This is a genomic window from Streptomyces longispororuber (assembly GCF_014656095.1).
Classification (GTDB): domain Bacteria; phylum Actinomycetota; class Actinomycetes; order Streptomycetales; family Streptomycetaceae; genus Streptomyces; species Streptomyces longispororuber.
The window spans coordinates 1-56053 of sequence record NZ_BNBT01000045.1 but is presented as its reverse complement, the minus strand read 5'-3'; the positions used below and the strand labels follow the sequence as shown (position 1 = coordinate 56053).

The following is a 56053-nucleotide window of genomic DNA, read 5'->3' as shown; positions in this document are numbered from 1 at the left end:
GCCGGCCCCCGCCGCCGGGCGTCGCGGAGGCCGCCGAGGCCCGGGCCACCGGGGGGCGCGGGCGTCGCCAGGGTGGGGCCCGCGCCACCAGGGGCCCGAAGCACTCAGCCTGCCCTCAGGGGCGGCGTACGGTCTTGGAGAAAAGCGCGTCCGCCGCCTCGGGCAGGACCAGGCTGGTGCGTTCCCCCGGCAGCCGGTCGGCGCTCGGCGGCCCGTCGCGCGGCGGCAGCGGGGCCGCGCTCACGGCGGCGTACCGGCCCGGCGTGCAGCCCGTCATGGCCCTGAACTCGCCGCTGAGATGGGCCTGGTCGTAGAAGCCGCACAGGGCCGCGGTCTCCGCCTGGGAGCGTCCGGCGAGCAGCAGCCGGCGGGCCCGCTGGAGCCGCAGGATGCGTGCGGCGGCCTTGGGCGCGACGCCGATCTGCTCGCGGAAGCGGTTCTCCAACTGGCGGGTGCTGCGGCCGACCCCGGCGGCGAGCCGGGCGACGGGCACGTCGCCGTGGGCGCGGGCCAGCGCGTCCCAGGCGCGGACGGTGCGCGGGCAGCTCGGCGGCCAGGCCCGCGTCCCCGGCCGCAGGGACTCGTCGAGGAGCCGGAAGCGCGCGCCCCAGTCGGGCAGCGCGCCCAGGGCCGCCGCGAGGTCGCCGACGCGGCGCCACGGGCCCGCCGTGGGCCGCAGGCCGAGGGCGTCCGGGTCGAGGGCGCGGTCGGCCAGCTCGTGCTGGTCGGTGCCGAACAGCGTGAACGACGCCCACGGCGCGAGCAGCACCTCGACGCCCGCGAGCCGCCCGTCGTGCTCGCCGAGCACCGGCCGCGTGGCCAGCCCGGTCAGCACCGACACCAGGCGGTCCGGCGGCCGGGGCGGGCCGGTGAGGCCGTGGATCCGCAGGGCGCCGCCGAAGCCGAGCAGCAACGTGACCGCGCCGACGGGCACTTCGAGCCTGCGCCGCGGCGCGCCGAGCGCGAGCCGGAACCCGTGGTAGCCGAGGACGCCCGGCCGCAGACCGGGGTGCGGCCGCGCGTACGCGGCCTCCCACAGGCCGTCGGGGCCGCGCAGCCGGCGCATCGCGCCGCTACGCCCCGCAGGAGCGCAGGAAGGCCCGGGTGCGGCGGGCGATGGGCGCCGGCGCGTCCGGCGCGCACGGGTACATGTCCTGCTCGACGATGGCGAACAGCTCGACGCCGAGCTTCTGCGCCGCCGCAAGGACGGGCTCCAGGGCGGGCACGCCCGCGGGCGGCTCGCACATCACGCCACGCGCCACGGCGGGCCCGAACGGCACGTCGTGCGCCCGCACTTCGGTGAGGACGGCCGGGTCGACCTGCTTGAGGTGCAGGTAGCCGACGCGCTCGCCGTACGTCTCGATGAGCTTGACGCTGTCGCCGCCGCAGTACGCGTAGTGGCCGGTGTCCAGGCAGAGCGAGACGAGGGCGGGGTCGGTGGCGTCGAGGAAGCGGGTGACGTTCTCCTCGGTGTCGATGTGGGTGTCCGCGTGCGGGTGGACGACGACGTCCAGGCCGTAGCGCTCGCGGACCTCGTGGCCGAGCCGCTCGGTCTGGGACGCCAACTGCCGCCACTGCTCGGGCGTCAGCGTCGCGTCCTCGAGGACCTCGCCGGTCTTGTCGTCGCGCCAGAAGGACGGGATGACGACGAGGTGCCGCCCGCCCGTCGCCCGGGTCAGCTCCGCGACGGAGGCCACGTGCTCCCACGTCCGGTCCCAGACGGCCGGGCCGTGGTGCAGCGAGGTGAAGACGGTACCGGCCGAGACCTTCAGGCCCCGGCGCCCCGTCTCCTCGGCGAGCACGGCCGGGTCGGTCGGCAGGTAGCCGTACGGGCCCAGCTCGATCCACTCGTACCCGCACGCCGCGACCTCGTCCAGGAAGCGGCTCCACGGCACCTGCCGGGGGTCGTCGGGGAACCACACGCCCCACGAGTCGGGGGCCGAGCCGATCCTGATGCGGGACAACCCCGACTCGCTCGTCTGCTGCGCCATGGCCGCAAGCCTCGCCGTCCGCCGAGAAGGGTGTCAAGGAGTGGTCCGAATGTCAGGACAAAATGTTGACAGGGTTCCGGGGACCCGATTAGACCTTGGGGGAGCCACCACGAAGGGACGTGCAGGGTGTCCGATCCGCACACCGGGCCGAGCGCCGACGCGCAGGCCGGTCCGTACGACGTGATCACCATGGGGCGGATCGGGGTGGACCTGTATCCCCTGCAGACCGGGGTGCCGCTCGCGCGGGTCACGTCGTTCGGCAAGTTCCTCGGCGGCTCGGCGACGAACGTGGCGGTCGCGGCGGCCCGGCTCGGGCGGCGCGTCGGCGTGGTCACGCGGACGGGGCGGGACCCGTTCGGGGAGTACCTGCGGGCGCAGCTCCGGGAGTTCGGTGTGGACGGGCGCTGGGTCACCGAGGTGGCGGGCCTGCCGACGCCGGTCACCTTCTGCGAGGTGTTCCCGCCCGACGACTTCCCGCTGTACTTCTACCGGCAGCCCAAGGCGCCGGACCTGGAGATCCGCGCGGACGAGCTCGACCTCGGCGCGATCGCGGCGGCGCGGATCTTCTGGATGACCGGGACGGGCCTGAGCGAGGAGCCGAGCCGGGAGGCGACGCTGGCCGCCCTCGCCGCCCGGCCCCCGGGCGGTACCACCGTCTTCGACCTCGACTGGCGGCCCATGTTCTGGTCCGACCCCGACGCGGCCCGCCCCCACTACGCCGCCGCGCTGCGGCACGCGACCGTCGCCGTGGGCAACGTGGACGAGGTGGAGGTCGCGACCGGGCTCCGGCGGCCCCGGGACGCCGCGCGCGCCCTCCTCGACGCCGGGGTGGAGCTGGCCGTGGTCAAGCAGGGGCCGCGCGGGGTGCTCGCGATGAACCGGGCGGGGGAGGCGGTCGAGGTGCCGCCGCTGCCGGTGACCGTGCTCAACGGCCTGGGCGCGGGGGACGCCTTCGGCGGGGCGCTGTGCCACGGGCTGCTCGCCGGGTGGGAGCCGGCGCGGGTGGTGAAGTTCGCCAACGCGGCGGGGGCGATCGTCGCCTCGCGGCTGGAGTGTTCATCGGCGATGCCGTACGCCGACGAGGTCGAGGCGGCGCTGGCTGCCGGGGCCGTGCGTTCCCAAGGGGCCGTGCGATGAAGGCCCTGGTCCACGGCCGGGGGCACCTGGGGTCGTGTCCACCCGGCGCCCGTGGCGGAGTACGGGCATGAGCGCCGTTGACGTGGGCGCGCTCGTGCGGACGCGGGCCCGGTGTCCCGAGGCCATCGCCGAGGCCGCCGCCCGCAGGACGCGGCGGCCGTTGGTGGGGGAGTCCGGGCGGCTGATGGTCGTCGCGGCGGACCACCCGGCGCGGGGCTCGCTCGGCGTCGGCAAGGACCCGCTCGCCATGGCCGACCGGGCCGACCTCCTGGAGCGGCTGTGCGTCGCACTGGCGCGGCCCGGCGTGGACGGCGTGCTCGCCACCGCCGACATCCTGGACGACCTGCTGCTGCTCGGCGCGCTCGACGGCAAGGTCGTGATGGGCTCCATGAACCGGGGCGGCCTCGCGGGCGCCGCGTTCGAGCTGGACGACCGGTTCACCGGGCACCGCCCCGAGGACCTGGAGCGGCTCGGCTTCGACGCGGGCAAGCTGCTGCTGCGCGTCGACTACGAGGACCCCGGGTCGCTCACCACGCTGTACGCCACCGCGCGCGCCGTCGACGCCATGGCGGCGCGCAGGCTGCCGGTGTTCGTCGAGCCGTTCCTGTGCCGCAGGACCCCCGACGGCGTGCGCAACGACCTGAGCGCCGAGGCCGTGACCCGGTCCATCGCCATCGCCTCCGGGCTCGGCGGCACCTCGGCGTACACCTGGCTGAAGGTGCCCGTCACCGAGGACCCCGACGACATGGCGCGGGTCATGGAGACCTCGACGCTGCCCGCCGTACTGCTCGGCGGCGACATCGGCACGGACCCCGGGGACGCGGACCACACGTTCGAGAAGTGGCGGGACGCGCTCCGGCTGCCCACCGTGTACGGCCTGGTGGCGGGGCGCGCGCTGCTCTACCCGGTGGACGGGGACGTGGCGGGCGCCGTCGACACGGCCGTGGGCCTGCTGTAGCCGTGAGGTACGCACCGAACAGGAGGCCCGTATGACGTATCTGCCCCGGGGGAGCGCGGCCGAGGGGCCCTACGCCCTCGCCGTGGACCCCGCACGCGCCGCCTGGACGTACTCCAGCCTGCGCGTCGTCGAACTGCCGCCCGGTGGGTCGCACTCCTTGGCCACCGGGGAGAGTGAATGGATCGTGCTCCCGCTGACCGGCGGCTGTACGGTGCACACGGAGGGCGAGATCATCGAACTCCTGGGCCGGGAGAGCGTGTTCAGCGGGGCGAGTGACTTCGCCTACGCTCCCCGCGACTCCCACCTCCAGATCGCCTCCGGCGCGGGAGGCCGCTTCGCCCTGGCAGGAGCGAAGTGCGAGCGCCGACTCCCCGCCCGCTACGGCCCCGCGCCGGAGGTCCCCGTCGAGCACCGCGGCAGCGGCACGTGCGCCCGCCAGGTGCGCAACTTCGCGGCGGCGGACGCGTTCGCCTGCGACCGCCTCATCGCCGTCGAGGTGGTCACGCCCGGCGGCAACTGGTCCTCGTACCCGCCGCACAAGCACGACGAGTACCGCCCCGGCGCCGAGACCGAGCTCGAGGAGATCTACTACTTCGAGATCGACGGCCCCGGGGGCTTCGGCTACCAGCGGGTCTTCCCCTCCCGCGAGGGCGGCACCGACGTGCTCGCCGAGGTCCGCTCCGGGGACGCCGTGCTCGTGCCCGACGGCTGGCACGGGCCGTCGATCGCCCAGCCGGGCCACGCCATGTACTACCTGAACGTGATGGCGGGACCCGGGGACGAACGGGAGTGGAAGATCTGCTTCCACCCCGACCACACGGAGGGATACCGATGAGCGGCACGGTCCGGCTGACCACCGCCCAGGCGCTGGTGCGCTTCCTGGCCCGGCAGCACACCGAGCGGGACGGCGACCGCCGCCGCCTCATCGGCGCGATGTGGGGCATCTTCGGGCACGGCAACGTGGCCGGGCTCGGGCAGGCGCTCGTCGAGCACGGCGACGAGATGCCCTTCCTCCAAGGGCGCAACGAACAGGCCATGGTGCACGCCGCCGTCGGTCACGCCCGGCAGTCCGGGCGGCTGGCCACGCACGCCGTCACCACGTCCGTCGGCCCGGGCGCCACCAACCTCGTCACGGGTGCCGCGCTCGCGACCATCAACCACCTGCCCGTGCTGCTGCTGCCCGGGGACGTCTTCGCCGCCCGCCCCGCCGACCCCGTGCTCCAGCAGCTCGAAGTGCCCTACGCCGGCGACGTGTCCGTCAACGACTGCCTGCGCCCGGTGTCGGCGTACTTCGACCGGATCACCCGGCCCGAGGCGCTGGTGCCCGCCGCGCTCCAGGCGATGCGCGTGCTCACCGACCCGGCGGCCACGGGCGCGGTCACGCTCGCCCTGCCGCAGGACGTCCAGGCGGAGGCCTGGGACTGGCCGGAGGAGTTCTTCGCCGAGCGGGTCTGGCCGGTGCGCCGCCAGGCCCCCGACCCGGCCGAGGTGGAGGCCGCCGCGCGGGCCGTGCGGGCCGCCGCGAGGCCGCTGCTCGTCGCGGGCGGCGGGGTCCACCACAGCGCCGCCGAGGACGCCCTGCGCGCCTTCGCCGACGCCACCGGCATCCCCGTGGCGTCCACGCAGGCGGGCAAGGGCTCCCTGCGCCACGACCACCCGGCCGACGTCGGCGGCATCGGCCACACCGGCACCGCCACCGCCGACGAACTGGCCCGCGCCGCCGACCTGGTGATCGGCGTCGGCACCCGCTGGACCGACTTCACCACGGCCTCCGGCACGCTCTTCGCCGGGGACGGCGTGCGCTTCGTGAACCTCAACGTCGCCCCCTTCGACGCCCACAAGATGGCGGGCACCACGGTCGTCGCGGACGCCCGCGCGGGCCTGGAGGCGCTCACCCGGGCACTCGCGGGCCACCGCGTGGAGCCCGCGTACGTGGACCGGTACACGGACGCCAAGGAGCGCTGGGAGCACCGCGTCGACGCCGCGTACGCCGTGGACGACCCGGCCGCGCGCCCCACCCAAACCCAGGTCCTCGGCCTGCTCGACGAGCTCGTCGGGGACGAGGACGTGGTGATCAACGCGGCCGGCTCGCTCCCCGGCGACCTGCACAAGCTGTGGCGGGCCCGCTCGCCGCGCCAGTACCACGTCGAGTACGGCTACTCCTGCATGGGCTACGAGATCCCCGCCGCGATCGGGGTGTCCCTGGCCGCCCCCGAAGCGCCCGTGTGGGCCCTCGTCGGCGACGGCACGTACCTGATGATGCCCACCGAGATCGTCACGGCCGTGCAGGAGGACGTCCCGATCAAGGTCGTGATCCTCCAGAACCACGGCTACGCCTCCATCGGCGGCCTCTCGGAGTCCGTGGGCGGCGAGCGCTTCGGCACCGCCTACCGCCACCGCGCCCCCGACGGCACCTACACCGGCGCCCCGCTGCCCGTCGACCTCGCCGCCAACGCGGCCTCCCTCGGCCTGCCGGTGACCCGGGCGAAGACCGTCGGCGAGCTGCGCGCGGCCCTGCGCGCGGCGCGCGCGGCGAACGGTCCCACATGTGTCTACGTGGAGACGGAAACGGCAGACACAGTGTCGGGCCCGCCCCCGGCACAGGCGTGGTGGGATGTGCCCGTGGCCGAGACCGCGACCCGCCCGTCGGCGGTCAGGGCCCGTGAGGAGTACGACCGGCACGTCTCCGCCCGGCGTCGCCATCTGTGAGGGAGTTCTTGGCATGACTGGCATGACGAAGACCGTCGACCACTGGATCGGCGGCAAGGCCGTCGAGGGGACGTCCGGCACCTACGGCCCCGTCACCGACCCGGCGACCGGCGCCGTCACCACCCGGGTGGCCTTCGCGGACGTGGCCGAGGTGGACGCGGCGGTCGCCGCCGCCAAGGCCGCGTACGCGACCTGGGGCACGTCCTCGCTCGCGCAGCGCACGAGCGTCCTCTTCCGGTTCCGCGCGCTGCTCGACGCGCACCGCGACGAGATCGCCGCGCTGATCACCGCCGAGCACGGCAAGGTGCACTCCGACGCGCTCGGCGAGGTCGCCCGCGGCCTGGAGATCGTCGACCTCGCCTGCGGCATCAACGTGCAGCTCAAGGGCGAGCTGTCCACGCAGGTCGCCAGCCGCGTCGACGTCGCCTCGATCCGCCAGCCGCTCGGCGTCGTCGCGGGCATCACGCCCTTCAACTTCCCGGCCATGGTGCCGATGTGGATGTTCCCGATCGCCATCGCCTGCGGCAACACCTTCGTCCTCAAGCCCAGCGAGAAGGACCCGTCGGCGTCCATCCGGATCGCCGAGCTGCTGGCCGAGGCGGGCCTGCCCGACGGCGTCTTCAACGTCGTGCACGGCGACAAGGTGGCCGTGGACCGCCTCCTGGCCCACCCGGACGTGGCCGCCGTGTCCTTCGTGGGCTCCACGCCCATCGCGAAGTACATCCACACCACGGCCTCCGCCCACGGCAAGCGCGTCCAGGCCCTCGGCGGCGCCAAGAACCACATGCTGGTGCTTCCCGACGCCGACCTGGACGCGGCCGCCGACGCGGCGGTCTCGGCGGCGTACGGCTCGGCGGGCGAGCGCTGCATGGCCATCTCGGCCGTGGTCGCGGTCGGCCCGGTCGGCGACGAACTCGTCGCGAAGATCAAGGAGCGGGCCGAGAAGATCAAGATCGGCCCCGGCGCCGACCCGGAGTCGGAGATGGGCCCGCTCATCACGGCCGCGCACCGCGACAAGGTGGCGTCGTACGTGACGGGCGCGGCGGCCCAGGGCTGCGAGGTCGTCCTGGACGGCACAGGCCACACCGTCGAGGGCTACGAGGACGGCCACTGGATCGGCCTGTCCCTGCTCGACCGGGTGCCGGTGACGGCGGACGCGTACCGCGACGAGATCTTCGGCCCCGTCCTGTGCGTGCTGCGCGTCGACACCTACGAGGAGGGCCTGGCCCTCATCAACGCCTCGCCGTTCGGCAACGGCACCGCGATCTTCACCCGCGACGGCGGCGCCGCGCGCCGCTTCCAGCTCGAGGTCGAGGCGGGCATGGTCGGCGTGAACGTGCCGATCCCGGTGCCGGTGGGCTACCACTCCTTCGGCGGCTGGAAGGACTCGCTCTTCGGCGACCACCACGTCTACGGCAACGACGGCACGCACTTCTACACCCGCGGCAAGGTCGTCACGACCCGCTGGCCCGACCCGTCCGACACCCCGGCGGGCGTGGACCTGGGATTCCCGCGCACCCACTGAGAGTCGCCCTCCCGGTGAACGAGGCCGTCCGCGCAGCGGACGGCCTCGTTTCTTTTTTGGCGCGATGGCTGCGGTTCCCGCAGGGAGGGGAGAAAGGGGGCGGGGAAGGCAGTTCGCCTGCTTGACCTTGATTTCTAAGGCGTGTGTCGATAACTGCCCGTGAATTACTACCGATCGCTGGCAACGGCTGCGATTCCATGGCGAGTTAGCCGTCCGTCGGGGTGCGGATTCCGTAGGTAACCGGCCATTGACGTTTTCCTGACGCGGGGGTTTCCATGACGGCTCGCCTCCCCCCTTTGGTACGAGCCGATCGGATCCGCCGCATGACCGAAACGCTGCACACGCCGCCGCAGACCGCGGCCGCTCCCGTCGTACCGGACTCCGTACAGGGAGCGGAGGGGGCACAGGCCCCGCGAACACTCAAGCGGTCCATCGGCGTCGTCGGCGGCACCCTGCTCACGCTGTCCTGCGTGACCCCGGCGTCCACGCTGTTCGTGGTCGTGCCCGACCTGTTCGCCACGCTGGGCACCGCCACCGCCCTCACCATCGCGATCGGGGCCCTGCTGTGCGTGGGCGTCGCCTTCTGCTACGCCGAGCTGGGCACGCTCATCCCCAGCGCGGGCGGCGAGTACGCGATGGTCTCCACGATGGCCGGGCGGCTCGCGGGCTGGCTGGTGTTCGTGCTCTCCCTGCTCGTCGTCATGATCGTGCCGCCGGTCATCGCCATGGGCACCGCCGACTACCTGGCGCCCCTGGTCCACATCGACGCCCGGTACGCCGGCGCGGGCGTGATGGTCCTCGCCACCCTCGCGGGCCTGCTCGACCTGCGGGCCAACGCCTGGATCACCGGTGTCTTCCTGGTCCTGGAAGTGGTGGCCGCGGCGGTCGTGGCGGTGCTCGGCTTCACGCACGCCGAGCGCGGGGCGGGCAGCCTCGTCGACCTCACCGTCGCCAGTGGTTCGGGCTCCGGCTCCGGCGGGGGCACCGAGGCCGTCACCGCCCTGCTCATCGTCTCCGGGCTCGCCATCGCCCTCTTCGTCACCCAGGGCTTCTCCACCGCCGTCTACCTCTCCGAGGAGATGGAGGACCCGCGCCGCAACGTCGCCCGGACCGTGCTGCTCACCCTCGGCATCTCGGCCGTGGTGCTGCTGGTGCCGGTCGCCGCGATCACCGTGGGCGCGCCGGACCTGGCGGCGCTCACCCGCGGGGACATCGGCGCCATGGTCGAGGGCTGGTCGGGCTCCGGGGTCGCCACCTTCATCAGCCTGTGCGTGGCCCTCGCCATCATCAACGCGGGCATCGTGATGGTCATCCAGAACTCCCGCGTGCTGTTCGCCTCCGCACGCGACAAGGCGTGGCCCGCGCCCGTGAACACGGTCCTGTCCCGGCTCGGGTCCCGCTTCGGCTCGCCCTGGGTCGCCACGCTGCTGGTCGGCGTGCCCGGCGCGGGGCTGTGCTTCGTGAACCTCGACACGCTGTACGGGGTCACCGGGGTGTCCGTGACGGGCATGTACCTGCTGGTGGCGGTGGCGGCGCTGCTGGGGCGCCGGGGCGGCCGGTCGCTGGCTCCTGCCTGGCGGATGCCGCTGTGGCCGGGGGTGCCGGTGGTGCTGATCGCCGTCCTCGCGTACGTCCTCAGTCAGCAGGAGGTCGCGTACCTGCTGTGGACCGGGGGGATCGTGGGGGTGGCGACGCTGTACTGGCTCTGCTACCTGAGGCCGCGGGGGGCTACGCGGTGGCTGGTGAGCGTGCCGGAGTAGGCCCTCGCGGGGGGCGCCCCAGACCCGCCCCTTTCCCGTAACCAGGGGCTGCCGCCCCTGGACCCCGCTTTTCGGCGCTCCGCGCCTCGTCCTCAAACGCCGGACGGGCTGAACGGATGCGCGTACAGGTAGCAGCGCCGGATGCGCTGCCACCGCGTGTCATAGCCCTGCTCGGCTGTCGTGTCTCGCTGTCACTGTGTCTCACGCTCGTGCGTCGGGCAGCGTCCCCGGCTCATCAGCTCGGGGCACCCGGGATTAGGGCGGGGGCGCGGGGCGTACGCGGTATGGGGGAGCACCTACGAAGAGGCGTGGTTACTGACGGGTGAACGTCACCCTGACGTCATTCCCACCCCGAGTGCACGCTGCTGAGATAGCTGCATGCCGAAGAACAGAGACGATCAGGCACCAGCGTTCGAACTTCGCTGTGGAGGTCTGCACTTGATAGTTCAGCACGTTCCGGCATGGCTGATCACCCTCACCGCTACCGCGATGGGAACGGGCATCGCCTGGTGGTCGAGCCGCTAGACAGATGCCCCGAACTCCGTCGCAATCTTGAGGTGGTGGCAACCACGGCACAGCACCTGAACGTTGCGGCCGTGTCCGTCCTACCTATGGCGAGCGGGCGCACAGGGTCCACGTCCACCTCATCGGCAGGGAAGTCGCCTAGGCATCAGTCACACCAGGCGTGCCCGCGCTTATGTATCCGTCTGCGGAGCCGCGCCTGACGTCTTGCTCGTCGCTTCCCGCGTGAACGGCGAGTACGGACCCAGTGACGCACCTGGTGCTGCACACCGTGCACGTCACCACATTCGCGACGAGTGGCCGCCTGGCTGCACTCAGCGCATGGGCTCATGAGTCACCGCCTGGTCGTCGTTGTTGTGGAGTGCCCGCCCCCGGACTCGAACCGGGAACACCGCGGGTCTGGACCACCTGCCTCTACCAAGTCGGCTAGGCGGGCTGGCGGTGCGGAGTGAAACCTCACGTAGGTGACGGAATGCATAAAGCCTGTCATCCGGATGACGATCCATCTCGCTGTGCGCCGCCCCCGGACTTGAACCGGGGAACTCTGTGGACTGCGTAAGGATGTCTCTGAGGCGTTCGGTACCGCGCATCTCCGCCGTTGGGCCAGAGGCCAAGGATGCCCCGAGCTGGCGAGGACCGCGTCGGAACGCGGGGCCGTACGAGCCTGCAACCCCGCTCGGCTTGCCCTCGTTTGGGGTGGTTTGCTGATGGTTGGTACGCTCCCCGCGCGCTGCCCCACGATCCCCGCGGCCACCCCCGAGTAACGCGAGGGTGCGCGGTGCACGGGCAACGTTGCTGAGAGCGGGCCCTCAGTCCGCCGTGTGTCCCCCTGCAGGGCGGGTGCGCGGCAATCCCGCTCTCAGTTGTTAGTGGAGAGCAAGCCTTGCCCACACCTGTGTGTGGGGGGCGGCTTCCCCTCCCGCCTTCAGTGGAGAGCAAACCTTGCCTGCCGTTTCAGGTGGGCGGTGCGCACTCGCCCTACATCTAAGGGGAGAGCCAGCCCTGCCCGAAGAGGGACCGGTGGCGGAGCGCCGTTTGCGGTACCGGGCTCTTCGCCTGCACCGTCACCCCATCACCACCCTTCCTTCCGCTGTTGAGCCGCCCAAGAGCACAGGCGAAGGCGGCCTTGAGGCACCCGCCAAGCCCGGGAGGCGGCAGACACCCACCGGGACTTGCACAGCCCTACGGCACTGCTATGCGGCCATCAGTTCCCGAATGGGCTCGGCCGGGGCAGGTTCGGCGAGCCGCACCGAGCTGCCCGAAGCCGGGGGGGGTGCGTCGTTCCGCATCTCGGTTTCCACGTCCGCCGCGACGGTCGCAAGCTCGGCAATGGCGGGGTCCAGCTCTCCGGTGATGGTGAACTCCACGCGGCGCACGACGAGCCGTCGCCATCTGCCCTTGTCGCCCGGCTTGACCATGAGACGCGCTCCGGCGCTGATGAGCATGGCCCGACGCTCTGTAGCGTCGCCCTCGGTCCAGTCGTCGGCATGCGTGCGCCCGGAGGAAGGGCCACCTCTAGGCAAGGCTTGCGCTTCTCGCGGAATTCCAGCTTCGCCAGGCGTGTGTCAAGGGCGTCCGCGCGGCCCTGCCATGCCGCCTGGGCGCTCTTGGACTTCTGGCGTCCCTTCTCCTGGTGTTCTGCGAACTCGGCGAGCGGGGCGTCTATCTCGGGTTATGGGTCGTAGCCGGGGATCTCAATGACACGGTCTATAAATCCTGCCCGCTGCCTGCAGGAACTCGTTCGTCACGTGATCGCCCACCCACTCAGCGCATACGGTGTACAGGGCCGGGCAGTAGGTCCCGTACTTGTACGACGAGCAACCATAGGTGCCCGATGACCGGATGCGGTGCATGCGCTCGGTGCATCCGTTGCAGTGGATGACCCGCAGCAGCAGCGGGGTGGAATCCTTGCGCTCGGGCGCTTTCTCCGTAATCGGCTTGTGGCTGAGCAGCCCCTTACCGTCCATCAGCTCGGCAATGATGCGCTCAATGATCGTGACTGCGTACGGGGCGGGTACCAGGACCCAGCCCACGCCTCGTGCTCGGCGGGCAGGGGGCTGGCAGGTAGCCGTATGCGGGCCTGCAGCCGCCTCGCCAGCGAAGCGGCATCTTCCACATGGCAGCCTGTGCCCCGGTCACCCGGTCCTTGGGGCTCTGCAACTCGACCTGAGCGGCGAAGGGGTCCAGCGGGTTACGAAGTCGAACGCGAGCCGGCCCTCGCCGATGCCCTCGGCGAAGACGGCGATGAGCTTACGGTGTTGGCGGGGCCACTTGGCAAGCTGGTGCACGTGCCCATGTCCCGGATGGCACGGTCGAACCGCCAGAACACCAGGGCGTCAATACCATCCGGACGCTTCAGCCATCCGCCGAGCTGCGGACGGTCAAAGGGGCCGACCCGGCTCGCGGACACGTCCAGGTCGACCGCTTCACGCAGGGCGGCAGCCTAGCCGAAAACTGATGCCGAGGGCTGCCGCCGCTGCGTCGTCGGCCTCGCGCTGCCGCTCAGGGCCCGTCGTTTCGTCCGTGCGGACAGACAGCCGGATGCAGCGGATACCACGCAGTGTGCCGGTAGACGGATCTTTTGCAGAGTAGGTGGCGTCGTCCATGCTCTCCGTAGAAAGCAAACCTCGCCTAGCGTCCCTGACCTACGTAGATACCGCCATAACTCGACCACTTCAAAGGTGTCACTCTGAAACATTGGAAAAGGGCGGGATTGGGGAGAGCCCCCGGCAGGGTCACCCGCCCAGGCTGCGCACCACCGCGTCCCAGTCGGCCTCCGCCACCACCTGGCGCCCGGGCCCGGGCAGCAGCTCGCGGTCCTTGAACCCGCTGGACGTGACCACGCACACCACCGGCCCCTCCCCGGGCACGGGACCGAGCTGCCGCAGCCCCGCGAGCCCCGCCGCCGCGGACAGCTCCGCCCAGAGCCCGCCCCGCGCCAGCTCCCCCCGCGCAGAGGCCATCTCCGCGTCCGACACGAGCAGCGCCGACCCCCCGCTCTCCCGCACCGCGACCACGCCCCGCGGACTCCCCACCGGGCAGGCGATGGCGTACGCGGCGGTCTCCCCGACGGGGACCCGCGCGGCGGGCGTCCCGGCGCGCACGGCCGCGGCCAGCGGGCCCCCGGCGGCGGGCTCGCAGGCGTACAGGCGCGGCACCCGCGGCCCGTACCCGAGCCGCACCAGCTCGGCGAAGCCCTTCCAGACGCCGAACAGCAGCTCCCCGTAGCCCGTCGGCACGAACACCGCGCGCGGGACGACGCCGAGGTCCGTGTAGACCTCGTACGCCAGCGTCTTGTAGCCCTCGGGGCCGAAACCGTGCCCGGTGTGCGCGGCGGGCGTGAGGTTGCTGACGGGGTGGTAGCCGGTCCGCTCGACGACGCGCCGCATCAGGGGCCAGCGGTCCCCGTCGGGCACGTGCAGCACGGTCGCCCCGTACGCGCGCAGGAACGCGTCGACGGCGGGCGGCACGTCCGGCGAGGTCAGGACGGCGCACGGCAGTCCGGCCCGCGCCGCATACGCGGCCGCCGACGCGCCGTGGTTGCCGGAGGAGGCGACGACCACGCCGGGCGCGCCCGCGCCGACGGCCGCGCTCACGGTGACCCGGTTGAGCCGGTCCTTGTGGCTCCAGGTGGGGTTGCGGGACTCGTCCTTGATCCAGACGCCGTCTTCGAGAGGCAGCAGCGGCGTACCGCCCTCGGCGAGGGACGGGGCGGCCAGCGGCGGCAGGAGCGGTGCCCAGCGCTCGTGGCCGCGCGGCCGGGCGGCGGCGGCCTTCGGCGTGAAGAAGCCGCCGGGCACCCGGTCGTAGGCGTAGTCGACCTCCACGGGGTGGGCGACCGACTCCGTGGACGTGACCGGGCAGCCCTCCGTCAGCGGCGGCCACAGCGGGAAGCGGGCGGACGGGTCGCCCAGGGAGCGCTGGCCGACGGCCAGGGACGTCAGCGGGTCGGGGGTCTCCTCGGATGCCGCAGGCAGGGATGTCATGGGCCAACAGCCTAGGCGCCCCTGACAGTTGGCGCCCCGCGCCGGGCGGCTACCGCCGGTGCCGTACGCGGGGCGCCCGCCGTACTCCCCGGGGAGGCCCCGGGGTTCCGACCGGGGGCCGCCCCGGTCGCCGGCGGGCGCCCGTACCGTTGTCGCATGGATCTACGACTGCCCCGGGCCGGAGCCTGGAAGGCGGCGCTGCGGACGCCGCGGCGGCTGGGCGCCGCCGCGGCCGCCGTCGTGGTGCTCGCGGGAGCGGGCACCTGGACCGCGCTCGCCTCCGGCGACGGACCCGCCGTGCGCCGCTCGGACCGCGTCCTGACCACCGGCCACGACGAGGGCAGGAAGGTGCGGATCGACACGTCGTACTTCACGGCCGGCGACCCCGGGACCCGGCGCCCCGCCGTGCTCATCGGGCACGGCTTCGGCGGCAGCAAGGACGACGTCCGCGAGCAGGCCGAGCGCCTGGCCCGCGACGGGTACGCGGTCCTGACCTGGTCGGCGCGCGGCTTCGGCAGGTCCACCGGCCGGATCGGGCTCAACGACCCCGAGGGCGAGGTCGCCGACGTGTCCCGGCTCGTCGACTGGCTGGCGCAGCGCCCCGAGGTCCTCCTCGACAAGGGCGGCGACCCGCGCGTGGGCGTCACGGGTGCCTCCTACGGCGGCGCGGTCGCGCTGCTCGCCGCCGGGCACGACGACCGGGTCGACGCGATCGCCCCGGCGATGACGTACTGGAACCTGGCCGACGCGCTGTTCCCGCGCGGCGTCTTCAAGAAGCAGTGGGCCGGGATGTTCCTGAGCGCGGGCGGCGGCTGCGACCGCTTCCAGCCCCGCCTGTGCGCGATGTACGAGCGCGTGGCGGTGTCCGGGAAGCCCGACGCGAAGGCCCGCGCCCTGCTCGCCGGGCGCAGCCCCGCCGCCGTCGGCGACCGGATCACGGTGCCCGCGCTGATCGTGCAGGGCCAGCGGGACTCGCTGTTCCCGCTCGACCAGGCCGACGCCATGGCCAAGGCCATCCGCGCCAACCACGCGCCCGTCGCGGTCGACTGGATCGCGGGCGGCCACGACGGCGGCGACAAGGAGACCGACCGCGTCGCCGGACGGGTCACCTCCTGGTTCGACCGCTACCTGAAGGACGACAAGGGCGCGGCCACCGGCCCCGCCTTCCGCGTCACCCGCACCGGAGGCATCGACTCCACCGACGGCGCCGCCACCCTGCGCGGCGCCGGCGGCGACCGCTACCCGGGGCTCACGGGCGACGTGCGCGAGGTGCCGCTCGCCGGGCGCCCGCAGACCTTCGACAACCCCGCGGGCGGCGCGCCGCCCGCCGTCTCCGGCCTGCCGGGCCTCGGCGCCGCGGGCGGGAACGGCCTGGCGCGGCTGTCCGCGCTCGGCGTCGGCGTCTCGCTCGACGTGCCCGGGCAGTACGCCGCGTTCGAGTCGCGGCCGCTCACCGGGGACCTGCGGATCACCGGCACCCCCACCGTGCGGGTGCGCGTGAAGTCCGCGAGCGCGGACACCGTGCTCTTCGGGAAGGTGTACGACGTCGGGCCCGGGGGCCGCCAGGTGCTGCCCGCGCAGCTCGTCGCCCCGGTGCGGATCGGCGAGGCCGTCGACGGCGAGGACGTCGAGCTGACGCTGCCCGCCGTCGACCACGAGCTGAAGAAGGGCCACCGGCTGCGCCTGGTCCTCGCCGCCACCGACCTCGGGTACGCCTCCCCGGCCGCGCCGGCCGCGTACACCGTGGCGGTCGAGAGCGGCCTGAAGGTGCCCACGGCCCCCGGCGTGGACACGGCCGCCGCGCCGCTGCCCGCCTGGGTGTGGTGGCTGCCGCTGACCGGCGCGGGCGTCGCGGCGGCCCTGCTGCTCCTCGGCCGCCGCCGCGTCGCGGCCCCGGCGCCGGACCCGGACCTCGCGGGTGTGCCGCTCCAGATCACCGGCCTGAGCAAGCGGTACGCGAAGTCCACCGACCGGTACGCGGTGCGCGACCTGTCGTTCCGCGTCGAGCGGGGCCAGGTCCTCGGCCTCCTCGGGCCGAACGGCGCGGGCAAGACCACCACCCTGCGCATGCTCATGGGCCTCATCCGCCCCGACGCGGGCGAGATCCGCGTCTTCGGCCGTGCCGTCCGCCCTGGCGCGCCCGTGCTGTCCCGGGTCGGCGCGTTCGTCGAGGGCGCCGGGTTCCTGCCGCACCTGTCGGGCCGGGAGAACCTGGAGCTGTACTGGCGGGCCACCGGCCGCCCCGCCGAGGACGCGCACCTGGACGAGGCCCTGGAGATCGCCGGGCTCGGCGACGCCCTCGCCCGCGCCGTGCGGACGTACTCCCAGGGCATGCGCCAGCGCCTCGCCCTGGCGCAGGCCATGCTGGGCCTGCCCGACCTGCTGATCCTGGACGAGCCGACCAACGGCCTCGACCCGCCCCAGATCCGCGAGATGCGCGAGGTGATGATCCGGTACGCGGCGGGCGGCCGCACGGTCATCGTCTCCAGCCACCTCCTCGCCGAGGTCGAGCAGTCCTGCACCCACCTGGTCGTCATGGACCGCGGCCGGCTCGTGCAGGCGGGCCCCGTCGAGGAGATCGTCGGCACCGGGGACACGCTCCTCGTCGGCCTGGCCGCGGACGTCCCCGACCCGCTGGTGGAGAAGGTGGCCTCGCTCCCGGGCGTGGCGTCCGCGGCCCGCACCGAGGGCGGGCTCCTGGTGCGGCTCGACGGCGGCCCCGGGGCGACGGGCGCGGCGCTGCTGCCCGAGCTGGTCCGCCTGGAGGTGCCGGTGGAGTCCCTGGGGCCGCACCGGCGCCTGGAGGACGCGTTCCTGACCCTGATCGGAGGAGGTGCGGCGTGACGGCCCCACAGGACACGGCGGAGACCACCGGCGAGCCCCGCGAGGCACCGCCGGGCGGCTCCGCGCACACCACGGACACCACGGCGACCACGGCCACCGCGCACGCCGTGCACACCACGGACACCGCCGCCCCCGCGGTCACCGCGCCCGGCTACCGCCCCGGCCGTACGCTGCCGCTGCGCGTGGAGGCGATCCGCCAGCTCAAGCGGCGGCGCACGCTCGTCATGGGCGGTGTCCTCGCGCTGCTGCCGCTGGTGCTGTGGCTCGCCTTCGCGGTCGCCGGGTCGCCGGGCGGGCGCAACGACGAGGTCACCCTCATGGACACGGCCACGGCGTCGGGGGTGAACTTCGCCGCGACGTGCCTGTTCGTGTCGGCGGGCTTCCTGCTCGTCATCCCGGTCGCGCTGTTCTGCGGCGACACCGTGGCCGCCGAGGCGGGCTGGTCCAGCCTGCGCTACCTGCTCGCCGCACCCGTGCCCCGGGCCCGGCTGCTGTGGTCCAAGCTGGTCGTCGGCCTCGGCCTGAGCGCCGCGGCGATGGTGCTGCTCCCGCTGGTCGCACTGGCCGTCGGCACGGCCGCCTACGGCTGGGGGCCGCTGGAGATCCCCACCGGCGGCGCGCTGGACGCGGCCACGGCCGTGCGCCGGCTCGCGGTCGTCGTCGCCTACGTCTTCGCCTCCCAGCTCGTCACCGCGGGGCTCGCGTTCTGGCTCTCCACGAAGACGGACGCGCCGCTCGGCGCGGTCGGCGGCGCGGTCGGCCTGACCATCGCGGGCAACGTCCTGGACGCGGTGACCGCGCTCGGCCACTGGCGGGACTTCCTGCCCGCGCACTGGCAGTTCGCCTGGGCGGACGTCTTCCAGCCCACCCCGGAGTGGGCGGGCATGCTCCAGGGCGCCGCGGTGTCCGTGACGTACGCGGTCGTCCTGCTGGCCCTGGCGTTCCGGGGCTTCGCCCGTAAGGACGTCGTGTCCTGAGGGGCCTGAGCGACTTGCGAGACCTGTGGGACCCGAGCGACCTGGTGTCCTCGAGCCTCAGGGCGCGCCCGGCCCGCACAGCTTCCGTTCGGCCCGCACCGGGTCGTTCGGGAAGCGGAACGAGGTGCGCTCCAGCGCCCCGGCCGCGTTGCGCAGGAAGCGGCCCGCGGTGAGGGGCGCCCGGGTGGCGGCCCGCAGCTCGGCCAGCGGGCCGCAGCCCAGGGCCCGGCGTGCGGCGGCCACCCGGGCGGGGTCGAGGCCGGGCGGCAGGTCGTCGGTGCCCCGGTCGGCGACGATCCACTCGTCCGGCAGCCGCTTGTCGTGGCCCACGCGCGCGTGCGCGACGCGCTGCGAGTGGGCCGCCAGGGGGTAGGCGAGGCCGATCGGGTCGAGGGCGGCCCCGTCGAGGGGGACCACGGCGCCGTTCAGGCCGAGCGTGGCGTAGGCGCCGGTGACCGAGGGCGCCGCGGCCTCCACCCGGGTGCGGGCCAGGAACAGCGTGGGCGCCCCGATCCGCGCCGCCTCCCGCACCTCGCGCGCGTACGCCGCGTTGCCCCGGAACCCGGCGAAGGTGTGCCGCAGCGGGTGCGCGGCCGCGTTCTGCCGCACGTACACGCCGCGCTCGTCGGCGATGCCGCGCGGCCCGATCAGCCCCTCGTACGGGACCCGCAGCCAGGCCGCGCACACCGCGGCCCACACCAGGACGGTGGCGGTCGCGAGGGTCCACGCGCGCGTGGCGGGCACCACGAACACCGGCAGCACGAGCAGCAGAAGCCCCGGCAGGAACATCCGCGCGTGCATGAAGTCCCCGCCGACCTTGACGACGTACGCCCAGCACAGCAGCCCGGCGACGACGGGCGCGAACGCCGGCACGAGCGGCACCGGGCGCCCGTCGCGCCGCGCGGGCAGCACGGCCGCCACGATGAACAGGGCGGGCAGCCAGAGCAGGTAGGGGCCCGCGAAGTCCGCGAAGTAGGCGGCCCCGCGCCCCCACAGGCTGGCCGAGGCCTCCTTGGTGACGCCGGGCAGCGGCATCAGGTGCCCGTAGTAGCCCATGCGGAAGACCTCGTACGCGACGGGCAGCGCGCCCGCGGCCGCCGCCCCCGCCAGCGCGCCGCGCCGCGAGGGGCGCGCGGTCAGCCACTGCGCGCCCAGGAACACGGCCGACACCAGGGCCAGGTCGGGCCGGACGAACGGACCGAGGCCGAGGACGAACGCGGTGGCCAGCGCGCGCGGCCGGGCCACGAGCAGCAGCCAGGAGCCCGCGATCCAGCAGGTGGCGAGCCCCGTCTCCAGGCCGGAGGTGGCGAAGTCCCACACGGGCGGCAGGGCGAGCGGCACCAGGGCGCCGAGCGGCAGCAGGACGCCGCCGGGTGTCCGGGACGGGTGGCGCGGCCAGGCGGCCGCACCACCGAAGGCCCCGCCCGGGCGCCCGGGCCCGGACGGCGTGTGCAGCCGCGCCGCGCCCCACGCCGCCAGCGCGAACCCGGCCGCCGTGAGCAGCAGCCCGCCGTACACCGCCACGGCCACGACGTCGGCGCCGGGCAGCCCCGCGAGGACCAGCAGCCACTGCCACAGCGTCCCGGTGGAGGCCTCGGCGCGCTCGCCCGCGTTGAACACCGGCCCGTGACCTTCGAGGACCTGCCGGACGGTGCGGAGGTAGATGTGCCCGTCGTCGGACATCCAGCGCCGCCGGTACCCGGCGCAGACGATGACCAGCGCGGGCAGCAGGCACACCGCCAGGTGCCAGGGACGGTCGCGCCGGACGGCGCCCGGCGCGACGAGGGAGCCGTGCGGGCCGGAGCCCCGGACGGATACGCGCAGAGAGGTCATGCACGCTACTTCGGCGCAGGTCAGCGCGGCCTTGAACGGATGGCCGCCGCTGCCCCCTGGCGCACCCGGGTCACCCCCGGGCGTACGCGTGGAAGAGCCCGTCCTCGGTGACCCGCCACGGCGCGAAGCCGCAGAGGGCCAGCGGGCCGTCGGACTTCTGCGCGGACCGTTGAAATCTGGCTACGTCTCGGTAAGTTGACCCCACGGTAAGTACGCACGCACCCGCACCACGGACCCGTACCGGGAGCTGCCATGGGCGTACGCAAGGACCTGAAGCGGGCACGGCGCCACGGGGACCTGGCGGACCGCGCGCGGGTCGAACTGGTCCGGGACGCGCGCGGCGTGGTGCGCGAGGCCCGCACCCCCGCCCTGGTCGCGCCGGCCGGGAGCGGCAGCACGGCCGACATCCCCTTCACCAACGCCGCCGAGGCGCCCGACGCCGTGGTGCTGCGCCGCAAGGTGGCGGGGCGGTGGCGTCCCGTCACGGCCGCCGCGTTCGCGCGCGAGGTCACCGCCGCCGCGAAGGGCCTGATCGCCGCCGGGCTCGCGCCGGGCGACCGGGTCGCCCTGATGTCGCGTACGCGCTACGAGTGGGCGGTGCTCGACTTCGCCGTCTGGGCGGCGGGCGGCAGGACCGTGCCGGTCTACGCCACGTCGTCGGCCGCGCAGGTCGAGTGGATCGTCCGGGACTCCGGGGCGGGACTGCTCTTCGCCGAGACCGAGGAGAACGCGGCGACGGCGCGGGCGGCGGTCGCCGGGCTCGACGCCCCGCCGTCCGTGCGGACGATCGACGACGGCGCGGTCCTCGAACTCGCCCGGCTCGGCGCGGGGATCGGCGACGAGGAGGTCACCGCGCGGCGCGCCGCGCTCACCCCGGACACCGTGGCCACCCTCTGCTACACCTCCGGCACCACCGGCCGCCCCAAGGGGTGCGCGCTCACGCACGGCAACCTGTACGCCGAGGCGGCCAACACCGTCGAGCTGCTGCACCCGGTCTTCAAGGCGATCACCGGGCAGCGGGCCGCCACCCTGCTCTTCCTGCCCCTCGCGCACATCCTCGGGCGCACCATACAGATCGCCTGCCTGCTCGCCCGGATAGAGCTCGGCCACTGCCCGAGCGTGAAGCCGGACGAGCTGCGCCCCGAACTGCGGGCGTTCCGGCCGACGTTCGTCGTCGGCGTGCCGTACCTCTTCGAGAAGATCCACGCCACGGGGCGCGCGACCGCCGAGCGGATGGGGCGCGCCGCCTCCTTCGACCGCGCGGAGCGGGTCGGGGTGCGCTTCGCCGAGGCGTACCTCGCGCGCTTCCTCGGCACCGGACCGGGCCCTTCCGTCGGCCTGCGGCTCGCCTGGGCGCTGTACGACCTGCTCGTCTACCGGCGCATCCGCAAAGAAGTCGGCGGTCGGCTGCGCTACGCCATCAGCGGCGGCTCCCCGCTCGACAAGCGGCTCAACCTGTTCTTCCATGCCGCCGGGATCGTCATCTACGAGGGCTACGGCCTCACCGAGACCACCGCCGCCGCCACGGTCACCCCGCCGCTGCGCCCGCGCCCCGGCACCGTGGGCCTGCCCGTGCCGGGCACCGCGGTACGCGTCGCCGACGACGGCGAGGTCCTGATCAAGGGCGGCATCGTCTGCACCTCGTACTGGAACGATCCGGAGGCCACCGCCGCGGCCCTGGCCGACGGGTGGTTCGCCACCGGGGACCTGGGCTCCCTCGACGAGGAGGGTTACCTCACCATCACCGGCCGCAAGAAGGACCTGATCGTCACCGCGGGCGGCAAGAACGTGTCCCCCTCGGTCCTGGAGGACCGGCTGCGCGGCCGCGCCCCCCTCGGCCAGTGCGTCGTCGTCGGCGACAACCGCCCCTACGTCGCCGCGCTGATCACCCTCGACCCGGAGGCCCTCGCGCACTGGCTGGCCGTGCGCGGGCGGCCCGCGGACACCCCGGTGGCCGCGCTCTGCCGCGACCCGCAGCTCCTCGCCCACGTCCAGCAGGCCGTGGACCACGCCAACGAGGCGGTCTCCCGCGCCGAGTCCATCCGCCGGTTCGCCGTGGTGGAAGGGGAGTTCACGGAGGACAACGGACTGCTCACCCCGTCGATGAAGATCAAGCGGCGGGCGGTGGAGGCGGCGTACGAGAAGGAGATCGAGGAGCTGTACGGCGGCTGACGCCCCTCAGCGCGCCGGGGGCTCCGCGCGGGACTCGTCCAGGTACGTGCGCGCGACCTCGCTCGCCCGCGCGGCCCAGGCGGCGATCACCGCGATCTCGTCCGGCGTGAAGTCGTCGAACAGCCTGAGGAGCTTGGCGTGGTACGGGCCGTGCTCCGCGCGTGCGGGGCGGGGCGAAGTGGCTCATGCGGGGCCGGGCGGAGCGGCTCAGCCCCGCTGCTCCCGCTGCGGCGCGTCGAGCACGGGGGCGAGGAGGGCGAAGGCCCGGTCCGTGAGCGCGGCGGGGTCCTCGGCGCCCTCGCTGTCGCTCCACCGCTGGAGCACGGTGTCGAAGGCGGTCAGGGAGACCCCCGCGGCCAGCCGCGGATACAGGTCGGCCGCCGGGTCGAGGCCCAGGCGGGCGGCCAGCTCCTCCGCGAGCTCGCCGCGCCACTGGGCCTGGCGCTCCAGGAAGCGGGCCAGCAGGGCGGGCGTCCCGAGGATCAGCCGCACCACGCGCAGCGTCCGGTCGGCGTTGTTCGCGCAGGCGTCGACGGAGACCCAGACCGTGTGCCGCAGCGCGACCGACGGCGGCTCCCCGGCCGGGCGGGAGGCGAGCTCCCGGCGCATGTCGGCGCCCATGTCCGCGAGGAACTGGACGACCACGTCCTCCTTGGATGCGAAGTACCGGAAGAACGTCCGCTTGGACACCCCGGCCGTGGCGACGATCTCGTCGACCGTCACGGCGTCGAAGCCCTTGCGGGCCAGCAGGTCGAGGGCGGCCCGCGTCAGCTCGTCCGCGACGAGCTGGCGTTTGCGCTGGGCGAGGCTCAGATCAGGGCGAGTGGTCACCCCTCATCGTATCTGCCATGCCACGCCTGGCACGCAGGCGCGTCTTGACACCGAGTGCCATGGACAGCATTCTGTGTCACATGAACAGTCACCAGCGCTGGAGCGCCGACCGGATTCCCGACCAGAGCGAGCGCGTCTTCCTCGTCACCGGGGCCAACAGCGGGCTCGGCCTGGCGACCACCCGGGCGCTCGCCCGCAAGGGCGCGCACGTGATCCTCGCCGTACGGGACGAGGCCAAGGGCCGCCGTGCGGCCGCGGAGATCACCGCCGGACAGCCGGACGCCCGCCTGGAGGTGCGCCGCCTCGACCTGGCCGACCTGGACTCGGTCCGGGCGTTCGCCACCGCTCTGCGCGCCGACCACCCCCGCCTGGACGTGCTGATCAACAACGCCGGGGTGATGGCGCCGCCGCGCACGCTCAGCGCCCAGGGCCACGAGGTGCAGTTCGCCGCCAACCACCTCGGGCACTTCGCCCTCACCGGCCTGGTGCTCGACCTGCTCGCGGCCGGCACCGACCCCCGCGTGGTCACGGTCAGTTCGACCAACCACCGCCAGGGCCGCATCTTCTTCGACGACCTCTCCGGCGAGCGCACGTACTCGCCGATGGGCTACTACAACCAGTCGAAGCTCGCCAACGCCGTCTTCGGCTGGGAGCTGCACCGCCGCCTCGGCGAGGCCGGCAGCCCGGTGCGCAGCGTGCTCGCCCACCCCGGGTACACCTCCACCAACCTCCAGACCAACGGCCCCGTCGGCATGGTGAAGTTCCTCTTCGGCCGCCTGCTCTCGCCGCTCGCCCAGCGTCCCGACCAGGGCGCGCTCAACCAGCTCTACGCGGCGACCTCGCCGGACGTGGCGGGTGGGCAGTTCATCGGCCCCGACGGCATGGCCGAGCTGCGCGGCACACCCAAGCAGGTCAAGCTGGCCCCAGCCGCCATGGACCCCGGGACGGGCCGCCGCCTGTGGGAGCTGTCCGAGGAGCTCACGGCGGTGCGGTTCACGTTCCCTGCGGTCGCCTGAGCCGCGGGCCACGTACCCGGCGGGGGAGCACCGGCGTGCCACGCACCCTCCGGACGCGGCAGGCCTCCCGCGCACCCTCCGGACGCGGCGGGCCTCCCGCGCACGGCACACCGGCCCGCACCCCGGGCCGGGCGCCGTCGGGCTCCCCGCCCCGGCCACGGAACGCTCAGCTTCCGGCGCCGGCCACCTGACTCCGGCGCCGGAACCCCGGCTCTCCGGCCCGGCGCCGGAACCCACCCCGGCCCGGGCCCCAGGGCGGCGCCGCTCCACCCGGGCGGCGCCCCCGGCCCCCCGCCACTGGCCGGGCAGCGCCCCGGCCCCCACCGCAGCTCGCCCGAACCCCGCCTCCGGCCCTGCGTGCCGGGGCGTGCCCGCCGTCGGCAGGACGATGCCCGGGGCGGCCAGGCCACCGGCCGGCACCGCTCCGGCCCCCGGGGCGGCGACCGCGACGAACCCCAGCGCGGCGGCTCCGGCCGTCACGGCTCCCGCCGCGGGCAGCAGACAGCGCAGCAGCAGGTCCTGGACGCCGTCCACGTCGGACACCATGCGCGTCAGAACGGCACTGTCCCGCACCGGTTCCCGCCCGCGCACCAGCACCGTGAAGACAGTACGCGCAGGTCCTCTTGGGCCCGTAGGGCAGCGTCGTGTCCGTCCGGCCAGCCGCTCGACGTGCCGTAAGGCGCCAGAAGGCCGCGCAGCCACGCACGACGACGATCGCCAGTCCGAGGGCCGCCATCGAGGGCTGCACGGCCGCTCGCGGGATCATCCACGCCGCCGCTCCGGCCAGCCCCACGGCGCACATCTCGGCCGCGGCCCCGGCCTCCGCGGCCGAGGCGGACGGCGTGCCCGCGCCGGACAAGTCTGCCGCGCTGCGGCGGGACGGTAGGGGGCCGTTTCGGATGGTTCGTGGCGAGCCCGGTCACGATCACGGCGGCCAGCGGAAAGAGGCGTCGCCCGACCGGGGCCGAGCAGCCGACCGCGGTGAGCACCCAGCCCTACGGCCACATCGGCCGGGCCCTCGAGTCCGGGCCCACCACAATCATGGCCGGGGCTGGGGTGCCCGTCGTTGACGGGGTTCGTCGCGGCAGCCGCTGCTCGTCGCCAAGGCCCGAGTCCCCGGTCTACGTTCCGCGGCGGGAGGGGCGAACGGGGAGAGCATCTCTTCGCCGCCAACCCCTGGGATGATGCCTCCCGGAGAGCACTGTTCCGTGTGCAGCGGGAGAGTGCACGGCTCTGTGAGTGGTTGTGCCGGGTGGTGGCGCGTGAGCGTCTCGCACCCTGTTCGCCAGAGTGATCTTGGGCGGCTGTGGCGGGACGGGACGTGGGCTGCACCACTCCACCATGACGTGCGCGAACCGGCGCCCTGATACCGCCGATCCGGATATCGGGTAGGTGACCCCACGTCTGGAACGTTCCTCGAAGGCTCCGCGATCGGCTGCAAGTTATGGGCCCGGTTCGTTCGCGACGGCCCGCGAGCGTCCGCCGCGAGACGCTCGGGTTGGCTCCGCGTTTGGCTCCCGCCGGGGTGCTGCGACTGAAGCCCTACGGCGCGCGGTATCGATGCGGAAAGGCGGAAATGTCCGCTTCCCTGAAAGTGAGTAAAAACCAGGACCGACTCGGCTAACGTGCCTGGTCAGTTCCTGTGGTCCCCGCACGAGCGGGGCGCTCGGAGTTAAGCCCGGGCGGTGCTCCGGCCGCTGACCGTGCCCCAGGTAGGCCACCTGTCCGTCGGCCCGAGCACCCACGGCTGCCCGGACCCGGCGTGTGAGGCGCGGGATCGTCAGGGTCGTCAGGGAGGCGATGTCGGCGAGGTTGTGAAAGGCGTACGCCTTGATTTCGGAGCGCTGCAACCGGATCTGCTCCTGAAGCTGTGCGGGCAGAGGGCCACCGTCGAAGAGGAACAGCACCCGTCGCCTTCAGCAGGGCTCGGGGCCCAGTCGACGGCAAGCAGGCGGCCGATTCCGGGCGTGATCCCCAGCTCCTCGCGGTCTCCCGCACGCACGCCTGTAGCGGGGACTCGCCGGCGTCGACGTACCCGCCGGGGATATCCCGGTAGTCCTTGTACGTCGGCTCCAGGAGCATGACGCGGCCCTGCTCGTCGAAGAGCAGCGCGCCCGCGGCCACGTCCGCGCGTGCCACGGACCAAGCCAAGGACGAACTCGGCGCGGTTCCTGGCGGTGAGTGCGCGCGCTACGTCGAGGTCGTGGCGTACCCGGCGCTCCACGGGGAGGCCCCTCGTATCGATCTGCGGTCCGAGGTCGGAAGCGATCTGGAAGTCGGAAGCGATATGGAAGTCGCCGAATTCCTCAGCCGTGGCCTCCTTGTGGAGGGCGACGTCGCTCGGGCCCAAGGCGGTCCAGAGGTGGTTGGGGTCGGAGCCGAGCCCCGCTGCCGCCGCTTCCGCCTCGCGTAGGAAGGTCTTCGTCGTCGCGCGGTCCTCCGCGCGGGCGGCACCCCTCGCGCCGGTCAGGAGATCGCTCGGCAGCACATCGAGGCGGAGCTGACGGAGCGTGAGTACGCGTCCTCAATGGAGAGGTGGATCTATGACATCCGGCACACTCGCCTCACGAAGTGGCTCAACAGTGGCATTCCGGGCCCGCGCAGGCCGCGTACCGGGCAGGCAACAGCGTCCCGGTCCTGCCGGCCTTCTACGCCGGATGCATCAACCGGATGCATCAAGAGGCAGCCACCGGACCTCAAGCGCCGGATGGACGCTCAGGTGGATCTCCCTGAGCTGCCCGCCTGCCCGCCTGCCCGCCTGCCCGACGAGGACCGATCCCCGAGCGGACTCCTCCGCGTATTCACCGCAGCCACCCGCAGGAACCCTGTGTCGGCCGGACAGCGCCGCACCCACCCGCCCCCCCCCCCCCCCCCCCCCCCCCCCCCCCCCCCGCGGGACGGCCCGGCGCCCCGCCGCGCTCGGGCAGGCCGCCCATGACCAGCAAAAAGGCCTCCCCGAAGGAAGGCCGGTGAAGTGCGCCCCCGGCAGGACTCGAACCTGCGGCCAAGTGCTTAGAAGAGACCGACCTTGTTGCAGGTGCGCAAGGCCCTGACCTGCGGCGGAGTGCTGTGTGAAGTACACCCTGCGGGCACGGTCACCGAGCATTCCCCGGAGTGCATCGTTCCGGTGCGCAGCGGTGGAGTGCACGGCCCTGTGAGTGGTTGTGCCGGGTGGCACGTGAGCGTCTCGCGCTCTGTTCGCCAGAGTGATCCTGGACGGCTGTGGCGGGATGGGGTGTTGGCCGCACCACTCCACCAGACGTGCGCGAACCGTCGTCCGATACCACTCCGGTTATCGGATTGGTGATCCGATCTCTGGAACGGCTCCTCGAAGGTTCCAGAATCGGCTGCCAGCGTGGGCCAAGTTCGTTCGCGACAGTCCGCGAGCGTCCACCATGAGACGCTCGGGGTTGGCTCCCCGTTTGGCTCCCGCCGGGCTAGGGCTGAAGCTCTATGGCGCGCGATGTCGATGCCGAAAGGCAGGAATGTCCGTTTTCCTGAAAGTAAGTAAAAACCAGGGTCGACTCGGCTAACGTGCCCGGTCAGTTCCTGTGGTCCCCGCACGCGCGGGAGTGGTCCCGAAGCCGGAGGCGCGCAATGACCGACTTCGCCGTGGTCCCCGCACGTGCGGGGGTGGTTCTCGAAGTACGCTGCTATTTCGAGCGCGGAAGGGTGGTCCCCGCGCGTGCGGGGGTGATCCGGCAGGTACTGGCGGAGGAATGGAGAGTGTGCCGCGGATGGGGCCGAAGACGACCAAGGTCTACGAGACACTCCGCGAGCGACTCGCTGCGGGTGAGTACGCCCCCGGCGACAAGATGCCTTCGGAGCGGACGCTCGTGGAGGAACTGGGCATCGGTCGCACGGCCCTTCGGCAGGTGTTGGCGCGTCTCGTGGCGGAAGGCGCGCTGGAAGTTCGAGGCAGGAGTTCGTACCGGGTTCCTGGCGCGGTGAGCGTCCAGGCGCCGGAGGGGCTGGAGCCGTGGCGCGTCCACGGTGAGCGTGATCTCTACGACAACCGGTGGGTCAAGCTCCAGCTTTGGGATGTTGAACCGCCCGGCATGAAGCGCTTCGAGCACCACGTGGTGAAACTTCACCACGTCGCTATCTCCGCGGTCCTCGACGACCAGGACCGCGTGCTCATGATGTGGCGGTACCGCTTCGTCCCGCAGCAATGGGGCTGGGAGCTCCCCGGCGGCATCGTGGATGAGGGAGAGGACCCGGCGGACACCGCGCTGAGGGAAGTCGTAGAAGAGACTGGGTGGCGTCCGGAGAAGCTGGATCACGTCGTCACTTATCAGCCCATGGTGGGCATGGTCGATTCACCGCATGAAATTTTCGTGGGCCGTGGTGCCGAGCGGGTGGGAGAGCCGACCGACCTTGAAGAGGCCGGTCACATCGAATGGGTGCCACTGGCTGACGTTCCAGGGCTGATGGCTCGTGGGGAGCTGATGGGCTCGGGCACCCTGGTCGCCCTGCTCCACATTTTGGCGAGCCGCGGCCGGCAGGGAATTACAGCCGCGAACTGAGCAGGTCGACACGGCGTCGTTGCCGCACGGAGCCGGTACGGCTGGCCAGCAGGCGAGCCTGGCGTAGGTGGGTATCGGCGTCCTCGTACTCCGCTCGCGCGAGATGCGCCTGTGCGAGGTCGGCGTGGAGACCAGCTTGTGCCCGGACGAAGGTCGGGTCCATGACCTCAAGGGCGCCGTACAGGCTCGTCACTGCTTCGCTGTCTCCGAGAAGGGCAAGGACGTTGCCGCGCCAACGCGCGAGGTGGGCTTCGTTGAGGAAGATGCTCAGCATGTCGGGATCTCTGTCCTCAGAACCCGGCGGAATGGTCCTTGCGGCAGCGTCAAGCGCGTGCCGGCAGTCGTCCGGCATAGCCGCGTGCACGCACAATTCTGCCTCCGCCGCGTAGAGCCAAGCGCGGAGGCGAGGAGATCCGGATCGGCCCAGAGTGCGTTGGGCATCGCGCACGAGATCGACACCAAGAGTCGGGCGGCCCGCTTCGCACAGGACATACGCCTGCTCTGCCGTCGCGTGGGCGAGGTACATAGGGGCTTCGGCATCGTGCGCCGCCTTCTTCGCGAGTTCGTAGTGCCTCCAAGCCCGTTGAATGGCCCCTGAATTGATTGCTTGCCACGCTGCCAGGGTCGACGCTCCTGCGAGCGCGAGTGCCACCGGTCGACGCGCGGTGGGGAGCACTGTGAAGCTCAGCGCGTCTTCAAGGGCCGACAGGTGGCCTGCCATCTGGTCCACGAGACTGGAGGCGCCCACCTGGCGATCCATGACGCGGAACAGCTCTGTCTGGTCGTTGAACGCCTGCACCATGGTCGCGCTGACGCTGCTGGCTGAATCAATCCTGCTCAGCAACTCGTCGTAACCGTCCGCCAACGCGCGGCCATCCGTGCCTTCACCGCCCCGCAGCTCATCGTCCGTAACTCCCAGAAGTTGCCGCAGGATCGTCGCGTAGCGATCCGAGATGGCGCGCTTGCCGTTCTCCCACTCGGATACGTACACGCGCAAGCTCGCGGTCGACGCGACGTCAGCGACATGTCGTCGGGCGTACTGCTCGATCTCGCGAACCAGACGCTCCTGAGACCAGCTTCGCGCCGTGCGCGCGCTTCGAAGTCCTGTCCCCATGGGCCACCACCCGGTGGTCGGTCCAGCGCTGACTCGCTCAGCATGCCGTAAGTCGCCGCAGGTCAACAGGGTTTAACAGTACGGAAGTTAAGAGCTGTTGGCTGTTGGGACGACCGGTTGATCGGCTTCTCTGGAAGCGCGTCGCAGAGGTCGGGTGCCGCTCGATCCGCGACCAGTCTTGACTCTGGTGCGCACCAGATGCTTTCCTTCTGGTGCGCACCAGAAGTGGAAGTGCCTCCACTCGGCAGTGCCCGGAGGGCCCGTGAAGCGGGTCCGAAGGAAGCACCGGTTGTTTGAGAACTCAACAGCGTGCCAAGCGGCGGGGTGAGAGTCCCCGTCCCCGTTACGGCCCGGGTGCTGGCCGTCGGCGGCCACTTCGTGGGAGGCGAACCGTCCTTCCCCGCGTGCCGGCTCTGGAGAACACCCCGAAGGATCATGCCGCCATCACTGGTGGACAGCCCTTGGGGTGCCACCTGGTGCGCGCCGCCCTGCTGGCGTCAGAGCAGTGACGATGACGCTCCCGATCTTCCCGGCTCGGGGTCGGCGCGCCGTGCCAACGGCGTGCCGATGAAGCCGTGTTCCTTCGTCTTCAAGGGGGTCGGTGTGAGTCGACGACATCCCCGGGCGCCGCCGTGATGGACCGGCCGGTCGGCGCCAGTTTGTTCCCCGGTCTGCCTGTTGCTGGTTCCGCAGCCGTGTGCTGCGGCCGGTTGCCTCCTCCGCCCGACCGGCCCGCGCTGTGTGCGGTGGCCGTACGGGCGGGGTTGAGGGGAGCCGGGATTGTCTCGGTGTCCACGAGTGAGGAGACCGGTATGTCCACATCCTCTGGTGAGTGCCTGCAGTGCTTGGAGCACTCCAAAATGCACGGTCTTGGTGACGCGTGGAAGCGCTGCGAGCCGTGCGAGCAGCATGCCGCGATGCACGCTCGGGAGAACAGCGGGTGCGGTGGCGCGCTGATGGTGCTTGCGGCCACGGTCGCGGTCATCGGCGGCGTGTTGCGCGGCAGCACGGGCAAGGCATGACTCGCCGCTCTGCCTTGTCGTACGACAGCCCTGATGGTCGAAGGCCGGGTTCGACTCCTGGCCGGGGCGCTGCGGCCTGCGCATGGGCCGCGCGCCGCGCTTGAGCGGCGCTTCTTTCCCAACGGCGTGCGCCCCCGGAGGGGCTACTCCGGGGGCGCCTTGGGCCGTTCCACCCATCAAGGAGACCACGACCCATGAGGTGCATCGTTGCTGGTCATGAAGCCGTTACGGCGGTGGAGTTCGCGGAGTTGGCCTTCGGTATCGACCCGGAGCTGTTCACCGGCCCGGTGAGCGAGTCCGTGCAGGAGCGCAGGGCGCGCCTGGATGTGGCGCGGGAGGTGCTGGCGGAGCTGCGTGAGGTGGACCCGCAGGCGGCGGCGTACGCGGAGCTGCTGCTGCGTCCCAGCCCGCTGAAGGGCGCCCGCACCGGCCGTCGGCCGCGCCGGGCGGTGCGCGGCTGCTCGGGGTATGGGGCGGTGGCGGCATGATCCGCATCCTCACCAAGGGCCGCCTGGAGCGACTGCTCGGACAGGTGCGCACCGCTCGCGAGGTCAGCGGTGCGGTGAACGCGGCCAGTGCCCGGCACTTTCGGGAGCTGTACGCCGCTGCCGGCCGCGCGGAGCGGGCCGAGGCGGCCGCCGCAGAGGCGGGCGAGATCCTTTCCGGTGCTCTGCAGGAGCTGGCCGCGGCGCAGCAAGAGCTGCTGCTGAAGGACATCGCGATCCGGCGCTTGCGTGCGGAGCTGGAAGGCGGGGCGTTGGAGGGGCGGGCGCTGACGGTGCTGATGCACTACGGCGAGCCTCACTCCGTCTACGTCTCTCGGGAGGACGCCCACGCTGATACCGCTGCTCATGGCGTTGCGCCGGAGCGGTGGGTGGTTGGCGGTGAACGTCCCGCGCGTGAGGTTCGGTGGCGGTGTGAGGCGTTCATCTTCGACGCCCGGGCCAACGGCTTTCGCCGGGCCTGCGCACCGTCTGCGGCGGCGGTGGGAGGTGCGGCGTGAACGGCGTTCAGGCCTGTTCACCGACGCGTTCAGCGGAGCGTGCGCTGTCGGTCGGCACCTGGTTGATCGTGGGTGGGGCGATGCTCTACTCGATCCTCACGGTGACGCCGCTGATGGCCGCCCACACTCCCGCGCGGTGGCAGTGGACGGCGCCGATCCTGCCGCTGGTGGTGGATGCCGCGGTGGTGATCGTGGTCAAGCTGGACGACGTGCTGGCCCGTATGGGTGGGCGTGGCGGAGGCTGGCCGGTCACGCTGCGGTGGATGACCGGCCTGATGACGCTGGCCCTGAACACCGCGGATGCCGCGCTGGCGAAAGACCTGGTCGGTGTCGCGGTCCACGCGGTGGCGCCCCTGCTGTTGATCGTCACCGCGGAGACGAGCCTGGCCTACCGGCGTGCTCTGGCTGCCGCGCAGGCGGCCATGGAGGCCGAGCAGCGGACGGAGCGCGAGCGCGCCGAACGCGCGGCCCGCGAACGCGCGGCGCAGGCTCGTGCCGAGGCGCGGGAGGAGCGCGAGTACGCCGCCCGGTTGGCGCGTGAACAGCGTGAGCACGAAGCCCAGCTCGCTCGCGAGGCCGCGGCCCGCGAGGAGCGCCGGCTGCGCGAGGAGCGTGAGGAGCGCGACCGTGCGGCGGCGGCCGAGCGGGAGATGCGTGAACGCCGTGAACGCGAGCGTGAACAGCGTGAGCGGGAACGTGAACGCCTCGCCCATGAGGCCGCGGAGCGCGCCGCGCGGGAGCGCCGCGCGGCGCAGGAAGCCGCCGCGCGTGAACAGCGTGAGCGGCGTGAGCGAGCGGAGCGTGAACGCACCGCGCTGCTGGAGCGAGGCCCCGCGCAGGGCAAGCTGCCCGAGCCCGAGGCTCGTCAGATCGTGAGCGCCGCGTTCGCCGCGGGGCTGGCGGTGCGGGCCGCGGCGGAGTTGTGCGGCTGGTCGGTGGGTTGGGTCTCGGCGCGCTATGCCGAGCAGCGCCAGCCGCACCCCGGCGCCCGTGCCGACCTGGCCATCGCCAGCCGCTAGGAGGCCCGCGATGTCGCACGCCTACGCCGACTGCTTCGACCCGACCGGTGCCCGTTACGGGATACCGGCCTACCCCTACCGGCTGGCCCCGCCTGGCCTTGCCACGCGGCGCCAGTTGCGCGCCCGCGGCCTGCGCCCGGGCGGCCAGCCGATCGCCGCGCAGGTCATGCGCGCCAACCGCCGCGCGGGCGGGCACCAGGTGGCCTACCTGTACCGCATCGACCTGGCCAAGCCGGTCCGGCCGATGACCTCCCGCAAGTGGGGAGCGCTCGCGCTGGCCATGCTCGCCCGCCGCACCTGCCCGCGCTGCCGGCAGGACGTCGGCTACTGCATCCCGCGCTCCTACGGCATCTGCGGCGCCTGTATCACCGCCACCGAACAGCGCGCCGCCTGAATCCCTCAGCGTCATCAGGAGTGTCGTCGTGATCACCACGCACCGCTGCACTGCCGCGGGGTGCTCCTTCGCGGTCACGGTCCGCGGCGTGGACGCCGCGGAGAACCGCCGCTGGCAGGAGATTTCCGCCGCTCACCCCTCCCACACCCTCTGACCATCAGGAGTTTTGCTGTGTCCAGCCGTTCCCGCCCCCAGGCCCGCACCGTGAAGGTGCCCGCCGGGGCCACCACCGTGCGCATCCCGCGCCAGCGGGGCCGCCGCCAGCAGTCGTTCGTGCTGGTAGTTCCCGAACGCCCCACCCTGACCAGCCAGGCCCTGCGCACGGTGGGGCGCCTGTTATGGCATCACCGACTGGCGCTCTTGCCGACCGGGCTCGCCGTGCTGTGCCTGCTGGTGGCCGCGGTTCTACACGTGACCGCGCCGTGGGCGGGCTACCTGCTCCTGGTCGTGGGCCTGCTGCCGGTGCTCGCGCTTCTGGCCCCGCCGCTCGCCCGCCGCTTCACGAGCGGGGTGCGGGCCTGGCAGTGGGCTGCCGCCTCCCTCGTCGCGCTCATGGGCCTGTGGGGCGCGCTCGCGGTGCTGCTCGGTCCGCTGGCCGGGCCGCTTGAAGTCCTGTGGTTCCTCGGCCTGCTGGCCGCCTACGGCCTGCGCGCTGCCCTTCGCCGTACGACTTCGAAGGAGAAGGTCTGATGGCTACCCCCAGCCGTAACGGCACGGCTACCAACGACAAGGGCAACAAGTTCGCCAACGCCGGGGCCGCCGCGGGCGGCTTCGTCGGGGCGATGGGCGGCAGCTTCATGCCCTCCATCAGCATCAACGTGGACCGCAGCACCCGTAAGGCCGTGGACAAGAGCGTGCAGTCGCTGCTGCCGCCGCCGGACTTCGGCTCGCCCGCGCAGGTCCGCAACTACTGCAACACCCTGCGCGCGGCCGGGGTGATGCTCTCCATCGAGGTGGCGATGGCTGCCGAGATCATGCAGAGCGTGCTCGCGACCGTGCCGGACCCCGAAGGTCGCGTGCTGGGCTCGCGTATCCGGGCGGCGAAGGTCTCGCGCAAGATGCGCAAGTCCGCCGACGCGCTGCGCAGCGCTGCCAAGAACGCCGCCGCCTGCTACTCCGCGTTCCAGCAGGAGTACCAGGAGGAGATCAACCGGGTCCGGCACCGGGCGCGCAAGCCGAAGGCGCCGTCGATGAACTGGGCCGAGCAGTGAGGCGCCGGGCGATGACGACGGACGCGAACATGCAGCAGCTCGCGCAGATGGTGAACACCCGTGAGGGCGGCTCGGGCGCGAGCGGGGTGGGCAACTACCTCCTCAACCGCGCCAAGCCGCATCTGCCGCCGTGGCTCGGTGCGGCCGGGGTCGGCGCGGCCGGGTGGCTGGGCAACATGCGCTGGGAGGGCTCCCCGGGCGCCGCCGTCGGCCTGACGCTGACCTCGGTGGCGGTGACCGGCGGCGCGTACGTGATCGGCAAGAGCGCGAGCAAGCAGCGCCGTCTGCACTCCGCGATCACCACGGCGTTCGGCTCGGCGTGGCTGACGGCGGCCTGCCTGGCGGGCCCGGCGGCCGGACCGGTCGACGACCTGTACCTGATGGGCGGCCCCGCACTGGCGCTGTCGTGGAACGTGCGGATCTTCATGCGCGCCTCCGACGGCGGCCAGGCCAGCGCGGACGGCGGGCTGATGGAGAAGATCGGCCTTGCCCGTGCGCAGATCAGGGCGGCGCGGGCGGAGCCGAACCGTGCCACGGCGCGCGTTGAGCTGGATGCGGGCACGCAGACGAACGACGACATGGCCTCGGCGCTGCCGCGCATCGCCTCCGCGCTGGACCTGCCGGCCTCCGCGGTGCGCTACCAGCCCGACCCGGACTCGGCTCGGCGCGGGGACCTGGTCATCGTGCCCGAGGACATGCTGGCTGAGACCGTGGAGTGGGAGGGGCCTTCGAACCTCGGCGGTTCGATCGCGGACCCGCTGGTCATCGGCCGTTACGACGACGGCTCGCCGCTGCTGCTGTGGCTGCCGGGCGACGAGAAGCAGGGGCGCAACTCCACGCATGTGCTGATCGCGGGCGGAACCGGGTCGGGCAAGGGCGACGCCGCCCTGAACCTCCAGACCGAGATCCTGTCCCGCCGTGACGTGACCATGGTGTTCTCCGACCCGAAGTCGTTCCAGGACTTCCGGCCGCTGCTGCCCGGCTACGACTGGGCGGTGGAGGGCGGCACCCCCTCCGAGGTCATGGTCGCGGCCGTCCAGGCCGCCGTCCCGGCCCGCACCCGCTGGCTCGGCCAGCACCGCTACCGCCAGTGGGTCCCCGAAGCCGCGCGCGAACAGCGCGACCCCAAGCACTCCTGCCGCCCTGACGGCACGGCGTGCGGCTGCCCGGGGATGCCGTTCATGGTCGCCTGGTTCGAAGAGGCCGCGAACACCCTGCGGTTCATGGGCGACGACGCGTTCACCGGCATCGCGCAGGAAGCCCGCTCGGCCGGGGTCTCGCTGGTCATCTCCCTTCAGCGCCCCTCCTACGACCAGATGAGCACGTCCACGCGGTCCTCCATGCCCTCGGTGATCGCTCTGGGCTGCCACCCCGACGACGAGGGCTTCAGCCTTCCCGACGAGGTCCTGGCCGCAGGCGCCCACCCCGGGGCCTGGCGCAACCGCAAGCCCGGCTACTGCTACGTCGTCTCGCCCGGCATCGACGAGGACCGGTACGCCTCCCCGGGCCGCACCTGGCGCTTCACACCGGGCGCCGTGGAGACCATGGAGCTGCTGGCCCTGTGGGCGCAGCGCCACGGCGCCGCCGCCGACCCGATCACCGCACAGGCACTCAAGAGCGTGGCCGGGGCTGCCTACGCCGGCCGCCCCGCCCCCGACACGGGCGCGTCGGAGCCCGGCACACCCGTGCCGGCACCAGCCGTGCCCGAGACGGACGCGGACGACGAGGGCGGGCTGGAGGTCGACCCGGAGGACGAAGGGATTGACCCCGAGCAGGAGCTGCCCGCGCCGCAACAGGGCGACGATGCCCCGATCTTCGGGCAGGAGGCGGGCCGCAAGCCCACCCCGGCCGAGGCGCGCCGCCTCTTCGCTCAGGCGCTCGACGAGTTCGAAGCCGCGGGGCAGATGGTCGTCGGCCCGAAGGACTTCTACGACTGGTGCGCGGCACATCAGCTCTCCCGCGCGTGGGTCTCCGAGCGGCTGAAGGAGGCCTACCTGGACGGGCGCCTGGCGGAGACCGGGAAGACCGGCCGCTGGCGCATCATCCCCCGCCCCGAGGACGGCTCGCCCGTCGCCCTGACGGCCGCCTGACACCTGACACCGTCACGGCCGCCTGACACCCAAACCCCTAGGCACACGCGCTGTCACGCGCCCTGACAGCAGGCCGCTGACACCGCCTGACACCCGTTCCTGACACCGGCCCGCGGGCCCGCACGCCCCACCCGGGGGTGCGGGCCCGCGCCCGTCCGGGGACGCGGAAGGGAGCATTTGCATGCACGCCACGGGTCCGCCCGACAGCATGGCCCCGCACATCCCCGCCGACGACTACCGGCGCGCGCAGGCCACCGGCCAGCCCATCGTCATCATCCGCACTGCCACCGCTCCGGCGCCCCGGCGGCCGGCACGCGCCTACCTGCTCCCGATCGCCGTGGCCGGCGCCGCCGCCATCGGTCTGCTCGGTGTCGTCGCCGCGTTCCTGGCGCTGCTCGATGCCGCCGCCCACACCGCCATCGCGATCGGCGGCGCCGCCGGGCCGCTCGGCATCGGCGGCATCACCTTCAAACTCACCCGTCCCAAGGCCAAGTGACCCGCCAAGGGAGGAGCCATGGCCTGCACTACCTGCACCGGGCACCACCCCGTTCCGCTTCGGCGCTTTTCCGCCGGAGACGTGCGCGCCTCGCTGAAGGCCGCGCACGCCGCGACGGAGGAACGCGCCCGCACCGACCAGCCCGTGCACGTCCACTACGACCTGCGCACCGACGCCTTCGTCGTCCTGCGCACCGACCCCGCCAAGGAGGTCACGTCGTGAACGCTCCCACCACCCCACTGGACCTGATCCTCGGCCGCGACCAGGCCAGCGCGTTCCTCCATGCCCGCGCGCAGGACCTGGTCCGGCTCGATCACCTGCCCGAGCCGGTCGCCTTACGACTCGTGCACCGCGGCGTGCTGCGCGGCGACCCGCTGGTGCTGGCCGACGAGCGCCAGATGTGGACGCTGCGCGCAGACACCGACCCCGACGACGCCCCCGCCCACCGCCTGTGCGTCCACGCCCGCCGCACCTGCCCGCCCCGCGTGCTGGTCAGCGACCCCGACGACCCCACCGGCGAGATCGACGAACTGCTGCTCGAAGTGCTGGAGATGTACCAGCTCGCCACCTGGTACCCCCTCCCTGGAGCGGTGGGGCGGGTCGCATGAGCGCCGTTCTGTGGCCCGTCACCGCCCGCATCGTCGCCGCCCTGAACCGGGCCAACGGCATCGGCACGTCCGGGGCCGTCGCCCCGGGGCACGAGGTTGCGCAGCGGCTACTGAAGGTGACCGAGGAGGCCGGGGAAGCCGCCGCTGCGTACAGCGGCATGACCGGCCACAACCCGCGCAAGGGCACCACCCACAGCCGCGCCGACGTCGCCGACGAACTGTGCGACGTCATCATCGCCGCCGCCGTCGCCCTGCACTCCTTCACCACAGCCCCGCCCACCGTGCTGGAGGCCAAACTCCACGCCGCCGCCCGACGGCTGCACGCCCCCGCCGTCAGTGGCCACCCCCCAGCACTGACCAGCCCCGGAAGGGAATCTCTGTGAACACCCAAGACCGCTCCGGTCCCGAGAGCGTCCGGCCCACCGCGTGGCCGGACGGACCGATGCTGGCTTTCGATGTGGAGACCACCGGCACCGATCCGGAAACTGCCCGGATCGTGGCCGCGGCGGTCGCCGCGGTCGGCGGTGACACGCCGCCAGAGACCACCACGTGGCTGCTGGACCCCGGCATGGAGATCCCCGCCGAAGCGACCGCGATTCACCACATCACCACCGACCAGGCCCGCGCCGACGGGTGCGCACCGGCCGAAGCGCTGCCCGAGATCATCGCAGCACTCGCGGAGCCGCTGGCCGCGGGTTTCCCGCTGGTGGTCTTCCGCGCCCCGTACGCGCTGACCGTGCTTGCCCGCGAGTGCACTCGCCACGACGTGCCGTTCCTGGACGGGGACGTGGCGCCGGTCATCGACCCGGCCGTGCTCGACAAGCAGGCGGAGCGCTACCGCCGCGGGCGGCGCACGCTGCCCGCGCTGTGCGAGCACTACCGCGTGCGCCACGACGGCCCGAACGACACCGTCCAGGATGCGTTAGCCGCCGCCCGCCTCGCCTGGCGCCTGCCCCGCGTCCACCCCCAGTTCGCCGCCATCGCGCTGGACGACCTGCACTCCCGTCAGCAGGCGTGGGCGGTAGAGCAAGCCGCCGGTCTGCAAGCGCACCTGCGCCGTACCGACCCTGCGGCCACCGTGGCCGCGGACTGGCCCCTGATCCCTGCACCGGCCGAGGAGAAGTAGTGACGTTTGACGTCCGAATCATCTGCGACGACCGCGACGCCGACGCCATCACCCGCGCCCTGGCCGATGCCTTCCGCACCGGCGCACCCCGGACCTACCCCACCCGCGACGGCATGCGTACCCGTCTCTACCTCACCGCCGATCTGAAGCGGCCCGAAAGCGACCAACCGAACGCCTGACAACGCCAAGGGCGGCCCCCCATTCCGCCAAGAACCGGGGCCGCCCTTGCCCACCAACTGAACAGTGGAGGCCTCCAGCATGATGCAACCGACCGACAACAGGCGAGAGGCCCTGATGGGCGCCGCCTTGAAAGCCGCCGCCCGCGGCTGGCACGTCTTCCCCCTCCGACCCGGCACCAAGCGCCCGGCCCTGCACGGGGAGCAGAAGTGCCCGCGTACCGGCGCATGCGCAGGCGGGCACCGGAAGTGGGAGCAGCGCGCCACCACCGACCCCGAGCGCATCCGCGCCGCCTGGGCACGGGCGCCGTTCAACGTCGGCATCGCCACCGGCCCCTCCGGGCTGGTCGTGGTCGACCTGGACACCCCGAAGGACAAGGGCAGTGCGGACGCCCCTAACGGGGCGGCGACCTTTGGGGCGCTCTGCGAGCGCGCCGGGCACCCCCTCCCCGGCACCTACCGCACCCGGACTGCGAGCGGCGGGACGCACCTGTACTTCACCGCCCCGCCCGGGGTCCGTCTGGGCAACACCGCGGGCACCGTCGGCGCGCTGGTCGACACCCGCGCCTGGGGCGGCTACGTCGTCGCCGCGGGCAGCCTCACCCCCACCGGGCCCTACACCCCCCTCAACAGCCTTGACGCGGCTCCGCTGCCCGCATGGCTGCTGGCCGTGCTCCAACCGGCCCCCGAGCGCCCGGCCGGACCGCTCCGGCTCCCTGCGGTGAGCGGCAGCCGCGCGGCCCTGGCGGCGCTGGAACGCGAGTGCGCCGTGGTGAGCGCGGCGCCGGAGCGCGAGCGCAACGACACCCTCAACCGCAGCGCGTTCAAAGTGGGGCGCTTCGTGGCCTGGGGCGACCTGGCCCGGCACGTGGTGGAAGAGGCCTTCCAAGCGGCTGGGGAGGCGCGGGGACTCACCACGGCCGAGTGCCGCGCCACCATCCAAAGTGCCCTGGACAGCTCCCTCCGCAAAGCCCGCCCGAGGGGGGCGGCATGAGCACCTCCCTGCCTCTCCCCTTGGAAGGCCTGCCCGAGGCGCCCTCCGGCCCGCCGGTCGCCAAGCGGCCGGTGCGTGCTGCGGCCGTGGGCGCCCCGAAGAGCGTCGCCCGTCAGGGCGTCCTCACTGCTCTTCGTCCTGACCCGCGCCTCGGCGACGGGCGGTACCCGATCGCGTGGCTGCACATCTGCGCCCCGCGCGGCGCCGTCCCCACGGCCACGTCATGGTGCGCGTGCGGGCGCGACCGCAGCGCCGTCGGCCACCGCAAGGTGCTCTCCCTCATCGCCGACCACGCAGACCACAGAGACCTCTGCCCCCTTCGCACCACCCAGAAAGGGGGGAACGTCGCATGAGCAGCCCCACCCCGCCCGCGCCGTCCATCGACGGCGCAGCCCTGCTCGACGAGGTCGAAGCGTTCCACCGCCGCTTCAACGTCTTTCCCACCGAGGCCGCCTACGTCGCCGTCACCCTCTGGGACGCCCACGCCCACCTCATCGACGCCTTCGACGGCACCGCCCGCCTCGCCTTCCTCAGCCCCGAGCCGGGCTCGGGGAAGTCCCGCGCTCTGGAGATCGTGGAAACCCTGACCCCCCGAGCGGCCACCACTGTCAACGCCTCCGCCAACGCCCTGTTCCGACTCGTGGAAGCCGACGAAGGAACCCCCACGCTCCTGTTCGACGAGATCGACACCGTCTTCGGCCCCAAGGCAGGCGGCAACGAAGAGGTCCGTGGGTTTCTCAACTCGGGCTACCGACGCGGCGCCAAGTCCCTGCGCTGCGTGGGGGATGGCTCCGCCCAGAACGCGGAATGGTTCTCCTCGTTCTGCGCGGTGGCCATGGCCGGACTCGGCTCCCTGCCTGACACGATCCTGACCCGCTCGGTCATCATCCGCATGCGCAAGAAGGCCCCCAACGAGAAGGCCGAGCCCTACCGACGGCGCGTCCACGAGAAGGAGGGCCACGCCCTGCGCGACCGGCTCGCGGAATGGGCCGCCGCCATCCACGACCAGGTCGCCCAAGCCTGGCCGGAGATGCCCGAGGGTGTCTCCGATCGGCCCGCCGACGTGTGGGAACCGCTCCTCGCGGTCGCCGACGCGGCTGGCGGGCACTGGCCCGAGCGGGCCCGCGCCGCCTGCGTCACGCTCATCAAGGCCGCCCAGGAAGGCGACGAAGCATCCCTCGGGGTGCGGCTGCTGACCGATCTGCGCGACCGCGTGTTCTGCGGTGCCGACCGCATGCCCACCGCCGCCATCCTCGAAGTCCTCCTCAGCCTCGACGACGCCCCGTGGGCCGACTTGAGCGACGACGGCCACAACGCCAAGCCGCTCACCGCCCGCACCCTGTCCAAGCTCCTGAGCCAGTACGTGCGCCCCGACAACACGCCCATCCGCCCCCGCGGCATCCGGGTGGGCAGCGGCACCCCCAAGGGCTACTACGCGGAAGACCTCAGCGACGCCTGGACCCGCTACTGCCCCCCTCCCCCCGGAAAGTCCGCAACAGCCGCAACAGCCGCAACACCGCAGGTCAACGGGGGCGATTCTGTGGCGGAAGCCGCATCTGGCAGTCGCCACACGCACGCGGAAGCCGACACACGCCCCCTGCGCATCGCAGGCTGACCACCCTCACATCACCGGCGTCGCCACGCCCACGCGTTGCGGCGCCTATCCGCAACACAAACGGCATCCGCCACAGATGCGCGCCGCTGACCAGCGATGTTGCGGCGTGGCGGATGTTGCGGATTCTCAGGGACGAGAGGAGCACGCGGTGACGACGGCCGCGTACCGCCCGCGCGATGACAAGCTCACGATCGCGGAGGTCTGCAAGGACCTGAAAATTTCACGCTCCACCTTCTACGACTGGCGCGCGAAGGGCCGCGCGCCACGCTGCATCAAGCTGCCCAACGGTGATCTGCGGATAAGGCGCAGCGATTACGAGCACTGGCTGGACGCTCGCGAGGACGTCGCCTGATGGACGGCACGACGTACAAAGTCAAGATCTGGAAGATCTCGGTCTATAAGGGCAAGCGTAAGACCACCCACACCGTCCGCTGGGAGCTGGACGGCAAGGAGTGGCGAGCGCCGTTCGCGACGAAGCCGCTCGCGGACGCCTTCCGCTCCGAGCTGGTCAGCGCCACACGCCGTGGCGAGGCGTTCAGCCTCGCCACGGGGCGCCCGGTTTCGCACCAATCTGGCGCCAGTGGCGTGAACTGGTACGACTTCGCTGTGCAGTTCACGGATGCTCAGTGGCACCGGACCGGGGGCAACAGCCGCAGGACCACGTCCAAAGTGCTCACGGCCACAACGATCGCCATGCTGCGGGCACAGCCGGCCGCCTTCAAACCGATCGACGTACGCCGCGCGTTACGCGAGTTCGCGTTCAACACGCGCCGCCGGGAGGAGGCACCCCCCGAGGTGGCCACGATCCTGAAGTGGGTGGAGCGCAACACCCTGTCCGTGGCTGCGTGGGAGGACTCGGTCAAGGTTGAGGAGATCCTGCACGCCGTATCCACAAAGCTCGACGGCACGAGGGCAGCGGCCTGGTCCGCCAAGCGCGCTCGGCGGGTCCTGAACGTGGCGATGGAGTACGCGGTCAAGCATCGGATCCTGCGTGCCAACCCCTTGCCCAAGGGGAGAGGTGCAACGCCGAAGACGTCCAACGCGGTGGACCGGAGATCCCTCATCCACCCGCACCGGATGGCGCGGATCTTGGCGCACATCCGGCGCCGCCCCCGAGGCGGTCGGCGGCTGCACGCGTACTTCGCCACGATTTACTACACCGGGCCACGCCCGGAGGAGGCCGTGGCGTTGTACGTGGAGGACTTTCGGCTGCCGCCTGAGGACGCCGAGGACCAGTGGTGCGACGTGGTGATCCATACGGCGGAGCCGGAAGTCGGGAAGAACTGGACCGACGACGGCACGCTGCACGAAGAGCGCGATCTGAAAGGACGGGCCGAGGGCGACACGCGCGTCGTGCCGGGCCCTCCGGCGCTCACGAAGATCATACGGGCGCACATCGAGGCAGAGGGGTTGAAGCCCGGCGACCGCATGTTCAAGGGCGAGAAGGGAGGCATCATTTCCGGCTCGGTGACGCGCCGAGCGTGGGGGAACGCTCGCAAGGCGGAACTGACCGAGCGGGAGTACGAATCCCCGATGGGGAAGCGGATCTATGACATCCGGCACACTCGGCTGACGAAGTGGCTCAATGACGGCATTCCGCCCGCGCAGGTCGCGTACTGGGCAGGCAACAGCGTCCCGGTCCTGCTGGCCTTCTACGCCGGATGCATCGAGGGACAGCTCCCGGATCTCAAACGCCGGATGGACGCTCAGGGGGATCTCCCCGAGCTGCCCGGGGAGGACTGAGCCCCGAGCGAATTTCTCCGCGTATTCACCGCAGCCACCCGCAGAAACCTGGTGACAGCCGGACAGTGCCGGACCCTGCCGCGCCTACCGCGGGCGGGTCCGGCGCTCCGACTCCCGCCGGGCATGCCGCCCCTGACCAGCAAAAAGGCCTTCCCGAAGGAAGGCCGGTGAAGTGCGCCCCCGGCAGGACTCGAACCTGCGGCCAAGTGCTTAGAAGGCACCTGCTCTATCCACTGAGCTACGGGGGCCGATGGTGGCCGGTGGCCTGGAGCCCGGTGTGGGGCCGGTCCGTGACCTTGCCGGGGACAAGGATAGGGCTCCTGCGTCCGTGTCCCTGGTGCTTCACCTCCGCGCCGCGATGTGGAGGTTCGGTGAAGCGGTCCTGATAATCGCAGGCAGGTGCGAATCTCGCACCGCTTTTGGCGTCTGACGCCCCGGGTGTTGTGCACTCGTTATGCCTGTGCCCCAGTCATCCCTTCCGTCACGTGTGTCCGATCGGCGCGCAGGCGTGCCCATATGCTTCAGAAAGCCGTCAAAATTGGGCATTCTTCGCATGTGGTGACCTTGGACGTACGGCCTCAATTGCTTGACGCGCTGACCACCCTGCGTGAGCGCGTCGCCGCCGCACGCTTTCCGCTCCCCCTGCCGGGGGCGCCACGCGCGCGTGCCAACCGGGACGAGCTCCTCGCCCAGCTCGACGACTATCTGGTGCCCCGCCTCAAGGCCCCCGAAGCGCCCTTGCTGGCGGTCGTCGGCGGGTCCACCGGAGCCGGCAAGTCGACGCTGGTGAACTCCCTGGTGGGGCGGCAGGTCAGCGAGGCGGGGGTGCTGCGGCCCACGACCCGCACCCCGGTCCTCGTCTGCCATCCGGATGACCGGCACTGGTTCGCGGGGGTGAGAATCCTGCCCGACCTCACCCGCGTGTGGGTGCCCCGCCAGGACGGCGACGAACCGGCCCCGCCCGCCGAGGACGACCCGGTCCTGCGGGTGGAGACCGCCGACACGCTGCCCGCCGGGCTCGCCCTGCTCGACGCCCCCGACATCGACTGCCTCGTCGCCGAGAACCGGGTGCTCGCCGCCCAGCTCATCTGCGCCGCGGACGTGTGGGTCACCGTCACCACGGCCGCCCGCTACGCCGACGCGGTGCCCTGGCACCTCCTGCGCACCGCCAAGGAGCACGACGCCACCCTCGTCACCGTCCTCGACCGCGTGCCGCACCAGGTCGTCGCCGAGGTCTCGCTCCAGTTCGAGGCCCTGCTCGCCAAGGCGGGCCTCGGCGACGTGCCCCGCTTCACCGTGCCGGAACTGCCCGAGTCCACCGGCGGTGGCGGACTGCTGCCCGCGACCGCCGTGGCACCGCTGCGGGAGTGGCTCGCCCAGCAGGTACGGGACTCCGCCGCCAGACAGGGCGCCCTCGCCCGCACCGCCCACGGCGCGCTCGGCTCGCTCAACTCCCGCCTGCCCGAGCTCGCCGGCGCCGTCGCCGCCCAGTACGCGGCCGCCCTGCGGCTCACCGCCGCCGTCGACGAGGCGTACGAGAGCGAGCACGCGCGCGTACGGGAACGCCTCCAGGCGGGCGCCGTGCTCGCCGGGGACGCGCTCAAGCGCTGGCGGGCCTACCCGCTCGACTGCGGCCCGAGCGAGCTCCTCGACGCCGTCTCGGCCGGCCTGGAGACGCTCCTGCTGTGCGCCGTCACCGCCGCCGACGAACGCGTCGACGAGGCCTGGCGCCGGGAGCCCGCCGCCCGGCTCCCCGAACTCGCGCACCACCGCGACAACGGCGCCGACCACCGCATCGGCATGGCCGTACGCCGCTGGCAGCGCGTCCTGGAGGAGTACGTCGAGGACGAGATCCGCGCCGTCGACCGCGCCGACAAGAGCGCCGCGCCCGACCCCGAGGTGCTCACCGCGCTCCTCGCCACCGCCCTGCTCGGCGGGCGCCGCGCCAGCTCCGCCGGGGAGGGCCTCGCCGCCCGCGTCGGCGCCCACGGCGCGCTGCGCCTGCGCGACCGCGGCGGCCGGCTCCTCACCGCCTACCTGGACAAGGTCCTCGGCGCGGAGCGGGAGCGGCGCCTCGCCCCCCTCGACGCGCTCGGCGTCCACCCCGAACCCCAGGCCGAACTCATCGCCGCGCTGTCCGTACTGCAGAAGGAGAGGTGACCGCGGTGACCGCCGTCACGGATCACACCGACCACGCCGACCGGCCCGACGACGACACGGCCTCCCGCGCGCGGGAGGACGAGGAGATCTGGGACGACGGGCTCATCGCGCGGCGGGTCAACGAGAACAGCGAGAACGACGAAGCGGACGGCACCGGCACCCCCGCGGGCGACGAGGCGCCACGCCCGGCCCCCGCCCGCTCCGGCCGCCCCAGGGGAGCCGCCGGAGCGGGCCCGTCCGCGTACGACAAGCCCTCCCGGTACGGCAGGTCCTCCGGCTACGACTCCGGCCACGGCAGCACCTCCGTGTACGACATCGGCGCCTCCAGGGAGACGACCGCCCTCTACGAAGGGCCGCTGCGGGGCCGCCTCGACGCCCTGCGGGAGCTGATCGGGCTCTCCCGGACACGGCTCGACAGCACCACGCTCGCCGAGGCCGGACGCGTCCTGGACGAGGCGGCGGCGCGGCGGCGGCTGTCCGACCGGCACACCGTGGTCGCCGTCGCCGGGGCCACCGGAAGCGGCAAGTCGACCCTCTTCAACGCGCTCGCGGGCGTCATGATCTCGGAGACCGGCGTCCGCAGGCCGACCACCGCCGCCCCCATCGGCTGCAGTTGGACCGACGGCGCGGCCGGGCTCTTCGACCGGCTCGGCATCCCCGGCCGGCTGCGCCGCCGCCCCCTCCAGGGCTCCGACGCCGACGCCATGGAGGGCCTCGTCCTCGTCGACCTGCCCGACCACGACTCGGCGGCCGAGGAGCACCGCGAACACGTGGACCGCATCCTGCGCCTCGTCGACGCCGTCATCTGGGTCGTCGACCCGGAGAAGTACGCCGACGCGGTGCTGCACGAGCGCTACCTGCGGCCCATGGCGGGCCACGCCGAGGTCATGTTCGTCGTGCTCAACCAGGTGGACCGGCTGCCCGGGGACGCCGCCGACCAGGTCCTCGACGACCTGCGGCGCCTCCTCGACGAGGACGGCGTCGCGCTCGGCGAGCACGGCGAGCCCGGCGCCACCGTGCTCGCCCTGTCCGCGCTGACCGGCCAGGGCGTCGGTGAGCTGCGCGAGGCGCTCGGGCAGTTCACGCGCGAGCGCGGCGCCGCCACGCGCCGCCTGGAGGCGGACCTGGACGCGGTGGCCGCCGACCTGCGCCCGGTGTACGCCGCCGAGGCGGCGCACGCCCCCGGGCGCGCCCGCGTCGGGCTCAGCGAGGAGGCGCGCGAGGAGATCGCCGACCGCCGCGCGGAGGCCGCCGGCGCGACGGCCGTGGGCCAGGCCGCCGAGCGGGCCTGGCGCCGGCACGCCAACAAGGCGTGCGGCACGCCCTGGCTGCGGCTGTGGCGCTGGTACGAGGCGCGGCGCTCGCCCTACAGCTCCATCCTCCGGCCCACGCTGCGCCCTCCCGTCGACGAGGAGGCCACGGCACGCGCGCGCGTGGAGCACGCCGTGCGCACGGTGGCCGACGAGGCGGCGGCGGGCCTGCCCACGCCGTGGGGCCAAGCCGTGCGGGAGGCGGCGGCCCGCGGCGCCGAAGGCCTGCCCGAGGCCCTGGACGAGCTCGCCCTGCGGGCCGGGCTGCCCCAGGGGCGGCCGCCGCGGCCCGGCTGGTGGCCGGTCGCGGTGCTCGCGCAGGCAGCCATGACCCTGCTCCAGATCGTCGGCGGCCTCTGGCTCGGGGGGCAGATCGTGGGCCTCGCGGACCCGAACCTGGGCGTGCCCGTGCTGCTGATGCTCTCCGGCATCCTCGGCGGCCCCGGCGTGGAGTGGCTGAGCCGGATGGCGGCCCGCGGACCCGCCCGGCGGTACGGCTTCGAGGCCGAGCGGCGGCTGCGCGAGGCGGCCGCGGGGTGCGGCCGGGCCCGCGTGCTCGACCCGGTGGCGGCGGAGCTGCTGCGGTACCGGGAGGTGCGGGAGCAGTACGTGCGAATGGCGCGGCGGAACGCCTCCTTCGGGTGACGGAGTTGTCCACAACCGGTGGGTAGGGCACAGCGCTCGGCGGGTCCGGCCCGACCGGCGCAGTCTGGAACCGCGGTCGTGGCGGCCGCCGCCGACGCGGGAGGGCCCCGCACGCGGTGGACGAGGGAGGGGTTACGACGATGAACGACACGATGGTGACGGTGGTGGGGAGGGTGGCGACGACCCCCGTGTTCCGGGAGCTCCCGTCCGGCCCGGTGACACGCTTCCGCATCGCGGTGACACCCCGTCACTTCGACCGTACGCGGAACGAATGGACGGACGGGCACACCAACTTCTTCACGGTCTGGGCCCGCCGGACCCTCGGGGTGAACGCGCAGAGCTCGCTCTCCCTCGGCGAACAGGTCATCGTCCAAGGCCGGTTGAAGGTCAAGGACGAGGAGCGCGGCGGCCAGCACTGGATCTCCGTGGACATCGACGCCCAGGCCATCGGCCACGACCTGGCGCGCGGGACGTCCGCGTTCCGGCGCGGCAAGGCCCTTGACCACGTGCCGGATCAGCCACGAGGTCAGGCGGCGGGCGAGGGGCAGGCGCCCGACGGGGCGCGGAAGGAGCCGGAGCCCGCCTGGGAGTCGCCGCCCGACGGGGGCGCGGAGGTCACGGGGGCGAGGGCAGGGGCCGAGACGGAGGCCACGCCCGACGCGGGCCGGGGCGGGCGCGCCCAACCGGCGGCGGTGGGCTGACGCGTCCCGTCCGGACGGCCGCCGTCCGGCCACCGGCACCGGCGCCGACGTGCGCAGCACCGAACCGCCGTCGGCCGCCCAACCACCCGCAAAACCATGGATTTGTCGATAAGCCCAGCTCAACAGGCGCCCTGGCGATAACGATTCCGATTCGGATCGGTTGTCGGACGGCACCTCAGGGAATGGTGGTGCGCCGCCTCCTTAGGATGCCGGGCGTGGCTCCGTGGGGCCGACGAGGTCTGAGCGGGCGGGTCGGCAGGTGACTCTGCTCGGTTGCATCTGCTGGCGGGACCAGTCCCCCCATGTGATCGGTTCCGCCCGGAGGGGAATTCTGTGTTTGCTGCGTTGTCCATACGGAGCCGGGGCGCCGTGCGCCTCGCCGCCGCGCTGGTCGCGTCCGGGCTCGTCTCGGCGGGCGCGACGGCCACCGCGACGGCGGCCGTGACGACGGACGCCCCGCCGTACCGCGGCGGAGCCACCGCCACCCTCGACGGCCTGAAGACCTACGGCCAGGCGGTCGTCCGCGAGGACGGCGGCACCCGGCGCATCCCCGCAGGCCTCTTCCAGATGTCCGTCGACAACGGCGGCACCCTCCAGACGTACTGCGTCGACATCCACAACCCCACGCAGAAGGACGCGCAGTACAAAGAGACCCCCTGGAGCGGCACGTCCCTGCACGCCAACGCCGACGCGGGCAAGATCCGCTGGATCCTCCAGCACTCCTACCCGCAGGTGAACGACCTGGCGGAGCTGGCCCGCAAGGCCGGCGCGCCCTCCCTCACCGAGGAGACGGCGGCGGCGGGCACCCAGGTGGCGATCTGGCGCTACTCCGACAAGGCCCGGGTGGAGGCGGTCGACCCGCGGGCGGAGAAGCTCGCGGACTACCTGCAGCGCAGCGCGCGCCGGGCCCCGGAGCCCAAGGCGGCGCTGACCCTGGAGCCGCCCGCCGTGGCCGGGCACCCGGGGCAGCGGCTGGGCCCGGTGACCGTGCGGACCGACGCGGACAGTGTGGCCGTCATCCCGCCCGCGGACTCCACGAGCGGGGTGAAGGTCGTCGGCAGGAACGGCAAGCCGGTCACGACGGCGTCCGACGGCAGCGAGCTGTACTTCGCCGTCCCCAAGAACACCCCGGACGGCATGGCCTCGCTGGACGTGCAGACCTCCACGACCGTGCCGGTCGGGCGGGCCTTCACCGCCGAGACCAGGAGCCAGACGCAGATCCTCGCCGGCTCCAGCGAGTCGACGGTGTCCGCGACGGCGACGGCCCACTGGGCCGCTGAGGGCGCGATACCGGCGCTGTCGGCGGAGAAGAACTGCGCCGCCCGCGGCCTGGACATCACGGCGAGCAACAAGGGCGACGCGCCCTTCACCTTCAGCCTGATGAACACCAAGCACACCATCAAGGCCGGACAGACACGGACCGTGACAATACCGCTGCAGGAGGACCAGCCCTACGACTTCACGATCACCGGGCCCGCCGGCTTCGAGAAGCGGTTCCAGGGGGTGCTCGACTGCAGGACCGAGGGCAGCGTGACCGGTGTCGGCAGCAAGGCCCAGCCCGCGCCCCAGCCGAGCCCCGCGTCGGCGGGCGGCACGTCCGGCGGCGCCGACCTCGCGGCCACCGGCGGCTCGAACGCGACACCGCTGATAGCCGGCATCGCGATCGCCCTGGTCGTGGTCGGCGGCGGCGCGGTCTTCCTCCTGCGCAAGAAGGACGCCCCGGTCGGCCCCGCGCCGACGCAGGCCCCTGACGGTTCCGAGAAGTGAGCGCACCGTAGTCGCACGGTGACGGCATGAACGTCACCGGGCATCGACACGAGCGCCGTACCCCGTCCCGCCCCGCCCCGGCGCCCCGTGCCGGGGCGGGGAGGCGGGCGGCTATCCGGTTTCCTCCGGGGGGTGGCCGTCAGGCAAGATGGGGTGTATCTGCCCACACACTGATTGCCGGACGGTTTCTCTTGGCTGAGTTCATCTACACCATGCGCAAGGCGCGCAAGGCGCACGGCGACAAGGTGATCCTCGACGATGTCACCCTGAACTTCCTGCCCGGCGCGAAGATCGGTGTCGTGGGTCCGAACGGCGCCGGTAAGTCCACGGTGCTGAAGATCATGGCGGGTCTGGAGCAGCCGTCGAACGGCGACGCGTTCCTGTCGCCCGGGTACAGCGTCGGCATCCTGCTCCAGGAGCCCCCGCTGAACGAGGAGAAGACGGTCCTGGAGAACGTCCAGGAGGGCGTCGCCGAGGTCAAGGGCCAGCTCGACCGGTTCAACGAGATCGCCGAGCAGATGGCGACCGAGTACACCGACGAGCTGATGGAGGAGATGGGCAAGCTCCAGGAGAAGCTCGACCACGCCAACGCCTGGGACCTGGACGCGCAGCTCGAGCAGGCCATGGACGCGCTGGGCTGCCCGCCCGGCGACTGGCCCGTGACCACCCTCTCCGGTGGTGAGCGCCGCCGCGTCGCGCTGTGCAAGCTCCTCCTGGAGGCCCCCGACCTGCTGCTGCTCGACGAGCCCACCAACCACCTCGACGCCGAGTCGGTGAACTGGCTGGAGCAGCACCTCGCGCAGTACGCGGGCACCGTCGTGGCCATCACCCACGACCGGTACTTCCTGGACAACGTCGCCGAGTGGATCCTGGAGCTCGACCGCGGCCGCGCCTTCCCCTACGAGGGCAACTACTCCACGTACCTGGAGAAGAAGCAGTCCCGCCTCAAGGTCGAGGGCCAGAAGGACGCCAAGCGCGCCAAGCGGCTCAAGGAAGAGCTGGAGTGGGTGCGGTCCAACGCCAAGGGGCGCCAGGCCAAGTCCAAGGCGCGTCTGGCGCGGTACGAGGAGATGGCCGCCGAGGCCGAGAAGACCCGGAAGCTGGACTTCGAGGAGATCCAGATCCCGCCGGGCCCGCGCCTGGGCAACGTCGTCGTCGAGGTCGAGCACCTCAGCAAGGCCTTCGGCGACAAGGTCCTCGTCGACGACCTCAGCTTCACGCTGCCGCGCAACGGCATCGTCGGCGTCATCGGCCCGAACGGCGCGGGCAAGACCACGCTGTTCAAGATGATCCAGGGCCTGGAGGAGCCGGACTCCGGTTCGATCAAGGTCGGCGACACCGTCAAGATCTCGTACGTCGACCAGAGCCGCGCCAACATCGACCCGAAGAAGACGCTGTGGGCGGTCGTCTCCGACGAGCTGGACTACATCAACGTGGGCCAGGTCGAGATGCCCTCGCGCGCCTACGTGTCCGCGTTCGGCTTCAAGGGCCCGGACCAGCAGAAGCCCGCGGGCGTGCTCTCCGGCGGTGAGCGCAACCGGCTGAACCTGGCGCTGACCCTCAAGCAGGGCGGCAACCTGCTGCTCCTCGACGAGCCGACCAACGACCTCGACGTCGAGACGCTGTCGTCGCTGGAGAACGCGCTCCTGGAGTTCCCGGGCTGCGCCGTGGTCGTCTCCCACGACCGCTGGTTCCTGGACCGCGTCGCCACGCACATCCTGGCGTACGAGGGCGAGTCGAAGTGGTTCTGGTTCGAGGGCAACTTCGAGTCGTACGAGAAGAACAAGATCGAGCGCCTCGGCCCGGACGCGGCCCGTCCGCACCGCGCCACGTACAAGAAGCTCACCCGGGGCTGACATGGCCCGCCACCTCTTCCGCTGCCCGCTGCGGTGGTCGGACATGGACGCCTTCGGGCACGTCAACAACGCCGTCTTCCTGCGGTACTTGGAGGAGGCGCGGATCGACTTCATGTTCCGGCTCTCGTCGAAGGACGGCCCGTCGTTCTCCGGTGGGTCCGTGGTGGCGCGGCACGAGATCGACTACCTGCGGCCGCTGGTGCACCGGCACGAGCCGGTCACCATCGAGTCGTGGGTGACGAAGATGGGCGCCGCGTCGCTGACGATCTCGTACGAGGTCAAGGACGCGGAGCAGGTGTACGCGCGGGCCTCGACGGTGGTCGTGCCGTTCGACCTGCGGGCGCAGCGGCCGCGGCGGATCACGGCCGAGGAGCGGGCCGTCCTGGAGCGCTACCAGGACGACGGCGCCGAGGGTCCCGACGGCGGTGCCGACGGCGCGCGGGCGCTCGTCGCATGACCGTGCGGCTGCACTTCGCGGAGCCCGGGGAGGCGGCGGACCTCGCCGCCTTCCTGGCGCGTCTGATCCACTACGACAAGGCGGCGGCGGTGCGGCTGCAGGCGGCGGGGGAGACGCTCGCCGTGTTCGGGCGGCCGCCGTCGTTCGAGGTCCTCGCGATCCGCACCGCGCGGCTCGCGAAGCCCTTCGAGCACGGGCTCGACACGTCGCTCGACGTGACGGTGTCCGCGGGGGAGTTCCTGGAGGCCGTGGGGGAGTCGGCGGACGCCGCGGAGACCGCGGGGACGGCCGCCGTACCGCAGGCGGTGACCGGGCCGCCGTGGGCGGGGGTACTGCCGCCGCGGGGCGGCTGGGCGCGGGTGCCCGGGCTGCCGTCCGGGTCCGCGGTGCGGGCCCTGGTGCAGGCGGCCGTGGCCGAATTCCGGGCACGGGTCGAGGAGTTGGCGCCGGAGCGGCGGGTCCGGGCGGAGCTGGACCGGCTGGGGCGGGAGATATGGTCCCGCACCGTCGCCGGGACCGGGCTGCCCGTGCGGGCCGCGCACGCGGCGCAGTCCCTGGGGTTCCTGCGGGGCGACGCGCTCGACCTGCTGTCGTCGGGGGCGTGGCTGCGGCTGCGCACGCCGTACGGCTCGGTCGCGCTGCGGCGGGCCGGGGTCGGGGCGCTGTCCGTCAGCCCCGTGTGACCGGTCGCCCGGCGCCCACCGGCGGCCGGGGCCGCGGGCGGGTCGTCAGCCAGGGGTGTTGACCATGGAGGCCGCCGCGTAGGTCAGGTAGTCCCACAGCGTGCGCTCCTGGTCCTCGGTGAGGTCCAGGGAGTCCACGGCGTCGCGCATGTGCCGCAGCCAGGCGTCGTGCGCCGCGCGGTCGACCGTGAAGGGGGCGTGACGCATCCGCAGGCGGGGGTGGCCGCGGTGGTCGCTGTACGTGCGCGGGCCGCCCCAGTACTGCATCAGGAACAGGACCAGGCGCTCCTCGGCCGGACCGAGGTCCTCCTCCGGGTACATGGGGCGCAGCAGCGGGTCCTCGGCGACTCCCTCGTAGAAGCGGCGCACCAGGCGCCGGAAGGTCTCCTCGCCGCCGACCTGTTCGTAGAAGGTCTGCTCCTGAAGCGTGCCGCGTGGATTCTCTGTCACGCCTCCATGGTCTCAGACGCCGCGGCCGAGGACGGAAGGCTTAGGACCGCTCGCATCGCGCGGCCCGGGGCAGCACAGTGGGGGTATGGGTGCGCAAGCTCCGCTCAGCGACGAACCCGACCCGGCCCTCGCCGAGGAGGCGCGGGCCTCCCTGGTGCGCGACATCGCCGCGGGCGGGGCCTTCGACGGCGACCCCGGCTGGCGGGAGGCGTTCGAGGCGGTGCCGCGCCACCTCTTCGTGCCCTACTACTACCTGGGCGTGCCCGGGGGCTACGAGCGGCTGTGGGGCGAGGACCCCGACCCGGTGCGGCGCGGGCGCTGGCTGCGCGGGGCGTACGCGGACGCGCCGCTCGCCACCCGGGTCAGGGACGGGGAGCTGCTCTCGTCCAGCAGCCAGCCCTCGCTCATGGCCCGGATGCTGGTGGAGCTGCGGGTCGGGGACGGCGGGACGTACGACGTGCTGGAGATCGGGGCGGGCACCGGGTACAACGCGGCGCTGCTCGCGCACCGGCTCGGCGAGGAGCACGTCACGACCGTCGACCTGGACCCGGAGATCACCGAGTCGGCGCGGCGGCACCTCGCCGCCGCCGGGTACCGGCCCGCCGTCGTCACCGGCGACGGCGCGGCGGGGTGCGCGGAGCGGGCGCCGTACGACCGGATCATCGCGACCTGCACGCTGAACGCCGTGCCCCGGCCGTGGCTGGCGCAGTGCCGGCCGGGGGCGCTGGTGCTCGCGCCCCTCGCCACGGGGCTGATCGCGCTGCGGGTGCGGGACGCCGAGCACGCGCAGGGGCGGTTCCTGCACACGCCCGCGTACTTCGTGCCGCTGCGCGGCGGCAGCGTCCGCGAGCCGCGGGAGCAGCAGCTCGGCGGGCTGCCCCGGCGGGCGCTGCAGAGCGAGCTGTTCCGCTTCCTGCTCGAGCTGACGGCGGGAACGGTCGACCCGTACGAGGCGCTGGCGCTGTGGCAGCGCGAGGGGCGGCCGGTGCGGGAGCGGTTCGGGGTGACGGTCAGCGGGGAGTACGCGTGGGCGTGGCTGGACGACCCCGAGGGGCCGTACGCCTGGCCGCTGTGACGGCGGCGGGCGTACGGCCCCTCGGTGGCGGCCGGTGTCGGCCGTGTGCTTCCGGGCCGGTGGCGGCCCTCCGGCTCAGTCGCGCCGGACGGTGATCGTCGTCCAGGCGCCCACGTGCACCTTGTCGCCGTCCTGGAGCGGGACGGGGACGAACGGCTGGATGGGCTCCTCGCCGCCGTTGACCGTGGTGCCGTTGGTCGAGTTCTGGTCGACGACCGCCCAGCCGCCGTCGGGCTGCTGCACCAGGATCGCGTGCTGGTGCGAGACGCCCGGGTCCTCCGGCGGCACCGACAGGTCGATGTCGGGGGTGTCGCCGGTGGAGTGGCGGCGGCGGCCGATGCTGACCTGGTTGCCGACCAGCGGGTGCCGCTGCTCGGGCGAGTACGCGGGCAGGTTGAGCCCCGCGGCCTCGGGGCCGCTGCGCTGCATCATCGCCATGAAGTACTCGCGGTCGGGGCCGACGGTCGCCGTCCAGTTGCCGGGACCCTGGGGCTGCGCCGAGCCGGGGAAGCCCTGCTGCTGCGAGCCCTGCGGCTGACCGGGACCGCCCTGGCCACCCGGACCGCCCTGACCGCCTTGGCCGTCCTGTCCGCCGGGACCGCCCGGCGGCGAGATGACCCAGTCGTCACCGCCGCCGCCCGGACCCGAGGGGCCGGGCGGGGGGCCCTGCGGAGCGCCGGTCTCGCGCGGGAACGCGGGCGGCGCGGCCGGGGCCTGCTGGAAGCCCTGGGGACCACTGGCCGGCGGCGCGGAGGGGCCACCGCCGAAGGACGGGATCGGCTCGGCCGGACGGTTCACCTGCGAGGGCCGGGAGCCCTGGTAGTCGAACGAGTCCTGGCCGGGGGCCGAGGGGCCGCCGGAGCCGGGCGCCGGGGGGAACGGACGGGAGGCGTCGGGGCCGCCGGGACCGCCGGGGCCGCCCGGGCCGTCGTGACGGCTGGGGCCACCGGGACCACCGGGGCCCTCGTGACCGCCGGGGCCAGCAGGGCCGCCGGGACCACCGGGGCCGTCGGGGTTGCCGAAGCCGCCGGGCCCGCCTGGGCCACCGCGGTCACCGCGGTCACCGGGACCATTGGGGCCACCGGGGCCACCGGGGCCTGCGGGACCGCCGGGGCCGTCCGGGCCGTCGAAGGGACGCCGACCGCCCGGCCCGCCGGGACCGTCGGGCCCGCCGAAGGGACCGGGGCCGCCCTGACCGCCGGGGCCGTCGAAGGGACGGTGACCGCCCGGCCCACCCGGGCCGCCGGGTCCGTCAGGACCGTCGAAGGGGCGCGGGCCACCGGGGCCGCCAGGACCTCCCGGGCCGTCGGGGCCGCCGAAGGGGCGGGGCCCGCCGGGCGCACCGGGGCCACCCGGGCCGCCGGGTCCGTCGGGACCGTCGAAGGGGCGCGGGCCACCGGGGCCGCCAAACGGACCGGGCCCGCCGGGACCACCCGGCGCACCGGGGCCACCCGGGCCGCCGGGCCCGTCGGGACGGCCGAACGGACCAGGCCCGCCGGGCCCACCGTGCGCACCAGGACCGCCGGGGCCACCCGGGCCGCCGGGCCCGTC

The 56053-nt window shown here is 73.1% G+C and carries 50 protein-coding genes and 2 tRNA genes; 39 read left to right on the top strand and 13 right to left on the bottom strand.

Annotated elements, in window-relative coordinates; translation table 11 throughout:
- Positions 1-115: 115 nt before the first annotated feature.
- A complete protein-coding gene (locus tag IE330_RS16675) occupies positions 116-1066 on the bottom strand; it encodes a helix-turn-helix domain-containing protein (RefSeq protein WP_190136800.1) in 951 nt (316 codons plus the stop codon).
- A 7-nt stretch (positions 1067-1073) separates the two neighbouring features.
- Positions 1074-1991 (bottom strand): sugar phosphate isomerase/epimerase family protein, encoded by a 918-nt coding sequence (locus IE330_RS16670; protein WP_190136799.1) that lies wholly within the window; start codon positions 1989-1991, stop codon positions 1074-1076.
- Between the two features lie 189 nt (positions 1992-2180).
- On the opposite strand from IE330_RS16670, the gene iolC reads away from it, so the two are divergent.
- From iolC to IE330_RS16640, 6 genes are all read left to right on the top strand, one after another.
- Positions 2181-3128 carry a 5-dehydro-2-deoxygluconokinase gene (gene iolC / locus IE330_RS16665; RefSeq protein WP_190136809.1) on the top strand — a complete coding sequence of 316 codons (948 nt, stop codon included), beginning with the start codon at positions 2181-2183 and terminating at the stop codon, positions 3126-3128.
- 67 nt (positions 3129-3195) lie between these two features.
- Positions 3196-4086 (top strand): Cgl0159 family (beta/alpha)8-fold protein, encoded by an 891-nt coding sequence (locus IE330_RS16660; RefSeq protein WP_190136798.1) that lies wholly within the window; start codon positions 3196-3198, stop codon positions 4084-4086.
- A 31-nt stretch (positions 4087-4117) separates the two neighbouring features.
- The gene (gene iolB / locus IE330_RS16655) at positions 4118-4921 is read left to right on the top strand and encodes a 5-deoxy-glucuronate isomerase (RefSeq protein WP_190136797.1); all 804 of its coding nucleotides are present in this window, start codon (positions 4118-4120) and stop codon (positions 4919-4921) included.
- Entirely contained in the window at positions 4918-6795 is a 1878-nt protein-coding gene (iolD, locus tag IE330_RS16650) for a 3D-(3,5/4)-trihydroxycyclohexane-1,2-dione acylhydrolase (decyclizing) (RefSeq protein WP_190136796.1), read from the top strand. Before iolB ends, iolD begins: the two co-directional genes overlap by 4 nt.
- Before the next feature lie 22 nt (positions 6796-6817).
- Positions 6818-8320 (top strand): CoA-acylating methylmalonate-semialdehyde dehydrogenase, encoded by a 1503-nt coding sequence (gene mmsA, locus IE330_RS16645; protein WP_190136808.1) that lies wholly within the window; start codon positions 6818-6820, stop codon positions 8318-8320.
- 323 nt (positions 8321-8643) lie between these two features.
- Complete coding sequence (locus IE330_RS16640) at positions 8644-10080, top strand: APC family permease (protein ID WP_190136795.1); 1437 nt, start codon at positions 8644-8646, stop codon at positions 10078-10080.
- A gap of 884 nt (positions 10081-10964) precedes the next feature.
- Here the strand turns inward: IE330_RS16640 and IE330_RS16635 are convergent.
- The 4 genes from IE330_RS16635 to IE330_RS16625 all read right to left on the bottom strand — a co-directional run bounded on the left by IE330_RS16635 (position 10965) and on the right by IE330_RS16625 (position 14588).
- A tRNA-Leu gene (locus IE330_RS16635) sits at positions 10965-11038 on the bottom strand.
- Between the two features lie 757 nt (positions 11039-11795).
- A complete protein-coding gene (locus IE330_RS38985; protein WP_229925698.1) occupies positions 11796-12047 on the bottom strand; it encodes a hypothetical protein in 252 nt (83 codons plus the stop codon).
- Positions 12048-12296: 249 nt separating this feature from the next.
- Positions 12297-12635 carry a hypothetical protein gene (locus IE330_RS38980; protein WP_229925697.1) on the bottom strand — a complete coding sequence of 113 codons (339 nt, stop codon included), beginning with the start codon at positions 12633-12635 and terminating at the stop codon, positions 12297-12299.
- Between the two features lie 702 nt (positions 12636-13337).
- On the bottom strand, positions 13338-14588 hold the full coding sequence (locus IE330_RS16625; RefSeq protein ID WP_190136794.1) for a threonine synthase: 1251 nt from the start codon (positions 14586-14588) through the stop codon (positions 13338-13340).
- A 156-nt stretch (positions 14589-14744) separates the two neighbouring features.
- On the opposite strand from IE330_RS16625, the gene IE330_RS16620 reads away from it, so the two are divergent.
- Positions 14745-17432, top strand: a complete 2688-nt coding sequence (locus IE330_RS16620) for an alpha/beta fold hydrolase (protein WP_190136793.1) — start codon at positions 14745-14747, stop codon at positions 17430-17432.
- A 107-nt stretch (positions 17433-17539) separates the two neighbouring features.
- The gene (locus IE330_RS16615) at positions 17540-18409 is read left to right on the top strand and encodes an ABC transporter permease (RefSeq protein ID WP_190136807.1); all 870 of its coding nucleotides are present in this window, start codon (positions 17540-17542) and stop codon (positions 18407-18409) included.
- A 57-nt stretch (positions 18410-18466) separates the two neighbouring features.
- On the opposite strand, the gene IE330_RS16610 is transcribed toward IE330_RS16615, so the two are convergent.
- Positions 18467-20242: an arabinofuranosyltransferase AftB family protein gene (locus IE330_RS16610; RefSeq protein ID WP_190136792.1), complete on the bottom strand. Its 1776-nt coding sequence runs from the start codon at positions 20240-20242 to the stop codon at positions 18467-18469.
- 252 nt (positions 20243-20494) lie between these two features.
- Between IE330_RS16610 and IE330_RS16605 the strand changes: the two genes are divergently transcribed.
- A complete protein-coding gene (locus IE330_RS16605) occupies positions 20495-22414 on the top strand; it encodes an AMP-dependent synthetase/ligase (RefSeq protein ID WP_190136791.1) in 1920 nt (639 codons plus the stop codon).
- A 207-nt stretch (positions 22415-22621) separates the two neighbouring features.
- Here IE330_RS16605 and IE330_RS16600 read toward each other — a convergent pair whose 3' ends face one another.
- Complete coding sequence (locus IE330_RS16600) at positions 22622-23245, bottom strand: acyl-CoA-like ligand-binding transcription factor (protein WP_190136790.1); 624 nt, start codon at positions 23243-23245, stop codon at positions 22622-22624.
- A gap of 80 nt (positions 23246-23325) precedes the next feature.
- On the opposite strand from IE330_RS16600, the gene IE330_RS16595 reads away from it, so the two are divergent.
- Positions 23326-24261 carry an oxidoreductase gene (locus IE330_RS16595; protein ID WP_190136789.1) on the top strand — a complete coding sequence of 312 codons (936 nt, stop codon included), beginning with the start codon at positions 23326-23328 and terminating at the stop codon, positions 24259-24261.
- A 1620-nt stretch (positions 24262-25881) separates the two neighbouring features.
- On the opposite strand, the gene IE330_RS38975 is transcribed toward IE330_RS16595, so the two are convergent.
- A complete protein-coding gene (locus IE330_RS38975; RefSeq protein WP_308439018.1) occupies positions 25882-26343 on the bottom strand; it encodes an NUDIX hydrolase in 462 nt (153 codons plus the stop codon).
- A 1655-nt stretch (positions 26344-27998) separates the two neighbouring features.
- Between IE330_RS38975 and IE330_RS16585 the strand changes: the two genes are divergently transcribed.
- Complete coding sequence (locus tag IE330_RS16585) at positions 27999-28787, top strand: NUDIX domain-containing protein (RefSeq protein WP_190136788.1); 789 nt, start codon at positions 27999-28001, stop codon at positions 28785-28787.
- Here IE330_RS16585 and IE330_RS16580 read toward each other — a convergent pair.
- The gene (locus IE330_RS16580) at positions 28771-29901 is read right to left on the bottom strand and encodes a helix-turn-helix domain-containing protein (RefSeq protein WP_229925696.1); all 1131 of its coding nucleotides are present in this window, start codon (positions 29899-29901) and stop codon (positions 28771-28773) included. The genes IE330_RS16585 and IE330_RS16580 overlap by 17 nt on opposite strands.
- A gap of 812 nt (positions 29902-30713) precedes the next feature.
- On the opposite strand from IE330_RS16580, the gene IE330_RS16575 reads away from it, so the two are divergent.
- From IE330_RS16575 to IE330_RS16485, 20 genes are all read left to right on the top strand, one after another.
- On the top strand, positions 30714-30923 hold the full coding sequence (locus IE330_RS16575) for a hypothetical protein (protein WP_190136787.1): 210 nt from the start codon (positions 30714-30716) through the stop codon (positions 30921-30923).
- A gap of 194 nt (positions 30924-31117) precedes the next feature.
- Positions 31118-31411: a hypothetical protein gene (locus IE330_RS16570; RefSeq protein ID WP_190136786.1), complete on the top strand. Its 294-nt coding sequence runs from the start codon at positions 31118-31120 to the stop codon at positions 31409-31411.
- A complete protein-coding gene (locus IE330_RS16565) occupies positions 31408-31926 on the top strand; it encodes a hypothetical protein (RefSeq protein WP_190136785.1) in 519 nt (172 codons plus the stop codon). The genes IE330_RS16570 and IE330_RS16565 overlap by 4 nt, the downstream gene beginning before the upstream one ends.
- A complete protein-coding gene (locus IE330_RS16560) occupies positions 31923-32945 on the top strand; it encodes a DUF2637 domain-containing protein (protein WP_190136784.1) in 1023 nt (340 codons plus the stop codon). Before IE330_RS16565 ends, IE330_RS16560 begins: the two co-directional genes overlap by 4 nt.
- A 10-nt stretch (positions 32946-32955) precedes the next feature.
- Positions 32956-33339, top strand: a complete 384-nt coding sequence (locus tag IE330_RS16555; RefSeq protein WP_190136783.1) for an RRQRL motif-containing zinc-binding protein — start codon at positions 32956-32958, stop codon at positions 33337-33339.
- Positions 33340-33367: 28 nt separating this feature from the next.
- The gene (locus IE330_RS39680) at positions 33368-33493 is read left to right on the top strand and encodes a hypothetical protein (protein ID WP_268257299.1); all 126 of its coding nucleotides are present in this window, start codon (positions 33368-33370) and stop codon (positions 33491-33493) included.
- A gap of 17 nt (positions 33494-33510) precedes the next feature.
- Complete coding sequence (locus IE330_RS16550; protein ID WP_190136782.1) at positions 33511-34029, top strand: hypothetical protein; 519 nt, start codon at positions 33511-33513, stop codon at positions 34027-34029.
- On the top strand, positions 34029-34550 hold the full coding sequence (gene traA / locus IE330_RS16545; RefSeq protein ID WP_190136781.1) for a plasmid transfer protein TraA: 522 nt from the start codon (positions 34029-34031) through the stop codon (positions 34548-34550). The genes IE330_RS16550 and traA overlap by 1 nt, the downstream gene beginning before the upstream one ends.
- Positions 34551-34597: 47 nt before the next feature.
- A complete protein-coding gene (traB, locus tag IE330_RS16540) occupies positions 34598-36640 on the top strand; it encodes a plasmid transfer protein TraB (protein ID WP_190136805.1) in 2043 nt (680 codons plus the stop codon).
- 181 nt (positions 36641-36821) lie between these two features.
- Positions 36822-37136 (top strand): hypothetical protein, encoded by a 315-nt coding sequence (locus tag IE330_RS16535; protein WP_190136780.1) that lies wholly within the window; start codon positions 36822-36824, stop codon positions 37134-37136.
- A gap of 18 nt (positions 37137-37154) precedes the next feature.
- Entirely contained in the window at positions 37155-37358 is a 204-nt protein-coding gene (locus IE330_RS16530; RefSeq protein ID WP_506005381.1) for a DUF8839 family protein, read from the top strand.
- Positions 37355-37744 carry a hypothetical protein gene (locus IE330_RS16525; protein WP_190136778.1) on the top strand — a complete coding sequence of 130 codons (390 nt, stop codon included), beginning with the start codon at positions 37355-37357 and terminating at the stop codon, positions 37742-37744. Before IE330_RS16530 ends, IE330_RS16525 begins: the two co-directional genes overlap by 4 nt.
- Positions 37741-38127, top strand: coding sequence for a nucleoside triphosphate pyrophosphohydrolase family protein (locus tag IE330_RS16520; RefSeq protein WP_190136777.1), 387 nt, complete (start codon positions 37741-37743; stop codon positions 38125-38127). The genes IE330_RS16525 and IE330_RS16520 overlap by 4 nt, the downstream gene beginning before the upstream one ends.
- Positions 38124-38870 carry an exonuclease domain-containing protein gene (locus tag IE330_RS16515; protein WP_268257298.1) on the top strand — a complete coding sequence of 249 codons (747 nt, stop codon included), beginning with the start codon at positions 38124-38126 and terminating at the stop codon, positions 38868-38870. The genes IE330_RS16520 and IE330_RS16515 overlap by 4 nt, the downstream gene beginning before the upstream one ends.
- On the top strand, positions 38870-39049 hold the full coding sequence (locus IE330_RS16510; RefSeq protein ID WP_190136775.1) for a hypothetical protein: 180 nt from the start codon (positions 38870-38872) through the stop codon (positions 39047-39049). The genes IE330_RS16515 and IE330_RS16510 overlap by 1 nt, the downstream gene beginning before the upstream one ends.
- A gap of 79 nt (positions 39050-39128) precedes the next feature.
- The gene (locus IE330_RS16505) at positions 39129-40040 is read left to right on the top strand and encodes a bifunctional DNA primase/polymerase (RefSeq protein WP_229925695.1); all 912 of its coding nucleotides are present in this window, start codon (positions 39129-39131) and stop codon (positions 40038-40040) included.
- Positions 40037-40393, top strand: a complete 357-nt coding sequence (locus IE330_RS38970; RefSeq protein WP_229925694.1) for a hypothetical protein — start codon at positions 40037-40039, stop codon at positions 40391-40393. The genes IE330_RS16505 and IE330_RS38970 overlap by 4 nt, the downstream gene beginning before the upstream one ends.
- Entirely contained in the window at positions 40390-41655 is a 1266-nt protein-coding gene (locus IE330_RS16495) for a DUF3631 domain-containing protein (RefSeq protein ID WP_190136774.1), read from the top strand. Before IE330_RS38970 ends, IE330_RS16495 begins: the two co-directional genes overlap by 4 nt.
- Before the next feature lie 148 nt (positions 41656-41803).
- Positions 41804-42007: a helix-turn-helix transcriptional regulator gene (locus IE330_RS16490; RefSeq protein ID WP_229925693.1), complete on the top strand. Its 204-nt coding sequence runs from the start codon at positions 41804-41806 to the stop codon at positions 42005-42007.
- Positions 42007-43398 (top strand): tyrosine-type recombinase/integrase, encoded by a 1392-nt coding sequence (locus IE330_RS16485; RefSeq protein ID WP_190136772.1) that lies wholly within the window; start codon positions 42007-42009, stop codon positions 43396-43398. The genes IE330_RS16490 and IE330_RS16485 overlap by 1 nt, the downstream gene beginning before the upstream one ends.
- Before the next feature lie 175 nt (positions 43399-43573).
- Here the strand turns inward: IE330_RS16485 and IE330_RS16480 are convergent.
- Positions 43574-43646 (bottom strand) — tRNA-Arg (locus tag IE330_RS16480).
- A gap of 307 nt (positions 43647-43953) precedes the next feature.
- On the opposite strand from IE330_RS16480, the gene IE330_RS39885 reads away from it, so the two are divergent.
- From IE330_RS39885 to IE330_RS16445, 7 genes are all read left to right on the top strand, one after another.
- The gene (locus tag IE330_RS39885) at positions 43954-45558 is read left to right on the top strand and encodes a dynamin family protein (RefSeq protein ID WP_308439016.1); all 1605 of its coding nucleotides are present in this window, start codon (positions 43954-43956) and stop codon (positions 45556-45558) included.
- Positions 45559-45563: 5 nt separating this feature from the next.
- Positions 45564-47513, top strand: a complete 1950-nt coding sequence (locus tag IE330_RS16470; protein WP_373314663.1) for a GTPase — start codon at positions 45564-45566, stop codon at positions 47511-47513.
- 140 nt (positions 47514-47653) lie between these two features.
- The gene (locus tag IE330_RS16465; RefSeq protein ID WP_190136770.1) at positions 47654-48214 is read left to right on the top strand and encodes a single-stranded DNA-binding protein; all 561 of its coding nucleotides are present in this window, start codon (positions 47654-47656) and stop codon (positions 48212-48214) included.
- A gap of 351 nt (positions 48215-48565) precedes the next feature.
- A complete protein-coding gene (locus IE330_RS16460; protein WP_190136801.1) occupies positions 48566-49981 on the top strand; it encodes a Cys-Gln thioester bond-forming surface protein in 1416 nt (471 codons plus the stop codon).
- 191 nt (positions 49982-50172) lie between these two features.
- Positions 50173-51837 carry an energy-dependent translational throttle protein EttA gene (ettA, locus tag IE330_RS16455; RefSeq protein WP_190136769.1) on the top strand — a complete coding sequence of 555 codons (1665 nt, stop codon included), beginning with the start codon at positions 50173-50175 and terminating at the stop codon, positions 51835-51837.
- Position 51838: 1 nt separating this feature from the next.
- Complete coding sequence (locus tag IE330_RS16450; RefSeq protein ID WP_190136768.1) at positions 51839-52294, top strand: acyl-CoA thioesterase; 456 nt, start codon at positions 51839-51841, stop codon at positions 52292-52294.
- Entirely contained in the window at positions 52291-52977 is a 687-nt protein-coding gene (locus tag IE330_RS16445) for a DUF8185 domain-containing protein (RefSeq protein WP_190136767.1), read from the top strand. The genes IE330_RS16450 and IE330_RS16445 overlap by 4 nt, the downstream gene beginning before the upstream one ends.
- A gap of 45 nt (positions 52978-53022) precedes the next feature.
- On the opposite strand, the gene IE330_RS16440 is transcribed toward IE330_RS16445, so the two are convergent.
- Positions 53023-53427 carry a globin gene (locus IE330_RS16440; RefSeq protein WP_190136766.1) on the bottom strand — a complete coding sequence of 135 codons (405 nt, stop codon included), beginning with the start codon at positions 53425-53427 and terminating at the stop codon, positions 53023-53025.
- Positions 53428-53512: 85 nt separating this feature from the next.
- Between IE330_RS16440 and IE330_RS16435 the strand changes: the two genes are divergently transcribed.
- Entirely contained in the window at positions 53513-54502 is a 990-nt protein-coding gene (locus tag IE330_RS16435; protein ID WP_190136765.1) for a methyltransferase domain-containing protein, read from the top strand.
- A 75-nt stretch (positions 54503-54577) separates the two neighbouring features.
- On the opposite strand, the gene IE330_RS16430 is transcribed toward IE330_RS16435, so the two are convergent.
- The coding region (locus IE330_RS16430; protein ID WP_190136764.1) for an FHA domain-containing protein at positions 54578-56053 on the bottom strand (1476 nt) is incomplete at its 5' end.

What these genes read in the sequence shown, in the direction of transcription:
- IE330_RS16675 (WP_190136800.1), bottom strand. Translation starts at nt 1,066, where the DNA reads ATGCGCCGGCTGCGCGGCCCCGACGGCCTGTGGGAGGCCGCGTACGCG.
- IE330_RS16670 (WP_190136799.1), bottom strand. Translation starts at nt 1,991, where the DNA reads ATGGCGCAGCAGACGAGCGAGTCGGGGTTGTCCCGCATCAGGATCGGC.
- iolC (WP_190136809.1), top strand. Translation starts at nt 2,181, where the DNA reads ATGGGGCGGATCGGGGTGGACCTGTATCCCCTGCAGACCGGGGTGCCG.
- IE330_RS16660 (WP_190136798.1), top strand. Translation starts at nt 3,196, where the DNA reads ATGAGCGCCGTTGACGTGGGCGCGCTCGTGCGGACGCGGGCCCGGTGT.
- iolB (WP_190136797.1), top strand. Translation starts at nt 4,118, where the DNA reads ATGACGTATCTGCCCCGGGGGAGCGCGGCCGAGGGGCCCTACGCCCTC.
- iolD (WP_190136796.1), top strand. Translation starts at nt 4,918, where the DNA reads ATGAGCGGCACGGTCCGGCTGACCACCGCCCAGGCGCTGGTGCGCTTC.
- mmsA (WP_190136808.1), top strand. Translation starts at nt 6,818, where the DNA reads ATGACGAAGACCGTCGACCACTGGATCGGCGGCAAGGCCGTCGAGGGG.
- IE330_RS16640 (WP_190136795.1), top strand. Translation starts at nt 8,644, where the DNA reads ATGACCGAAACGCTGCACACGCCGCCGCAGACCGCGGCCGCTCCCGTC.
- IE330_RS38985 (WP_229925698.1), bottom strand. Translation starts at nt 12,047, where the DNA reads ATGCTCATCAGCGCCGGAGCGCGTCTCATGGTCAAGCCGGGCGACAAG.
- IE330_RS16625 (WP_190136794.1), bottom strand. Translation starts at nt 14,588, where the DNA reads ATGACATCCCTGCCTGCGGCATCCGAGGAGACCCCCGACCCGCTGACG.
- IE330_RS16620 (WP_190136793.1), top strand. Translation starts at nt 14,745, where the DNA reads ATGGATCTACGACTGCCCCGGGCCGGAGCCTGGAAGGCGGCGCTGCGG.
- IE330_RS16610 (WP_190136792.1), bottom strand. Translation starts at nt 20,242, where the DNA reads ATGACCTCTCTGCGCGTATCCGTCCGGGGCTCCGGCCCGCACGGCTCC.
- IE330_RS16605 (WP_190136791.1), top strand. Translation starts at nt 20,495, where the DNA reads ATGGGCGTACGCAAGGACCTGAAGCGGGCACGGCGCCACGGGGACCTG.
- IE330_RS16595 (WP_190136789.1), top strand. Translation starts at nt 23,326, where the DNA reads ATGAACAGTCACCAGCGCTGGAGCGCCGACCGGATTCCCGACCAGAGC.
- IE330_RS38975 (WP_308439018.1), bottom strand. Translation starts at nt 26,343, where the DNA reads ATGCTCCTGGAGCCGACGTACAAGGACTACCGGGATATCCCCGGCGGG.
- IE330_RS16585 (WP_190136788.1), top strand. Translation starts at nt 27,999, where the DNA reads ATGGGGCCGAAGACGACCAAGGTCTACGAGACACTCCGCGAGCGACTC.
- IE330_RS16580 (WP_229925696.1), bottom strand. Translation starts at nt 29,901, where the DNA reads ATGGGGACAGGACTTCGAAGCGCGCGCACGGCGCGAAGCTGGTCTCAG.
- IE330_RS16575 (WP_190136787.1), top strand. Translation starts at nt 30,714, where the DNA reads ATGTCCACATCCTCTGGTGAGTGCCTGCAGTGCTTGGAGCACTCCAAA.
- IE330_RS16570 (WP_190136786.1), top strand. Translation starts at nt 31,118, where the DNA reads ATGAGGTGCATCGTTGCTGGTCATGAAGCCGTTACGGCGGTGGAGTTC.
- IE330_RS16565 (WP_190136785.1), top strand. Translation starts at nt 31,408, where the DNA reads ATGATCCGCATCCTCACCAAGGGCCGCCTGGAGCGACTGCTCGGACAG.
- IE330_RS16555 (WP_190136783.1), top strand. Translation starts at nt 32,956, where the DNA reads ATGTCGCACGCCTACGCCGACTGCTTCGACCCGACCGGTGCCCGTTAC.
- traA (WP_190136781.1), top strand. Translation starts at nt 34,029, where the DNA reads ATGGCTACCCCCAGCCGTAACGGCACGGCTACCAACGACAAGGGCAAC.
- traB (WP_190136805.1), top strand. Translation starts at nt 34,598, where the DNA reads ATGGTGAACACCCGTGAGGGCGGCTCGGGCGCGAGCGGGGTGGGCAAC.
- IE330_RS16535 (WP_190136780.1), top strand. Translation starts at nt 36,822, where the DNA reads ATGCACGCCACGGGTCCGCCCGACAGCATGGCCCCGCACATCCCCGCC.
- IE330_RS16530 (WP_506005381.1), top strand. Translation starts at nt 37,155, where the DNA reads ATGGCCTGCACTACCTGCACCGGGCACCACCCCGTTCCGCTTCGGCGC.
- IE330_RS16520 (WP_190136777.1), top strand. Translation starts at nt 37,741, where the DNA reads ATGAGCGCCGTTCTGTGGCCCGTCACCGCCCGCATCGTCGCCGCCCTG.
- IE330_RS16505 (WP_229925695.1), top strand. Translation starts at nt 39,129, where the DNA reads ATGATGCAACCGACCGACAACAGGCGAGAGGCCCTGATGGGCGCCGCC.
- IE330_RS38970 (WP_229925694.1), top strand. Translation starts at nt 40,037, where the DNA reads ATGAGCACCTCCCTGCCTCTCCCCTTGGAAGGCCTGCCCGAGGCGCCC.
- IE330_RS16495 (WP_190136774.1), top strand. Translation starts at nt 40,390, where the DNA reads ATGAGCAGCCCCACCCCGCCCGCGCCGTCCATCGACGGCGCAGCCCTG.
- IE330_RS16485 (WP_190136772.1), top strand. Translation starts at nt 42,007, where the DNA reads ATGGACGGCACGACGTACAAAGTCAAGATCTGGAAGATCTCGGTCTAT.
- IE330_RS16465 (WP_190136770.1), top strand. Translation starts at nt 47,654, where the DNA reads ATGAACGACACGATGGTGACGGTGGTGGGGAGGGTGGCGACGACCCCC.
- IE330_RS16450 (WP_190136768.1), top strand. Translation starts at nt 51,839, where the DNA reads ATGGCCCGCCACCTCTTCCGCTGCCCGCTGCGGTGGTCGGACATGGAC.
- IE330_RS16445 (WP_190136767.1), top strand. Translation starts at nt 52,291, where the DNA reads ATGACCGTGCGGCTGCACTTCGCGGAGCCCGGGGAGGCGGCGGACCTC.
- IE330_RS16435 (WP_190136765.1), top strand. Translation starts at nt 53,513, where the DNA reads ATGGGTGCGCAAGCTCCGCTCAGCGACGAACCCGACCCGGCCCTCGCC.